This is a genomic window from Hydrogenophaga palleronii NBRC 102513 (assembly GCF_001571225.1).
Classification (GTDB): Bacteria; Pseudomonadota; Gammaproteobacteria; order Burkholderiales; family Burkholderiaceae_C; genus Hydrogenophaga; species Hydrogenophaga palleronii.
Genome location: NZ_BCTJ01000015.1, coordinates 1 through 54,528, shown reverse-complemented (window position 1 = coordinate 54,528; position 54,528 = coordinate 1). Strand labels below are relative to the sequence as shown.

General features: G+C 66.7%; 55 protein-coding genes and 1 pseudogene (1 of these 56 only partly in view). 16 read left to right on the top strand and 40 right to left on the bottom strand.

Features of this window, described 5'->3' with window-relative positions:
• The 4 genes from HPA01S_RS12325 to HPA01S_RS12310 form a co-directional block, all read left to right on the top strand.
• On the top strand, positions 1–744 hold the 3' portion of the coding sequence (locus HPA01S_RS12325) for a VOC family protein (RefSeq protein WP_066270347.1). 231 nt of this gene lie to the left of the window's left edge; only the last 744 of its 975 coding nucleotides appear in the window; its start codon lies off the left edge, out of view; it ends in the stop codon at positions 742–744.
• A gap of 17 nt (positions 745–761) precedes the next feature.
• Positions 762–986: a recombinase-like helix-turn-helix domain-containing protein gene (locus HPA01S_RS12320; protein ID WP_066270346.1), complete on the top strand. Its 225-nt coding sequence runs from the start codon at positions 762–764 to the stop codon at positions 984–986.
• A gap of 65 nt (positions 987–1,051) precedes the next feature.
• Positions 1,052–2,080, top strand: a complete 1,029-nt coding sequence (locus HPA01S_RS12315) for a Rieske 2Fe-2S domain-containing protein (protein ID WP_066270345.1) — start codon at positions 1,052–1,054, stop codon at positions 2,078–2,080.
• 10 nt (positions 2,081–2,090) lie between these two features.
• A complete protein-coding gene (locus HPA01S_RS12310; protein ID WP_066270343.1) occupies positions 2,091–3,059 on the top strand; it encodes a PDR/VanB family oxidoreductase in 969 nt (322 codons plus the stop codon).
• A 76-nt stretch (positions 3,060–3,135) separates the two neighbouring features.
• Here the strand turns inward: HPA01S_RS12310 and HPA01S_RS23725 are convergent, their stop codons facing one another.
• The 3 genes and pseudogenes from HPA01S_RS23725 to HPA01S_RS12305 all read right to left on the bottom strand — a co-directional run bounded on the left by HPA01S_RS23725 (position 3,136) and on the right by HPA01S_RS12305 (position 3,830).
• Entirely contained in the window at positions 3,136–3,267 is a 132-nt protein-coding gene (locus HPA01S_RS23725) for an amidohydrolase family protein (protein ID WP_218005346.1), read from the bottom strand.
• Positions 3,216–3,422 (bottom strand): annotated as a pseudogene (locus tag HPA01S_RS23830) (hypothetical protein); the annotation flags it as partial. The gene HPA01S_RS23725 and the pseudogene HPA01S_RS23830, both read right to left, overlap by 52 nt.
• An 18-nt stretch (positions 3,423–3,440) precedes the next feature.
• Positions 3,441–3,830, bottom strand: a complete 390-nt coding sequence (locus tag HPA01S_RS12305; protein WP_157084996.1) for an amidohydrolase family protein — start codon at positions 3,828–3,830, stop codon at positions 3,441–3,443.
• Between the two features lie 501 nt (positions 3,831–4,331).
• Between HPA01S_RS12305 and HPA01S_RS12300 the strand changes: the two genes are divergently transcribed.
• Positions 4,332–5,231 (top strand): LysR substrate-binding domain-containing protein, encoded by a 900-nt coding sequence (locus HPA01S_RS12300; RefSeq protein ID WP_066270338.1) that lies wholly within the window; start codon positions 4,332–4,334, stop codon positions 5,229–5,231.
• Between the two features lie 73 nt (positions 5,232–5,304).
• Here HPA01S_RS12300 and HPA01S_RS12295 read toward each other — a convergent pair whose 3' ends face one another.
• The 7 genes from HPA01S_RS12295 to HPA01S_RS12265 all read right to left on the bottom strand — a co-directional run bounded on the left by HPA01S_RS12295 (position 5,305) and on the right by HPA01S_RS12265 (position 13,379).
• Positions 5,305–6,270, bottom strand: a complete 966-nt coding sequence (locus tag HPA01S_RS12295; protein ID WP_066270337.1) for a Bug family tripartite tricarboxylate transporter substrate binding protein — start codon at positions 6,268–6,270, stop codon at positions 5,305–5,307.
• Positions 6,271–6,396: 126 nt separating this feature from the next.
• Entirely contained in the window at positions 6,397–7,203 is an 807-nt protein-coding gene (locus HPA01S_RS12290) for a citryl-CoA lyase (RefSeq protein WP_066270333.1), read from the bottom strand.
• Between the two features lie 12 nt (positions 7,204–7,215).
• Positions 7,216–8,121, bottom strand: a complete 906-nt coding sequence (locus HPA01S_RS12285) for a dioxygenase family protein (RefSeq protein WP_066270332.1) — start codon at positions 8,119–8,121, stop codon at positions 7,216–7,218.
• Positions 8,118–9,317, bottom strand: coding sequence for a CaiB/BaiF CoA transferase family protein (locus HPA01S_RS12280; protein WP_066270331.1), 1,200 nt, complete (start codon positions 9,315–9,317; stop codon positions 8,118–8,120). The genes HPA01S_RS12285 and HPA01S_RS12280 overlap by 4 nt, the downstream gene beginning before the upstream one ends.
• A gap of 144 nt (positions 9,318–9,461) precedes the next feature.
• Positions 9,462–11,045: a sulfatase family protein gene (locus HPA01S_RS12275; RefSeq protein ID WP_066270330.1), complete on the bottom strand. Its 1,584-nt coding sequence runs from the start codon at positions 11,043–11,045 to the stop codon at positions 9,462–9,464.
• Positions 11,046–11,221: 176 nt separating this feature from the next.
• Positions 11,222–12,205, bottom strand: coding sequence for a Bug family tripartite tricarboxylate transporter substrate binding protein (locus HPA01S_RS12270; RefSeq protein WP_066270328.1), 984 nt, complete (start codon positions 12,203–12,205; stop codon positions 11,222–11,224).
• Positions 12,206–12,236: 31 nt separating this feature from the next.
• Positions 12,237–13,379, bottom strand: coding sequence for an FAD-dependent monooxygenase (locus tag HPA01S_RS12265; RefSeq protein ID WP_066270327.1), 1,143 nt, complete (start codon positions 13,377–13,379; stop codon positions 12,237–12,239).
• 151 nt (positions 13,380–13,530) lie between these two features.
• Here HPA01S_RS12265 and HPA01S_RS12260 point away from each other — a divergent pair, with 151 nt between their 5' ends.
• Positions 13,531–14,529: an AraC family transcriptional regulator gene (locus tag HPA01S_RS12260; protein WP_066270326.1), complete on the top strand. Its 999-nt coding sequence runs from the start codon at positions 13,531–13,533 to the stop codon at positions 14,527–14,529.
• A gap of 202 nt (positions 14,530–14,731) precedes the next feature.
• Here HPA01S_RS12260 and HPA01S_RS12255 read toward each other — a convergent pair whose 3' ends face one another.
• The 19 genes from HPA01S_RS12255 to HPA01S_RS12165 all read right to left on the bottom strand — a co-directional run bounded on the left by HPA01S_RS12255 (position 14,732) and on the right by HPA01S_RS12165 (position 32,881).
• Complete coding sequence (locus HPA01S_RS12255; RefSeq protein ID WP_066270324.1) at positions 14,732–15,031, bottom strand: hypothetical protein; 300 nt, start codon at positions 15,029–15,031, stop codon at positions 14,732–14,734.
• Complete coding sequence (locus HPA01S_RS12250; RefSeq protein WP_066270323.1) at positions 15,009–17,036, bottom strand: PHP domain-containing protein; 2,028 nt, start codon at positions 17,034–17,036, stop codon at positions 15,009–15,011. The genes HPA01S_RS12255 and HPA01S_RS12250 overlap by 23 nt, the downstream gene beginning before the upstream one ends.
• A 425-nt stretch (positions 17,037–17,461) precedes the next feature.
• Complete coding sequence (locus HPA01S_RS12245) at positions 17,462–18,373, bottom strand: bifunctional GNAT family N-acetyltransferase/nucleoside diphosphate kinase regulator (RefSeq protein ID WP_066270449.1); 912 nt, start codon at positions 18,371–18,373, stop codon at positions 17,462–17,464.
• Positions 18,374–18,511: 138 nt separating this feature from the next.
• Positions 18,512–18,880, bottom strand: a complete 369-nt coding sequence (locus HPA01S_RS12240; protein WP_066270321.1) for a RidA family protein — start codon at positions 18,878–18,880, stop codon at positions 18,512–18,514.
• Between the two features lie 16 nt (positions 18,881–18,896).
• A complete protein-coding gene (locus tag HPA01S_RS12235; RefSeq protein WP_066270319.1) occupies positions 18,897–19,883 on the bottom strand; it encodes a Bug family tripartite tricarboxylate transporter substrate binding protein in 987 nt (328 codons plus the stop codon).
• 92 nt (positions 19,884–19,975) lie between these two features.
• Positions 19,976–20,755, bottom strand: coding sequence for an SDR family oxidoreductase (locus tag HPA01S_RS12230; RefSeq protein WP_066270317.1), 780 nt, complete (start codon positions 20,753–20,755; stop codon positions 19,976–19,978).
• 143 nt (positions 20,756–20,898) lie between these two features.
• The gene (locus HPA01S_RS12225) at positions 20,899–21,318 is read right to left on the bottom strand and encodes a RidA family protein (protein WP_066270315.1); all 420 of its coding nucleotides are present in this window, start codon (positions 21,316–21,318) and stop codon (positions 20,899–20,901) included.
• Entirely contained in the window at positions 21,318–21,638 is a 321-nt protein-coding gene (locus HPA01S_RS12220) for a hypothetical protein (RefSeq protein WP_066270305.1), read from the bottom strand. The genes HPA01S_RS12225 and HPA01S_RS12220 overlap by 1 nt, the downstream gene beginning before the upstream one ends.
• A gap of 7 nt (positions 21,639–21,645) precedes the next feature.
• Complete coding sequence (locus HPA01S_RS12215) at positions 21,646–22,632, bottom strand: Bug family tripartite tricarboxylate transporter substrate binding protein (RefSeq protein ID WP_066270303.1); 987 nt, start codon at positions 22,630–22,632, stop codon at positions 21,646–21,648.
• Positions 22,633–22,673: 41 nt separating this feature from the next.
• Positions 22,674–24,146, bottom strand: a complete 1,473-nt coding sequence (locus HPA01S_RS12210; protein WP_066270302.1) for an aldehyde dehydrogenase — start codon at positions 24,144–24,146, stop codon at positions 22,674–22,676.
• A 125-nt stretch (positions 24,147–24,271) separates the two neighbouring features.
• Positions 24,272–25,090, bottom strand: coding sequence for an aspartate dehydrogenase (locus HPA01S_RS12205; RefSeq protein WP_370670990.1), 819 nt, complete (start codon positions 25,088–25,090; stop codon positions 24,272–24,274).
• A complete protein-coding gene (locus tag HPA01S_RS12200) occupies positions 25,087–26,760 on the bottom strand; it encodes a thiamine pyrophosphate-binding protein (RefSeq protein WP_066270301.1) in 1,674 nt (557 codons plus the stop codon). The genes HPA01S_RS12205 and HPA01S_RS12200 overlap by 4 nt, the downstream gene beginning before the upstream one ends.
• The gene (locus tag HPA01S_RS12195) at positions 26,757–27,587 is read right to left on the bottom strand and encodes an IclR family transcriptional regulator (RefSeq protein WP_066270295.1); all 831 of its coding nucleotides are present in this window, start codon (positions 27,585–27,587) and stop codon (positions 26,757–26,759) included. The genes HPA01S_RS12200 and HPA01S_RS12195 overlap by 4 nt, the downstream gene beginning before the upstream one ends.
• A gap of 14 nt (positions 27,588–27,601) precedes the next feature.
• Positions 27,602–28,426: an alpha/beta fold hydrolase gene (locus HPA01S_RS12190; RefSeq protein WP_066270293.1), complete on the bottom strand. Its 825-nt coding sequence runs from the start codon at positions 28,424–28,426 to the stop codon at positions 27,602–27,604.
• Between the two features lie 246 nt (positions 28,427–28,672).
• Positions 28,673–29,212 carry a cupin domain-containing protein gene (locus tag HPA01S_RS12185; RefSeq protein ID WP_066270445.1) on the bottom strand — a complete coding sequence of 180 codons (540 nt, stop codon included), beginning with the start codon at positions 29,210–29,212 and terminating at the stop codon, positions 28,673–28,675.
• Positions 29,213–29,374: 162 nt separating this feature from the next.
• Positions 29,375–30,127 carry an SDR family oxidoreductase gene (locus HPA01S_RS12180; protein WP_066270443.1) on the bottom strand — a complete coding sequence of 251 codons (753 nt, stop codon included), beginning with the start codon at positions 30,125–30,127 and terminating at the stop codon, positions 29,375–29,377.
• Positions 30,128–30,141: 14 nt separating this feature from the next.
• Entirely contained in the window at positions 30,142–30,927 is a 786-nt protein-coding gene (locus tag HPA01S_RS12175; protein ID WP_066270291.1) for an ABC transporter permease, read from the bottom strand.
• A 49-nt stretch (positions 30,928–30,976) separates the two neighbouring features.
• A complete protein-coding gene (locus HPA01S_RS12170) occupies positions 30,977–31,972 on the bottom strand; it encodes an ABC transporter substrate-binding protein (RefSeq protein ID WP_066270441.1) in 996 nt (331 codons plus the stop codon).
• A 72-nt stretch (positions 31,973–32,044) separates the two neighbouring features.
• A complete protein-coding gene (locus HPA01S_RS12165) occupies positions 32,045–32,881 on the bottom strand; it encodes an ABC transporter ATP-binding protein (RefSeq protein ID WP_066270289.1) in 837 nt (278 codons plus the stop codon).
• A 222-nt stretch (positions 32,882–33,103) separates the two neighbouring features.
• On the opposite strand from HPA01S_RS12165, the gene HPA01S_RS23350 reads away from it, so the two are divergent.
• The 6 genes from HPA01S_RS23350 to HPA01S_RS12140 all read left to right on the top strand — a co-directional run bounded on the left by HPA01S_RS23350 (position 33,104) and on the right by HPA01S_RS12140 (position 39,046).
• Entirely contained in the window at positions 33,104–33,274 is a 171-nt protein-coding gene (locus HPA01S_RS23350) for a hypothetical protein (RefSeq protein ID WP_169801527.1), read from the top strand.
• A gap of 187 nt (positions 33,275–33,461) precedes the next feature.
• Positions 33,462–33,944 (top strand): MarR family winged helix-turn-helix transcriptional regulator, encoded by a 483-nt coding sequence (locus tag HPA01S_RS12160; RefSeq protein ID WP_066270288.1) that lies wholly within the window; start codon positions 33,462–33,464, stop codon positions 33,942–33,944.
• Positions 33,945–34,018: 74 nt separating this feature from the next.
• On the top strand, positions 34,019–35,485 hold the full coding sequence (locus HPA01S_RS12155; protein ID WP_066270437.1) for an efflux transporter outer membrane subunit: 1,467 nt from the start codon (positions 34,019–34,021) through the stop codon (positions 35,483–35,485).
• A 76-nt stretch (positions 35,486–35,561) separates the two neighbouring features.
• Positions 35,562–36,851 carry an HlyD family secretion protein gene (locus HPA01S_RS12150; protein ID WP_066270284.1) on the top strand — a complete coding sequence of 430 codons (1,290 nt, stop codon included), beginning with the start codon at positions 35,562–35,564 and terminating at the stop codon, positions 36,849–36,851.
• 25 nt (positions 36,852–36,876) lie between these two features.
• Positions 36,877–38,505 carry a DHA2 family efflux MFS transporter permease subunit gene (locus tag HPA01S_RS12145; protein WP_084360652.1) on the top strand — a complete coding sequence of 543 codons (1,629 nt, stop codon included), beginning with the start codon at positions 36,877–36,879 and terminating at the stop codon, positions 38,503–38,505.
• Between the two features lie 196 nt (positions 38,506–38,701).
• Complete coding sequence (locus HPA01S_RS12140; protein ID WP_066270282.1) at positions 38,702–39,046, top strand: heavy metal-binding domain-containing protein; 345 nt, start codon at positions 38,702–38,704, stop codon at positions 39,044–39,046.
• Positions 39,047–39,167: 121 nt separating this feature from the next.
• Here the strand turns inward: HPA01S_RS12140 and HPA01S_RS12135 are convergent, their stop codons facing one another.
• Entirely contained in the window at positions 39,168–39,773 is a 606-nt protein-coding gene (locus HPA01S_RS12135; protein ID WP_066270432.1) for a glutathione S-transferase family protein, read from the bottom strand.
• 114 nt (positions 39,774–39,887) lie between these two features.
• Between HPA01S_RS12135 and HPA01S_RS12130 the strand changes: the two genes are divergently transcribed.
• Complete coding sequence (locus HPA01S_RS12130) at positions 39,888–40,862, top strand: helix-turn-helix transcriptional regulator (RefSeq protein ID WP_066270280.1); 975 nt, start codon at positions 39,888–39,890, stop codon at positions 40,860–40,862.
• Between the two features lie 9 nt (positions 40,863–40,871).
• Here HPA01S_RS12130 and HPA01S_RS12125 read toward each other — a convergent pair whose 3' ends face one another.
• Positions 40,872–42,071 (bottom strand): lytic murein transglycosylase, encoded by a 1,200-nt coding sequence (locus tag HPA01S_RS12125; RefSeq protein ID WP_066270278.1) that lies wholly within the window; start codon positions 42,069–42,071, stop codon positions 40,872–40,874.
• A gap of 199 nt (positions 42,072–42,270) precedes the next feature.
• Here HPA01S_RS12125 and HPA01S_RS12120 point away from each other — a divergent pair, with 199 nt between their 5' ends.
• From HPA01S_RS12120 to HPA01S_RS12110, 3 genes are read left to right on the top strand one after another with little or no spacing between them, the layout of a single operon-like run.
• The gene (locus tag HPA01S_RS12120) at positions 42,271–42,819 is read left to right on the top strand and encodes a DUF4256 domain-containing protein (RefSeq protein WP_066270428.1); all 549 of its coding nucleotides are present in this window, start codon (positions 42,271–42,273) and stop codon (positions 42,817–42,819) included.
• 20 nt (positions 42,820–42,839) lie between these two features.
• Complete coding sequence (locus HPA01S_RS12115) at positions 42,840–43,109, top strand: hypothetical protein (RefSeq protein ID WP_066270273.1); 270 nt, start codon at positions 42,840–42,842, stop codon at positions 43,107–43,109.
• Positions 43,110–43,113: 4 nt separating this feature from the next.
• The gene (locus HPA01S_RS12110; RefSeq protein WP_066270271.1) at positions 43,114–43,644 is read left to right on the top strand and encodes a GNAT family N-acetyltransferase; all 531 of its coding nucleotides are present in this window, start codon (positions 43,114–43,116) and stop codon (positions 43,642–43,644) included.
• Positions 43,645–43,704: 60 nt separating this feature from the next.
• On the opposite strand, the gene dnaJ is transcribed toward HPA01S_RS12110, so the two are convergent.
• The 9 genes from dnaJ to HPA01S_RS12065 all read right to left on the bottom strand — a co-directional run bounded on the left by dnaJ (position 43,705) and on the right by HPA01S_RS12065 (position 54,428).
• On the bottom strand, positions 43,705–44,841 hold the full coding sequence (gene dnaJ / locus HPA01S_RS12105) for a molecular chaperone DnaJ (RefSeq protein ID WP_066270269.1): 1,137 nt from the start codon (positions 44,839–44,841) through the stop codon (positions 43,705–43,707).
• An 82-nt stretch (positions 44,842–44,923) separates the two neighbouring features.
• Complete coding sequence (dnaK, locus tag HPA01S_RS12100) at positions 44,924–46,864, bottom strand: molecular chaperone DnaK (protein WP_066270267.1); 1,941 nt, start codon at positions 46,862–46,864, stop codon at positions 44,924–44,926.
• A gap of 89 nt (positions 46,865–46,953) precedes the next feature.
• Positions 46,954–47,520: a nucleotide exchange factor GrpE gene (gene grpE / locus HPA01S_RS12095; RefSeq protein WP_066270265.1), complete on the bottom strand. Its 567-nt coding sequence runs from the start codon at positions 47,518–47,520 to the stop codon at positions 46,954–46,956.
• A 311-nt stretch (positions 47,521–47,831) separates the two neighbouring features.
• Positions 47,832–48,176: a winged helix-turn-helix transcriptional regulator gene (locus tag HPA01S_RS12090; RefSeq protein ID WP_066270263.1), complete on the bottom strand. Its 345-nt coding sequence runs from the start codon at positions 48,174–48,176 to the stop codon at positions 47,832–47,834.
• Between the two features lie 165 nt (positions 48,177–48,341).
• Positions 48,342–48,875 (bottom strand): MarR family winged helix-turn-helix transcriptional regulator, encoded by a 534-nt coding sequence (locus HPA01S_RS12085; protein WP_084360649.1) that lies wholly within the window; start codon positions 48,873–48,875, stop codon positions 48,342–48,344.
• Positions 48,876–48,899: 24 nt separating this feature from the next.
• The gene (locus tag HPA01S_RS12080; protein WP_066270262.1) at positions 48,900–50,597 is read right to left on the bottom strand and encodes an acyl-CoA dehydrogenase family protein; all 1,698 of its coding nucleotides are present in this window, start codon (positions 50,595–50,597) and stop codon (positions 48,900–48,902) included.
• Positions 50,594–51,334, bottom strand: a complete 741-nt coding sequence (locus HPA01S_RS12075; RefSeq protein WP_066270258.1) for an ABC transporter ATP-binding protein — start codon at positions 51,332–51,334, stop codon at positions 50,594–50,596. The genes HPA01S_RS12080 and HPA01S_RS12075 overlap by 4 nt, the downstream gene beginning before the upstream one ends.
• Positions 51,335–51,478: 144 nt before the next feature.
• Entirely contained in the window at positions 51,479–53,248 is a 1,770-nt protein-coding gene (locus tag HPA01S_RS12070) for a branched-chain amino acid ABC transporter ATP-binding protein/permease (protein ID WP_066270256.1), read from the bottom strand.
• Between the two features lie 139 nt (positions 53,249–53,387).
• Positions 53,388–54,428, bottom strand: coding sequence for a branched-chain amino acid ABC transporter permease (locus tag HPA01S_RS12065; RefSeq protein ID WP_066270254.1), 1,041 nt, complete (start codon positions 54,426–54,428; stop codon positions 53,388–53,390).
• Between the last annotated feature and the right edge of the window lie 100 nt (positions 54,429–54,528).

The following is a 54,528-nucleotide window of genomic DNA, read 5'->3' as shown; positions in this document are numbered from 1 at the left end:
CCCGAGAGCCTGGCGCTCTACCGCAGCCGCCTGCAGAACCAACCCGGCTTCGTCGACGCCGACGGCCGCATCGGCTGCACCGACCCCAATGGCCTGGCCGTGCGCCTGCAGCTCACGAAGAAGCGCGACGTGAAGATCGAGAGCGCGGTGGTCAACACCTGGAGCGAGCGCAAGCGCGTGAACCAGCGCAGCCCCGCCTACGACCGCGCCGCGCCGGTTGAAGTGGGCCATGTGGTCTTCTTCGTGACCGACATCAAGGCCACCGGCGCGTTCTATCTCGACAACCTCGACTTCACCGTCTCCGACAGCTACCCCGGCCGCGGCCTGTTCCTGCGCTGCGCGCCAGAAGGCGGCCACCACGACCTGTTCCTGCTGCAGCCACCCGAGCCGCGCAAGGGCCTGAACCACGTGGCCTTCGCCGTGCGCGATCTGCACGAGGTGGTGGGCGGCGGCATGCACATGTCGCGCAGCGGCTGGACCACCGAACTCGGCCCGGGCCGCCACCCCATTTCCTCGGCCATGTTCTGGTACTTCGAATGCCCCGCCGGCGCGCTGGTGGAGTACTACACCGACGAAGACGAACTCACCGCCGATTGGCAGCCGCGCGAATTCACGCCCGGCCCGACCGTTTTTGCTGAATGGGCCATCAAGGGCGGGATCGACGGCAACACCCGCCGCCAGATCAACGCCGCGGCGCCCAGCGGCAAATTCATGACCGACAAGGTCAAGCCCCCCACGGAATGAAGCAACGGAGACCACCCATGCGAACCCCCGATCTGTACAACGAAACCCACCAGTCGCGCACCGCACCGCCGACCTCGTACGAAGGCTTGCTGGGTGACTCGATCGAGCGCGCGTATGCGCAAGGCATCCACGACCTGGAAGGCGTGGTGAAGTACCTCAACGACGCCGGCCCTTCGGGCCCGAACGGCCAGCGCTGGAGCGAGCAGTCGTTCCAGCAGGAAATGGCGCGCCTCGGCGCCTGAGCGCGCCAAGCGCCCCACGCCACATACCAAAACGACCCCAGCCCCACCCGCCAGGAGACACGTCCATGGATACCTCTGTCATCAACGTCCAGCTCGACCCGGTCGATGCCGTCCTTGAAGTCGGCCTGAAAGACCTGTGGTTTCCGGTCTGCCCATCGAACTTCGTCAAGAACGACCCGGTCTCGCTGCGCCGCCTCGGCTACAAGATCGCGATCTGGCGTGACGCCACCGGCAAGGTGCACGCGCTGGAAGACCACTGCCCGCACCGTGGCGCGCCACTCTCGCTCGGCGTGAACCTGGGCGACCGCTTGGCCTGCCCGTACCACGGCGTTGAAGTGCGCTGCGACGGCACCGTGACCCGCGTGCCCGGCAGCCCCGGCTGCAAGCTCGAAGGCTCGCGCCCCGCGCGCATGTTCCATGCCGCCGAAGCGGCCGGCGCGATCTTTCTCTACAACGCCAGCAACCCCATCCTCGACGAGGCACCGCCGCTGCAGTTGCCGGAAGAGCTGACCTCGCCCGAGTGGTCGTCCTTCCTCTGCTACACCGAGTGGGGCGGCGATTACCGCTACGTGGTCGACAACGTGATGGACCCGATGCACGGCGTGTACCTGCACAAGCAGTCGCACACCATGAGTGAAGGCGACAACCAGGCCGAGTTCCAGATCCGCGACATTCCCAACGGCTTCTGCTTCGAGAAGAAGGGCCAGCGCGGCGTGAACTTCGACTGGACCGAGTGGATGGACCTCGGCATCCACGTGATGCGCCTGGAGATCCCGTATCCCAAGACCGGCGGCCCCGGCGGCAACTTCACCATCATCGGCAGCTACACGCCCATCAGCAGCCGCACCTCCGGCGTGTTCCACTGGCGCTGCCGCCGCGTGACCGGCTGGCAACGCGACACCTGGCGCTTCCTCTACAAGAACCGCCTGGAAGAGCGCCACTGGAACGTGCTCGAGCAGGACCGCGTGGCGGTGGAGAACATGGAGCCCGATGCCAACAAGCGCGAGCACCTGTACGCACACGACATGGGCATCGTGCGTCTGCGCCGTCACCTGAGGAACCTGGCCAAGGCCCAGCTCGACAAGACCGTGTGAGAATCGCGGGATGAGCAACAACGCCAACACATTGCAAGCCTGGGTGCACACGCTGCGCCACGAAGCCGACGACATCATCAGCGTGGACCTGCGCCCGGTTTCGGGCGTGGAATTCCCGCCCTTTGAAGCCGGTTCGCACATCGACCTGCACCTGCCCAACGGCATGGTGCGCAGCTACTCGCTGTCCAACAACTGCCAGGAACGTGGCCGCTACGTGGTCGGCGTGCTGAAAGACCGCGCCAGCCGCGGCGGCTCGCGCTGCGTGCACGAGCAGCTGCGCATCGGCATGCGCATCACCATCAGCGCGCCGCGCAACAACTTCCCGCTGCACGAGGGCGCCTCGCACTCGGTGCTGGTGGCCGGTGGCATTGGCGTCACGCCGATGATGTGCATGGCGCGCCGTTTGAAAGACGAAGGGCGCAGCTTCGAGTTCCTGTACTTCGCGCGCTCGCGCCAGAGCGCGGCCTTCGCGGCCGAAATCGAAGCGCTCGGCGTGCCGGTGGCCTGGCACTTCGACGACGAGAAGGGCGGCCCGCCCGACCTCACCGCCTTGCTCGGCCGCCGTGCCGTGGCCTCGGGCGAGCACTACTACGCGTGCGGCCCGGCCGTGATGCTGGACAACTTCGAGAAGACCTGCGCCGCGCTGGGCCACACCAACGCGCACATCGAACGCTTCACCGCGGTCGAGGTGGCGGCCGCGGCCGATGCGAAGACGACCTTCACCGTCGAGCTGCGCCGCAGCGGCCAGACGTTTGAAGTCACGCCAGACACCACGCTGCACAAGCGCCTGATCGAGATCAACGCCGACGTGCCCTTCAGTTGCGAAGAGGGCATCTGCGGTTCGTGCGAAACCAAGGTGCTCGAAGGCATTCCGGATCACCGCGACATGGTGCTCACCGATGCCGAGCGTGCGGCCAACACGGCCATGATGGTCTGCGTCTCCGGTTGCAAGAGCGACCGCCTGGTGCTCGACATCTGAGGCCGCTCTGGCCCCGGTGCGCCAGCCAGGGCGCACCGGGGCTGTCTATCGGCGTGGATGCGCCGGCGCCAGGGGCCTAGAGGGCGCCGGTGTCGTGCACCACATTGCCGGCAATGATGGTCAGGTCACAGGTGATCTTGTGCATGTCGGCGTCGCTCACCGTGAAGTAGTCGTGGTCCAGCACGACAAGGTCGGCCCACTTGCCCACTTGCCCAACTCGATCGACCCGAGCTCGTTTTCCCGGTTCAGGTACCAGGCCTTCTCACGCGTATAGGCTTTGAGCGCCTGTGTGCGCGTGATCTGCTGCCCTGGGTTGATCTGCTCGCCCGCCAGGTTGAGGCCGGTGGTGGCGTAGTGGAGCGCGAACCAAGGGTTGTGAGGTCAATGTGCACGCCGTCCTGGTGGATGCCGGCGTGGATGCCACTGGCTGTCGATCTCCTCCAGCGTCGGCAGGTGCGCTTCGCTGAAGATGCGTGGCGTGCCGGCCCCCATGGCCGTGATGAACTGTCCTTCCGGCACGCCGGCGTCGCGCCGCGCTTTCAATATCGCCAACAACTTCGCAATGTTGGAGGCGAGCTCCCATTGCGCGACGTGGTATTCCGGGCGATTCGCCAGGCTGATGAAGTGGGTGTGGCTTTCGATCAAACCAGGCGCGACCGTCTTGCCACGCAGATCGATGACGCGCGCGCGGTTGCGATCGATGTCGCTGTCCAGCACAAACACACCGTTGCGGATGCCGATCGACGTGATCACGCTGTCGCGATCGTCCATGGTGTGGATGCGCCCGTTGACGAGCAACAGATCGGTGGTCGCACTGTCGTCGACCCCGTTGTTGTCACCACCGCCACCACCACAGGGTGCAGGGTGCAGGGTGCAGGGTGCAGGGTGGAGATGGTCGCGGCGCCGGCGGCCGCGTTGCGCATGAAGTTACGTCGATCCATAGGGTTGGTCTCCTGGTATTGGAGGATTCGTTCTGAGGTCAGGGGTTTGCGTTGCTGTCCTCGCTGGCAGCTCTGTTGGGTCTGCCCGGCCTGGCCAGCGTCCGGACGTCGCGAACCAATCTAGCAGTGCAAGCGCCACAGGCGAAGGGCGAATTTCAATGGTAATGATTGACCGCGTCGATGAAGAAAAAACCGCCGGGGCTTGACGTTTGGCCTGTGTTGCAGGGTTTTATCAAATGCCGCAGCGGTTTTTATTGCCACGGCATGGCACTATCGATATAGTTTTTACGACCTCTGACCATCGATGCTGTGAATGCAATGAACGGACCCCATGGAACTACGACATCTCCGCTACTTCGCCGCGCTGGCCGCTTCTTTGAGCTTCACTCGTGCCGCTGAAAAAGTGCATGTCACGCAGTCCACGCTCTCGCACCAGATCCGCCAGCTTGAAGAGGAGCTAGGCACGGCGCTGTTCGATCGCGTCGGCAAGAAGGTGGTGCTGACGGATGCCGGCGAGACCTTTCTGGCCTACGCCACCCGCGCGCTCAAGGAGGTCGACCAAGGCGTGGGCGCGCTCAAGGCGGAGGAGGAGGCGTTACAGGGCCGTGTGCGTGTGGGCGCCACGCATTCGTCCAACCTCGGCTTCATTCCACAATGTGTGGCGCTCTTCATGCAGCAGCACCCGACGGTGCACATGGCGGTGCAGGAACTCAGCGCCGACAACATCGTCAGCCAGGTGCGCTCCGGCGATCTGGACCTCGGCATCGCCTATCGGCCGACCGCCTTGAGTGGACTGGTGTTTGAACCCTTGTTCAATGAAGAGATGGTGTTGGTGGTCGGTCCTGGCCACCCGCTGTTCAAGCGGCGGCGCGTGCGCATGGTGGAGTTGCACCGCCAGGCGCTGGTGCTGTTGTCGCCCGAGTTCGCCACGCGAACCTTGCTGGACGAGTGTTTTGTGGCCAGTGGCGCCGAGCCGCGTGTGCTGGCCGAAATGAACACCGTGGGTCCGATGTTGTCGCTGGTGGAGCGCATGCCCATCGCCACCATCGTCTCCGGCAGTGTGGTGCCGCAAGGCAGCGTGCTCAGGGCGATTCCGATCGAGAGCCCGACACCGATCCGCACTCCCGGCATCCTGCGCCGCAAGTCCGATCACCCCTCGCCCGAGGCGCGTTCGTTCTCCGCCATCGTTCGCAAGCTGGGCTTCAACGGCAGTCTCGCGAAGGAGGTTTGAGCGCACCACGAAGCGCTTGGCGCCGCCCATGGCGGCGCCAAGCGCTTCGTGGTGCCTTGCGGCGTGTTCTGCCTCAGTCGAGCGTGATGTTCTTGGCCTTGACGATGCGGCCGAAGACGTCCGCATCCTTCTTCACCATCGCCGCCATCTCGGCCCGGCTCAGGCCTAGCGGCTCGACGTTCAGATCGCGGATGCGTTTGGCCATGTCGGGATCCTTGCTGGCTTCCACCAGCACACTGTTGAGCCGGTTCAGCACGTTGACCGGCGTGGCCGCTGGCGCCCAGATACCGTGCCAGGAACTCACGCTCAGGCCCGGCACCACCTCGGCCAGGGTCGGCACTTCGGGCAACGAAGGGTGGCGCGCGGTCTCCGAGTACGCCAGGGCCTTGGCACGCCCGCTGCTGATCAGGGGCATGGCGGTGGCGATCGGCTCCATCAGCGTATCGACCTGTCCGCCCAACAGGTCGGGGATCGGGCTGGCACGGTAGGGCACATGGAGCATGTCGATCTTGCTCTCTTCCTTCAGCCATTCGACGATCAGGTGTGAGGGGCTGCCGGCACCGTACGAGGCGTGCGTGTAGACGCCGGGTTTGGCCTTGGCCGCGGCCACCAGGTCGCCGATGGTCTTGGCCTGGAAGTTCGGGTTCGTGATCAGCACCAGGCCTTGGCGCATGGTGGTGGCCACCGGCACAAAATCCTTGGCGGGATCAAACGGCAGTTTGGAATAGATGAAGGGGTTGATCGTGAAGCCGGTCGACAGGTTGTAGAGCAGCGTGTAGCCGTCGGCCGGCGCCTTGGCCACGATGTCCGAGGAGAGGTTGCCTGCCGCCCCCGGCTTGTTGTCCACCACAATCGACACGCCGAGCTTCTTCGAGGCGTATTCGCTGTACAAGCGGGCAAAGATGTCGGGCGGTGTGCCGGCCGCGAAGCCGACCACGACACGGATCGGTTTGTTCGGCCAGTCGGTGCTCTGCGCACCGGCGAGGCCGCACAACAGGCCTGCCAGCAGGCCCGTGATGAGTTGGAATTTCAAGCGCATGGGGTTTGTCTCCTATACCGGCAAATGCCGTTGTTGTGGTTCGAAATCAAAGGGAAACTGCAGATCGCTGCGGCGGCTCCTGGGGCTGCTTGGGGTGTGGCATGGCCGCATGGGCCAGGGCTGGTGTCATGCCTGTGCGCCGAAGCCGTCGGGCACGGCGCCGTCGTATTGGTAGTTCTGCATGGCCTGGTACGACAGCGCAAAGCCGCTGGGTTGCACTGCTTCTTCGGCCAGGTGTGCAATCAGTCCGGCGGTGCGCGCCAGGATCGGCACGCCGCGCAGCGACACCACCGGGAAGCCCACGCCCATCAGCACGGCCGGTATCGCGGCCGACACGTTCATGCGCAGTTCGCGGCCGACGATGCCCGGGATCGCCCGCTCCAGTGCCTGGGCGATGTGCACGTAGCGCAGGTCGGCACCGGCTTCGGTGGCCACCGCCAGCAGCCGGTCGACCCGGGGGTCGTTCGCCTTGTGCAGTGGATGGCCGTAGCCCGGAATGGGCGACTTCGTGGCCTTGAGCTGGGCGATCGCCTCGGTGGCGGCGGCATCCAGCGCCAGGCCGGCGTCCATGCGTGCGGCGACGCGGGCAAACAGTTGGCCGGCGGTTTCCGATGCGCCCAGGATGACCGAGCCACAACCCAGAATGCCCGCGGCAACGGCACCTTGCAGGGCATCGGGTGCGGCGGCGAAGGTCATGCGGCTGGCCTGCACGCTGGGCACAAAGCCGTGTTCGGCAATCGCCACCAGGGTGGCGTTCAACACCGTGCTGCAGGCTGCGTCGGGCGTGCGGCCGGTCAGCAGCAGGAAGAAGTAGTCGGCGAAGGACACATGGCCGATCAACTCCTCACACAGGTCCTTGCCGCGCACCACGATGGTGTGTTCGTCGGCCGTGCAGATGGCCGAGCGGGGAATGGTTTCTTTGCCGATTTTCATCAGATGTTGTCCTCAAGCGGCGCTCGGTTCGAGCACGAAGTCGTACTGCGCCGACCAGAACGGGGTGGCCACGGTGCTGCCGTCGGGGGCGCTGCCGGCGGGATGCGGCTGGAAGTCCACGATCAGGCTGGGGCGCACGCCAAACACGGCATCGGAGTCGAGGTAGGGGCTGCCGGCGACAAACAGGTGGGTGGTCAGGGGCACATGCCGCGCGGCCGACACCATCATGTGGATGTGGCCCGGGCGGTTGGGGTGGCGGCCCATGCCGTCGAGCATGCGGCCCACGGGGCCGTCGACCGGCACCGGGTAAAAGGTCGGTCGGATCGACCAGAAGCGGTAGCGGCCTTCGTGGTCGGTGCGGATGCGCCCGCGTGCGGCCATGCTGGCGCCGGCGATCTGCATGTCGTAAAAACCGTCGCCATCGCCCGACCAGATGTCGAGCAGGGCACCGGCAAGCGGCTGGCCTGCGGTGTTGGTGATGCGCCCGCTGTAGTAGGTCGGCTCACCCACCACGCCTTCGGCGATGTTGGCGCCCAGTGCATGCTCGGGCGCCCCTTCCCAGTAGAACGGCCCTTGCACCGTGGCCTGGGTGGCGAGCTCGTTGGATTCGGTGGCCGCGGCTTGCTCCCCCCCGCCCATGGCGGCGCGCGCCTGCTGCAGCATCACCACCATCATCGATACACCCAGGGTGTCGGACAGCAGAATGAATTCCTGGCGCTTGTCGTCGCAGGTCTGGCCGACGGCGGTGAGGAACTGGATGCTCTTCATCCATTCGTCCGGCGTCAGATCCACCTCGCGCACGAAGGCGTGCAGGTGCTGGATCAGTGAGCTCATGACCTGCACGAAACGTGGGTCGCTGGCCCCCGTCAGGCGGTCCAGCACGGCGTGGGTGAGTTCGTTTTCGTTCGAGGGGATCATGGTTGCTTCTGTGCGTTGCTGTGGGTGGGAACGGCGGCGGCGGCGGCCTGCGCGGCACGCAGGCGTTGTCGGATCGGTTCTACCAGCGCCGCGTTGTCGGCGCCCAGGGTGGGCGGTGCGGTGACGTCGAGCGGGCGTTGCCCGTCGAAGCTGACCGGCGAGCGGATGGTGTGCCAGTCGCCGCCCAACGGATGCGGCGCACCGACCTTCAACTGCAGGTGGATCGCCTGCGGGTCCTGCATCGCTTCGTGGGTGTCGTACATCGGTGCGTGCGGCACGTCTTCGGCCTCCAGTCGCCGGCACCAGTCGGATCGCTCACGCAGGCGAAACAGGTCGCCCAGCAGCACGATCAAGGCCTCCTGGTGGGCAATGCGGGCGCTGCGGGTGGAAAAGCGCGTGTCGTCGAACAGCCGGGGCCGCTCAATGGCCTTGGCCAGGCCCTGCCAGAACTTTTCCGGCGACGACATGTGCAAGGCGATCCAGCGACCGTCGGCGCACTCCAGCACATAGGACTGCGACACGCTCGGCCGGCTGAACGGCCCCATGATCTCGTTCTCGGAAAACAGGTGGGTGTAGGCGTCGAGGTTGAAGTGGCACATGGCCTCCAGCATCGACACCTCGACCTTGCGGCCAACCCCGGTGCGCCCACGTTCGACCAGCGCGCCGAGGATGCCGTAGGCGGCGTAAAAGCCGGTCAGTGCATCGGCCATGGCGGGCCCGACCACGCGCGGGTTGGCCGGGTTGACGATCAGCTTGAGGAAGCCGCTGGCGGCCTGCGCCACCGAATCGTAGGCCGGTCGCCCGGCCGCCGGGCCGGTCTGTCCAAAGCCGCTGATGGCGCAGTAGATCAGGCGGCTGTTGAGGCCGCGCAAGCGGGTCTCGCCCGCGCCCAGGCGTTCGGCCGCACCGGGGCGGAAGTTCTGGATGTAGACGTCCGCGTCCTTCACCAGTTCGTCGAACACGGCGGCGTCATCCGCCTGTTTGGGATTGAGCGTGATGCTGCGCTTGTTGCGGTTGTAGGTCTGGAAATGTGGGCTGTAGAGCCCACCATTAAAAGACCGGAAGGGGTCTCCCGTGTCGGGCTGCTCCAGCTTGATGACCTCCGCCCCCAGGTCTGCCAGATACATGCCCGCTGCCGGCCCAGTGATGAAGGTGCCTTGCTCCAGCACCTTGATACCGCTGAGGACTTTCTCCATTCGATCGCTCCTGTAGTTCTGCTGGCCCCGCGGGGCATGGGCGCGACTGTAGGGGTGGCGATCAATTCCTAAAAATGATTATTCTTCATGAATACGAGCGATGGCGTCGATGCATCAGCGCCACCAGGCCCGGTGGCGCCAGCCTCAGGCGGCCGCGCTCGGGTAGGGGCTCTGGTCCGCCGCCGCCAACATCGCGCGCGCCAGCTGTTCCATGCGTTCGCGCCGCAAGGGCAGCGAAGCCGCGTCATCCCAGAGGTTGTGCAACTCCAGCGGGTCTTCCTGCAGATCGTGCAGTTCGCCCCAGGCCTGGCCGTCGTAGACGGTGAGGCGGTAGCGGGCGTCGCGCAGCGTGCGCATGCGCACCCGCCGGTCCAGGCCGAAATCGCCGCGCTGGCTTTCCTCTTCGATCACCAGGTGCTCCCGCACCGCATCGGCTTCGCCCGCCACCACCGGCAGCAGGGATTGCCCGTGCATGCCGTTGGTGGGCGGCAGGCTGGCGCGTGCGAGCACGGTGGCTGCGATGTCGGTGGTCTGCGCCAGCGCCGCGCGGGCCGCGCCGGCCGGGGCCTGTGGTGCCGGGTCGCGCCAGATGAAGGGCACGCGCGTGAGCCCGGTGCAGTGCAGGCCGCCCTTGAACATCAGGCCGCGCTCGCCCAGCAGTTCACCGTGGTCGCTGGTGAACATCACCACCGTGTTGTCGTCCAGGCCCAGCTCGCGCAGCCGCGCCATGACGCGGCCCACCGCATCGTCGATGCAGGCCAGGCTGCCGTGGTTGAGCGCGATGGCTTCGCGCGCCTCCTGTTCGCTGCACGCGAAGGCGCCATAACCGGGGCGGAAGCCGGGCTGGCGCGCACGCTGTTCGCGCAACCATTGCACTGGCGGCGTGGGATCGATCGGCTCAGCGTTGAAGCTCGCGGGCAGCGACACGTCTTCGGGGCGGAACAGGTCCCAGTAGCGCCCGGGCGGGGTGAAGGGGTGGTGCGGGTCCGGGAACGAGCACTGCACGAAGAAGGGTGCATCGTCCTGCGCCAACCGCGTGAGCGTGTCGCAGGCCTGCCCGGCGATGTAGGCCGTGGGGTAGAGCGCTTCGGGCACCCGCGTGCGCCAGGCCTGGCGCAGTGCGCCGAGCTGCAGGCCGGGGGTGGGTATGGCGTTGTCGGGGCCGATGAGGCGGTCGGCATCGGGCGTCTGCTCGCGCAGCCAGCGCCGCCAGTGGCCGTGCTGCTCGTCGGCATGGCCGATGGTCAGGCGCACCTGCTCGAAGCCGTAATAGGGCAGCGCGAGTTCGTAGGCGGGATCGTCTTCCCAGCGCTTCCAGATCTCCTGCCCATACGGCCCGGGAAAGGGCCGGCGCGCGTCGTGCGGCAGGCGCTGGCCGGCGGCCGGCCAGAGCGCGGGCACGGCCGTGATGTTCTGAAGGTGCGACTTGCCCATCAGCGCCGTGCGGTAACCGGCCTCGCGCAAGGTCTCGACAAAGGTGCGCTCGCCATGCGAGAGCTCGCGCCCGTTCATCTGCAGGCCGTGCGCGCTGGGCAGGCGCCCGGTCATGAGCGAGGCGCGGTTGGGCTGGCAGATCGGGGTGGCGACGTGGAAGTCGTCGAAGCGGCAGCCCTGCGCGGCCAGCGCGTCGATGTGCGGTGTGCGCACCTCGGTGTTGCCGTAGCAGCCGAGGTGGTCGGCACGGTGCTGGTCGGTGATGAACAGCAGGAAGTTGGGGCGTCGCGTCATCTCATGCCTGGCTCATGTCTGGCTCAGTGGGGCGCGGGCCGCAGCAGCGCCCGCGACGAAAGAGGCATCGCAGAGCAGAGGCATCCAGGGTCCGGCTGCGCCGCCCCGAGATGCCGCTTCCCCTCGAAGCCCCGAAGGCGCGCCACAGCGGCACAGCGGCGCAGCGGGATGCCAACTCAGTCTGCCTTGATGTTGAGTTCCTTGGCCAGCTTGCCGTAGCGCTCGTTGTCGGCCTTCATGAAATCGGCCAGCACCTGCGGCGTGCCGCCCAACACGTCCAGGCCGGCGCCGCCGAGCCGCTCGCGCACGTCGGGCAACTGCAGTGCTTCGTTGAATGCCTGGTTGAGGCGGGCGATCACCGGTGCGGGCGTGCCGGTTGGGGCGAACACGCCGTACCAGGCGTTGACCTCGACCCCGCTCACACCTTGTTCGGTGGCGGTGGGCACATCGGGCAGCAGCGGCGAGCGTTGCTTCTCGGTCAGCGCCAGCGGCACCAGCTTGCCGCCCCGAATGTGCGGCACGGCGCCCCCCAGGCCGGTGAACAGCAGCTTGACCTCACCGCTGAGCGAGGCGGTGAGCGAAGGGCCCACGCCGCGGTAGGGCACGTGCAGCAGATCCACCTGCGCCGAGCGCTTGAGCATTTCGCCCGCGAAGTGCATGGGCGAGCCGTTGCCGGGGCTGCCGTAGGGCAGGCCGGGCGACTTGCGCGCCGCTTCCAGCGCGGCCTTGAGGTTGGTCACACCCAACGACGGGTTGGCCACCAGCACCATGGGCGTGGTGACGGGCGAGATCACCGGCACCAGGTCTTTGTGCACGTCCACGCCACCGCCCGCGCCGCTCGGGAGCACGTGGGGCGAGATCACCATGGTGTTGGGCGTGAGCAGCAGCGTGTGGCCGTCGGGGGTGGAGCGTGCCACCGCACTGGCACCCAGCAGCGCGCCCGCGCCAGGGCGGTTGTCCACCACGATGGGCTGGCCGAGCTTCGGCGCCATCTTCTCGGCCAGCACGCGCGCGGCCAGGTCGGGCCCACCGCCGGGCGGGAAGGGCACGATCAGCGTGATGGGCTTGCTCGGAAACGTCTGCGCCGTTGCGAAGGGCAGGGCAGCGGCGAGGGCGAGGCCGATGAGGCCCAGGGTGAAGTGGCGTTTCTGGTTTTGCATGGCGTTGTCTCCTTCGGGTGGGTGGGGGAACTCAGGCCTGGGCCAGCGGCACGTGCCAGGCGTCGTAGCCGTAGACCCAGTCGGCGTTGCCCTGGCCCTTCATCCACTGGTTGCCGCGCGAACCGATCTGGATCTTGGCCGTGCGCTCCATGCGCGTCTTCTCGTAGCGGCGCAGCGCCTCGGTGGCCTGCGCGCGGTTGCCCGCACCGGCCAGCGCACGGCCCAGCACCACCGCGTCTTCAATCGCCATGCCCGCGCCCTGCGCCATGAAGGGCAGCATCGGGTGGCAGGCATCACCCAGCAGCGTGACCGTGCCGCTGGACCATTGCGGCAGCGGCTCGCGTTCGTACAGCGCGCTCTTGAGCGTGGTGTCGCAAGCCTCCAGCAGCGCGCGTGCATCGGCGTGGAAGTCTTTGTAGAAACCACGCAGCTCGTTCACGTCGCCCGGGCTCGTCCACGACTCTTCGGTCCAGCTGTCCTGGCCGGTGGTGGCGAACACAAAGGTTTCCTTGCCCTGGTTGAGCGGGAAGGTGACGATCTGGCTCTGCGGGTTCGGGCCCCACCACTTGGTGAAGGCTTCGATCTCGGGCACATGCTTCACGCGCTCGGTGGGCACCACCGAACGGAACGACACCACGCCGGTGAAGCGTGGGCTTTCTTCACCAAACAGCGCGGTGCGCACGCGCGAGTGAATGCCGTCGGCGCCCACCACCACGTCAAAGCTGGCCTCGCTGCCGTCGTCGAACTGCAGCGTCACGCCGGCGTCGTTCTGCGTGAGCGTCTGCAGGCGCTTGTCGAACTGGATGTTCTCGATGGGGAACTGCTCGGCCAGCGCGGCCAGGATGTCGGCTCGGTGGATGGTGACCTGCGGCGCGCCGTACTGTTCCTCGGCGATGTTGCTCATGCCCAGGCGCGAGGTTTCGTGGCCCGTGTCCCAGTCGCGGCTGATGCGGAAAGTGGGTTGTGCGCCGGTGCGGCGGATGGACGCGCCCGCGCCCAGGCCGTCGATGGCGCGCACCACGTTGGGCGTGAGGTTGATGTCTGCCCCCACGCGCGAGAAGCCCCTGGCCTGCTCGAACACGGTGACATCGTGGCCCTGCTGGCGCAGCGCGATGGCGGCGGCCAGGCCACCCACACCACCGCCGGCGATACCGATTTTCAGACTGCTGCTCATGGGGCTTCTCTCCTGCATTGACGAAAGCTGCATTGTTCTGTGCAGGCTTCTCGCACTCAACCGCATGGACGCCCGAAATGGGTACGATTCGTCCAGACCGCCCCCACGTTTTCCCCTACGTCTTTCCCCCGTCACAACCCCCACGCACCCCATGGACGTACTGAGCGAAGTTCTCGCCATCTGCCGCGCCGAGCGCGCGGTCACGGCGCGCTTCCACCTCTCCGCACCCTGGGGCTTGCACTCCAACGGCGTGTCTGGGGCCGCCATGATCCGCATGGCGCGCGGCGCGCCCTGGTGGGTGGAAGCGGCCGGTGGAAATGGCCCGCTGCGTGTGGAGCCCGGTGACCTGGTGATGATGCCGCTCGGTGCCGCGCACCGCATGGGCTCCGCGCCCGACGCACCCACCGTGCCCTTCGCCCAACTGCTCACGCAGCGCACACCCGGCGCACGCGACGAAGCGCCGCTGGACCTGCAGCACGGAGGCGGTGGTGAAGGCTGCGAAATGTTCAGCGCGCTGCTCTGGTTCTCTGCCTACTGCCGGCACTCGGTGCTGAGCGTGTTGCCGCCGTTGATCCACGTGCGCGCCAGCGAACTGCCCACCGCCGTCATCCTCGCGGCATCGATGGAAACGCTGGTGACCGAAACGCTGGACCAACGCCCCGGCTGGCGCCTCTCGGCCAGCCGCATGGGCGAGCTGCTGCTCATCAACATCCTGCGCGGCCACCTGCTGCGCCACGGCACCGGCAGCGGCACAGAAGAGGCCAACTGGTGGCGCGGCTTGTCAGACCCCGCCATCGCCCGTGCCATCGCCGCGATGCACCGCGACCCCGCACGCAGCTGGACGGTGGAGACCCTGGCACGCGAAGCCGCCATGTCGCGCTCGCGTTTCAGCGACCGCTTCAAGACCCTGGTGGGCGATACCCCCATGGGCTACCTCGGCGGCCACCGCATGGCACTCGCCGCCGAACAACTGGAAGCCGGACACCTGCCACTGGCCCAGGTGGCACAGGATGCGGGCTATGAGTCCGACAAGGTGTTCGCACGCGCGTTCCGGCGCTGGTCGGGCTTGTCGCCCACGGCGTATGCGAGGCAGGAGGCGGCGCGGAGGGCGGCGATGACAGAGCCGCACATTGCTTCGGGTGGTGACTGATTCGGGGGGCTGCGGGGGCGCTCAGGCGCAGGGCGCAGGGCGCTGGGCGCTGGGTCAGCTTGTATTGACGCGATGCGTACTGTCAAACACGCGGCATCAAAAACCGAGGGTGCCGCGATTAACTTATGCCGCATCTCGTCGGAGGTTGACCAGGGCGGAGGCGAGATGAGATCGAGCTTGCCTGCGCACACGATCCGCGCACTCAGGCCTTTTCGCGGTACCTCTCGTACTCGTCAAGAAAGAGTCTGGCGGATTCGTCGATGAACTCTTGGCGGCGCCTCCGCAGGTCTGTGAGCTTCTGGGAGATGCTCTTGTAGATCACTTGGTGAGCTTGGTTCTTGATTGCTTGATCATCGTATTCGTCGATCTCGAACTCTTCGTCTTCCAAGGTGTGATCCACCAAGCGCAACAGCTGCTCCTTGTCGATCTTGTCGATGACCTCGTAGTTGCCATCCGCCTGCAGGAATTGCCCGGCGTACTCATTGATCCTTAACAGCTTCATAGCCTTGTCTCCTTTTCTCGTACGTATCGGCCCCAGCCTCGAGGGAATTCATGAGCGTCGCGTGGCTTTCGATGGAAGTGCCGTCCACGCAAGTTAAGGACTTGTCAGTCGGGTAGCCCGAGAAGATGCGGTACACCGGCTTCCCGCTGCTCACATCTTTGGTCGTATGGAGGAGGTAGTCCGCGTCGATGGATGCACCGACCGTATTGTTGTGGGTCACGACAACAACAGGCATGGTCTCAGACAGGCTTTTGAGGATTTGATTGACTTCGGACTTGAGGAACAAATTGTCGAACGACGACTCAGGCTCGTCGATCAAAAGGAGATCGTGATTTTGTGCGTCGGCAATCTCTTGAAGCAGCCTGAATTCCGAGCGTTCACCGCCTGACACCTCATGGCCATCCCGGTTGAGGATGCGATAGCTGATCTTGGCGAAGAGTTTGTAATAGTCTCCCGAAGGTAGGCCCTCAAGTCGCGCAAGTTCGCGCAAGTAGTTGTACGGGTTCTCGTACTTTCGGAACACATCTGTAAAGCCGATTTTTGCGCCGCTCGCCGCCCTGACTTCACCCGCTCCTGCAAAGGCCTGCTTCGTTGCCTCAATGCGGAACCCTTGGAGCGAGTCCTGGAGAATGACCGCATCCTTCTTGAGGCACTCGACTATCTCGGTAAACCGCATGACGCGGCGCTTGTCCATAGCGACTGCGTAGAGGTCGACATCTTGTACTTGAACGGCTGCGGTTCGGAACTTCAGGCCTTGCTTGATTTCCTTCACGAGAGCGTTGACGACTCGCCGTTTCTCGGTGTCGAGCATTTTTCCGCGCAACAGTTCGATGAGCTCCACTGCGAGCCTTTTCAAGGTCGCGAGGTCAACGTGTTTTTCAATGATCTCGCGATATTCGAGATTCTCGATGACCTGTCGTACGGACTCGATGAGTGACTGGAGCGTCGTCGCATTTCCGACAGGAAATTCGACCTCATCGAACAAAGCCGCTTTTGAAAACGCGTCACGGCGATCAGCCTCTGCGGCCGACTTCAGCAGTGAATCAAGATATGCGCCTACTTCGCGATCGTCAGCATCGAGGTCCACCTTTACAACATCGTCAATCACTCGTTTGAGCCCGGCGAGATATTGATCGACAAGTGCACTTCGTCGTCGTTCGATGCCGTGCTTAAACTCTCGTTCGTAAACGGCCTCGTCTTGTTGGACGAGGGAAAACTGCTTGATGTATTTGCACCCGCTGATTGCATTGCTGATTTGGTCGAGCGTGTGCGTCTTACCTGTCGAACGGGCTCCGATCAGGACGTTGAGCCCGGTAGATAGCATCTGTCCGCTATCGAGCACCTGCCACAGCTTGTTTCCGTCTCGCTCCGACAGCGCCACCTTCGCCTTGTCCAGCAAACAGCTCTTGAGTGCTTCAAGCGTCAGAACACCGCAGTCGACGAACGTCTGCCGTGTTGGCAGGCTTGCTAACCCCTCCATCATTCGAGAGTCGCTGAAGAGAACGGGCGTCAACTTTGTGGGGTCCTTGATTGCGCGCACAAACTTCTTCGCACTGTCCACCTCTCCGGCACTGACGAAGGGCTTGAGCTGTTCTAGTGCCTCTCCTGTGATGGGTGGCCCCTTGTCATAGTGGGGAATAACAAGATAGCTTTTGAGGTCGCCGAAGATCTTCGTCAACTCCTCTACGGAGATGCAGTCGCCGATTTTCGTGATTCGCTGCGATATGACATCAGCCTTGGCGGCGAAGTCGTCGATCTCTGAGGGCCTCGCTATGACCAAGACGTGCCCCTTTGCGACATTGATCTCGATGCCCGGAAATACAACTACTTCGAGTGCCTGTTGAATAGCTCGGAATTGCTCGGCGTCGAAGACGTCGTGATTGGTAACTGCAACTGCGTCGAGCTTGGCCTCAGAGACGTATCTCCGAAAAGAGTCGAGGCTAAATTTGAAAGCTCTGTCGCTGATCGTTGAGATAGTGTGTATGTGCAGGTCGATCTTTTTCATTACCCCTCCAGTTCGACTCGTACCGCTTCACCGTCGGATGCGAGTTCGTCCCCTCTCCAAGGCGTTTTTAGCCAACCTGTTACGAATTGTCAATGAAGAGGGTTTTTTGGTTAGGGCGCTTCAGGGAACCCGGCATCGGTGTTCTCCGCGCGAATGGCCGCAGTGCCCCTGCTGTGCGAAACGCGATCAGCCATTCAATGATCGTGAAGCGGCGAATCACCTTTGAGCCGAGCGTGCGTTCTAGGCGGCCCGAAATGCGGACATCAACGCAAGAAGCGTGCACCCTCAAAACACGAAAGCCACAACCTCGATGTTTATTCCCCGTACCACCAGCGCCTTACCGCACGCGACCGGTTCGGCCGGGTGGTGACGCGCAGGCGCGCGCCGCGCGACGCAAACCTCAAGCCGCGCCGCAGCGCACGAACCTACAAGTGGAAATCGCCCGCAGCTTCCGGCTGGTACAGCACTTTTTCAATGCGGATGCGGCAGGTGCGGTCTGGAATCCGCCAATCGAAGGCGTCGCCTTCCTTGTAGCCCAGTATGGCGGTGCCGACGTCGGAGCAGATCGACAGCTTTCCGTCGCTGCCGTCTGCGTCTTCCGGGTAGACCAGGGCCACTTCCATCTCTTCGTTGTCCAGCTGCAGCAAGGCTCTGGAGTTCATGGTGACCACGTCGCGCCGAACCTGCCTCGGATCGACGACGATGGCGCGTTCGATCTCGTGCTCCAGCTCAAAAATCGCCGGGGGAAGTTCGCCATCGACCAGGCTCTTCAGGCGCGCCCTGTCGATCTCGGTGATGTAGATGTCGGCGCGGTGGCCTGCGGGGCTTTCGCGCAAGCGCCGGAGGTAGCTCTCTGCCGTCATCGAAAAGGACTTCATGGACAGCGTCTGGCTTTCGAGCAGGAAGCCGCAGTTCTGGAAGGCCTTCAACGAACGGTCGTTCTCCGCGCGAATCTTTGCGATGAGTTTGTCGGCGCGTATCTCGAAGAAGGCGAGCTTCATGGCTTCGCGGATGGCGCTGGCGCCGAGCTTGCGGCCCCAGTTGTCGCGGTTGCCGATGACCAGGACCATCTCGCAGTCACGCCCCGACATGACAAGGCGGACGAAGCCGACTGGAATGTCATCGCGGTCGTAGGCCATGAAGAACCTGCCGCCCTGGTTGAACAGATGGGTCAGGATCGGCAGCTGGACCCGATTGATGACCTGTTCGATGAACCGGGAGACGTGGCGTGAGTCGCTCAGGTGCTCGGTGACGCATTCGTCTTCGAGCCAGTCCATGAGAGTCAGCGCGTTGGCCCGAGTGATCTCAGGGCACAGAGAAATGAAAGGCTTGTTCATCTTCACCACATGTGGTTGCAAGGATGAAAGCCCTTCATGGCCTCAGCCATGACGGTTCTTTCAAGGGAGCGGCAATTGTAGGACTGCGTGCGCCCGGGGGGCGCTGTGCACCGCAGTACCTGTGGGCCGCGGCCTCTCTCAAGCCACGTAAGCCACCACCTCGATCTTCATGCCCGGCACCACCAGCGCCACGCCCGCGCTCGACCGGTTGGGCCATGGCGCGCGGAAGAACTCGCGGTACACCGCGTCGATGGCGGGCATGTCGGCCACGTCGGTCATGTAGATCAGCACCTGGGCCACGTCGTCCATGGTCTTGCCGGCGCGTTCCACCGCGCGTTGCAGGTTGCTGAAGGTCAGGCGGGCCTGTTGTTCGATGCTGCCGGTGGTGTCGACGCTGCCGTCTTCGCGCACCGGGCCGTGGGCGGTGTAGAGCACGCCGCCGGCGCGCACCATCCACGAGAACGGTTGCTTGAATTCGGGCAGGCCGACGTCGATGACTTCTCTCATGTCGTCGGCCCGGGCTTCAGTCGGCCATGATGCCGGTCTCCTGGATCACCTTGCCGTAGCGCTCGTTGTGGTACTGGTTGATCTTCCCGAGCGCAGCGGGCTCACCGCCGGCGGGGATCAGCGCCATGAGCTGCATGCGGGCCTGCACGTCGGGCATCTTCAGGATTTCGTTCAGGTGGCCGTTGAGCGTGCGCACCACGTCGGCGGGCATGCCCTTGGGGCCCATGAAGCCTTGCCAGGCGCCGACTTCGACGTCGGCCAGGCCGGCCTCGGCCAGGGTGGGCACGTTGGGGGCCAGCGGCGAGCGCTGCGGGTCGGCCACGGCCACGTTCACCAGCTTGCCCTGGCTGATGTACTGCGCCACCGGGCCGAGCGTGGTGTACAGCATGGGGATGTGGCCGGCCACGAGGTCAACGATGGCGGGCGCCACGCCGCGGTAGGGCACCTGGGTCAGCTTGGTGCCGGCCGAGCGGTTGAACATCTCGCCCAGGATGTGCATGGGCGAGCCGCTGCCGGGGCTGGCGTAGTTGCTCAGCTTGCCGCTCTTGGCGGCGGCCACCACGTCTTTCACGGTGTTCAGGCCCGAGCCGGCGTGGGTGATGAGGAAGAGCGATTGCGTGCCGGCCAGAAAGATGGGCGTGAAGTCTTTGAGCGGGTCGTACACGGCGCCGGTGCCGGGCTTGAGCACCAGCGGTGCGGTGGCGATGGTGTTGGGCGTGAACAGCAGGGTGTGGCCATCGGGCGCGGCCTTGGCCACGAAGGCGTTGCCGATGGTGCCGCTGGCGCCGGTCTTGTTCTCCACCACCACTGTCTGGCCGAGGCGCGCCTGCAGCTTCTCGGCGAAGGTGCGCGCCAGCGCGTCGGTGTCACCGCCGGCCGGGAAGGACACCACAACGGTGATCATCTTGCTGGGGTAGGTTTGCGCCATGGCCTTGCCCATGGGCAGGGCCAGCGCGGCGGCAGCAGCGAGTGCGGTGAGCAGCAGGGGGCGGCGGGCGGTCATGTTCGATGTCTCCTAGGTTGTTGCACTGACGGGGAAAACCCAAAAACCGAAAAACCAAAAACCAATCGGGGGGGGCGGCGCGGCCTGGCTGCTCAGAACACGCCGCTGAACGATCCGCCGTCGAGCAGGATGTTCTGGCCGTTGATGTAGCCCGCGTGCACGCTGCACAGGTAGGCGCAGGTGTGGCCGAGTTCGCTGGGCTGGCCGACGCGGTGGGCCGGGTGTTTGGCCAGGCGCGCGCTGCGCACCTCGTCCACGGTTTTGCCTTCGCGCTTGGCCTGGGCGGCAAAGTTGCTGGCCAGGCGCGCGGTGTCGAAGGTGCCGGGCAGCAGGTTGTTGATGGTCACGCCGTGCGCCACGGTGCTGCGCGCCAGGCCCGACACGAAGCCGGTGAGGCCGCTGCGCGCGCCGGTGGACAGGCCCAGGCCGTCCACGGGCGACTTCACCGCGCTGGAGGTGAGGTTGATGATGCGGCCGAAGCCGCGCGCCATCATGCCGTCCACCGTGGCCTTGATGAGTTCGATGGGCGCGAGCATGTTGGCGTCCACCGCGCGGTGCCAGGTCTCGCGGTCCCAGGTGCGGAAGTCGCCCGGCGGCGGGCCGCCCGCGTTGGTGACGACGATGTCGAAATCGGGGTGCGCGGCAAAGATGCGCGCGCGGCCTTCGTCGGTGGTCACGTCGGCCGCCACCCAGTTCACCGTGCCCGCGCCGTGCGCGGCCAGGCGTTCGGCGGCCTCGCGCAGCGGGCCTTCGGTGCGCGCGACGATCACCACGTGCACGCCGTCTTTCACCAGTGCCTCGGCGCAGGCGTAGCCCAGCCCCGAACTCGCGCCACACACGAGCGCCTTCTTGCCGGCAATGCCCAGGTCCATATCAGTTGTTCTCCATTGCGAGTGAAAAGCGCGCCATGCCAGGCGCGGCACGGCACCGGCTTGGCCGGGCCGTGGGTTCGGTTTGCCTGCCGCCGCTGGCGAAAGAAGGGGCGGGCACGAAGCGGCGCAGGGGGTGCTTCATGTCAAGCCTCGCGCAGGTCCACGTCGAGCCGCGCCCACGCGTCGATCTCCACGCGCAGCTCGGGGAACACAAGGGCCTGCACGGCCACGAGGGTGGAGCAGGGCGTGTGCGCGCCAAAGAAATCGCGCCGCGCGCGGCCCACGTCGTCCTTGTCGGCGATGTCGGTCAGGTAGACCACGGTCTTGATGAGGTTGTGCCGATGGCCGCCCGCGGCCACCACCAGCGCTTCGAGTTTCTGCAGCACCACCAGCGTCTGCTCGTAGGCGCCGAGCGCTTCGCCGCGCGCGGCGGCCTCGCGCGTGGCGGGGTGGCCGGTCATGCCCGACATCACCACCTCATGCCCGATGCGGTAGCCGTTGGTCCAGCTTGCGGTGGGCAGGTCGGGCACCTGGGGTGCGTGGATTTTTTCGGCGGCTGTCATCACTGGCCGCCTTGCCGCACACGTTCCTGGATGCGCTCACGCACCGGCACGAAATCGTAGGTGGGGTAACACTCGGTGCTGAACACGCCCCAGGCCGAGCGCTCCAGCTCCAGGTTGACGCGGCCGAGCAGGTGCGGCGGCACTTCCAGCGTGACGATCTGGCCCAGGCCCATGGCCACGGTCCACGACACCACGCGCGTGCCCTCTACCGGAAAACGCTCCCACCAGCCGCTGGCCTTGAGCTTCGCCTGCACGTCGTCCAGCGTGAGGCCGGCGTGGTGCTTGAGCACGATGGTGATCAGCACGTTGGCGTCGCTCATGCTTGCCTCACTCCACCGTGATGTTACGGTCTTTGATGACCTTGGCCCAGCGCGCGGTTTCGTCGCGGATGTGCTTGTCGAAAGCCGAGGTGCGGATGTCCCAGGCGCTCAGGCCCAGGCCCTTGAGCTGTTCAGTCACGGCCGGCTGGGCCAGGACCTCGGCCACGTCCTTGGCCAGTTGTTCGGCCACGTCGGCCGGCGTGCCGGCGGGTGCGAGCAGGCCGTACCACGACGGCACCACCACGCCCGGAACACCGGCTTCGGCCAGCGTCGGGATCTCGGGGGCGGTGGGCGTGCGCTTGCTGTCGGTGAGGGCCAGGGCCACCAGCTTGCCGCTGCGGATGTGCGGCAGCACCGTGGGCAGGTTGCTGAAGGTCAGCGGCACGATGCCGCCGAGCACGTCGTTGATGGCCGGCGGCGTGCCTTTGTAGGCGATGTGCAGGATGTCCACGTCGGCTTGCGACTTGAACAGCTCACCCGCAAGGTGCAGGCCGCTGCCCACGCCGGGCGAGGCGTACGACAAGGTGTTCGGCTTGGCCTTGGCTTGCGCCACGAGTTCGGCCACGGTCTTGATGCCGGTTTTCGCGCTGGTCACGATCACGTTGGGCGTGGTGGCCAGCATGGCCACGGGCACGAAGTCCTTCTGGATGTCGAAGGGGAACTTCGGCATCAGCGTGGGGTTGATGGTGAGGTTGCCGGCCGGAATTACCAGCAGCGTGTGGCCGTCGCCCTTGGCCCGCTTGACGCGGTCCATGCCGATGTTGCCGGCCGCGCCCGGGGCGTTGTCGACCACGGCAATCTGGTTGTAGCGCTTGCCCAGGCCGTCGGCCAGCACGCGCGCCAGGATGTCGATGGGGCCACCGGCGGGGAAGGGCGCGACCAGCGTGAACTTGTCGGAAGCCAGTTGCTTCTCGGCGGCGCTCTGGGCGTGGGCGGTGGTGCCCACGAAGGCGAGCAGGGAGGCAAGGGCGATGAGGGTGCGACGGGAAGTCATGTCGAGCGGAGGTTGCAGGTTGGGGAAACGGAAATCGGAAATCAGCTGGCAGCCCAGGGCATGGGCGACTCGTTCAAGCCCCAATAGAAACTCTTCTGGCTGGTGTATTCAAGAATGCCGAGGCGGCCCTTCTCCTGGCCGTAGCCGCTCATCTTCACGCCGGTGAACGGTGTGCTGATGGAGAAAACCTTGTAGGTGTTGATCCACACCGTGCCGGTCTGCAGCGCGCGGCCGATGCGCCAGGCGCTCTTGAAGTCGCGCGTCCAGATGCCCGAGGCCAGGCCGAACATGTTGTCGTTGCACTGCGCGATCAGGTCGTCTTCGTCCTTCCAGGGCAGCAGCGCCAGCACCGGGCCGAAGATCTCCTCCTGGCACATGCGTGCGCTGTTGGGCAGGCCTTCGAAGATGGTCGGCAGGTAGTAGCTGCCACCATCAAAGAAGCTGCCGGTGGGACGCTCGCCGCCGCACAGCACCGTGCCGCCTTCGTCGCGGCCCATCTGCACGTACTTCTCCACCGAGGCGCGGTGGCCCAGGTTCACCAGCGGGCCCATCTGCGTCTCTTCCTTCGACGGGTCGCCCACGCGCAGCTTCTTCACACCTTCGAGCAGGCGGGCCTTGAATTCGTCGTACACGCTCTCGTGCACGAAGGCGCGCGAGCCGGCAATGCACGACTCACCCGACGAACTGAAGATGCCGTAGAGCACACCGGCCACGGCGTGGTCCAGGTCGGCATCGGGCATGACGATGGTGGGCGACTTGCCACCCAGCTCCAGCGAGGTCGGCATCAGCTTCTCGGCCGCCAGGCGCTGGATGCCCATGCCCACGGTGGTGCCGCCGGTGAAGGCGATGCGTTTGATCAGCGGGTGCTTCACCAGCGCGTCACCGACGATGCTGCCCTTGCCCGGCAACACGCTGATGATGCCGTCGGGCACACCGGCCTGCTGCGCGATCTTCGCCAGTTCGAGCGCCATGCGCGGCGTGATTTCGGCCGGTTTGAACACCATGGCGCAACCGGCGGCCAGGGCCGGCGCGAGCTTCTGGGCTTCGCTGGCAATGGGCGAGTTCCAGGGCGTGATGGCGCCGACGACGCCAAGCGGCTCGTGCACGCTCATCGAGAGGAAGTCGCCGCGCGAGGGGGTGATGGTGTCTTCCCAGGTTTCGGCGGCGGCGCCAAAGAACTGGAAGGTGCCGGCGGCGCTGGCCACCAGGGCGCGGCATTCCTTGATGGGTTTGCCGTTGTCCAGGCGTTGCAGCTGGGCGAGTTCTTCGCTGCGTTCGCGGATGCCGTTGGCGATGCGGTAGAGGATGCCGGCGCGCTCGTGGTGCTTGAGTTTGGCCCACGAAGGCTGCATGCGCGCGCGCTCGGCTGCTTGCACGGCCTCGTCCACATCGGCGGCGGTGGCCGCGTGCAGGCGCGCGACGGTGCTGCCGTCGTGCGGGTATTCGGTGGTGTATTCGGGGCCGGAGGCATCGCGCCATTGGCCTGCGATGAAGCTTTTGAGTTGTTCTGTCATGTGGAGTCTCCGTGGTCGGCGCGAAGGGTTGCAGGTCCAGGGGCGTCGAGGGTCCGGCTACGCCGGCCCGGGACGCCGCGCCCTTGAGGGGCTGACGCGCTGCAGGCGCGGCGCGGGGGTGGGCGTCATATCGTCACCGGGGCGGTGCGGTTGTGCAGGAAACGCAGCGCGGACAACACGGTCAAGGCCGAGGTCTTGGGGTTGTCGGGCAAGGGTTTGCCGCGCATGGTGATGTGCATCTCGCCAAAGGCGCCGCGCACCTCGATCTCGTGGATGTTCTCGGTCACGGTCGGGTCGGCGATCAGGCGCACGCGCGTGGCGTCCAGGCCGAGGCCCGCGAGCGACACGGTGGCCGCCACGTTGGCGTTCTTCGGGTACAGGTTCGCTGCTTCGCGCGCCGTGGCTTCGAGGATCACGGTGGGCTCGGTGATCGCGTCCAGGTTGGTCACCTGTTCGGCCGGGCTGCCGCGCCAGCCTTCGGGCGGCTTGCGGCCGGTGTAGGTCACGCTGTCCAGGCCGGCCAGGCGGGCGGACGCGATGGCGTCGATGCCACCGATGGCGCCGGCGAGCAGGTGCACGCGCGTGCCGCCGCGCTGGGCTGCGTCGGCCAGTTGCTCGGGCAGGCCGTTTTCCGACAGCGCGCCGATGGACAGCACCGCGCATTCGACGCCACGCGCCAGTGCGGGCAACACGTGGTCGGTGATCGCGCCGTGGCCGGCGGCCTCCACCAGCAGGGTGGTCTCGGGCGGCACCTCGGTGCAGACGGTCACGCCACTGCCAATGGCGGCCTGGCATTCGGCGGTGTGGCCGCTGGACACCACCACGTGCGTGATGCGCACCGTGGGATGGTCGGCCATGCGGGCGATCAGGGTGCGGCCGATGGCGCCGCAGCCAATGAGCGTGACCTGCTGGATGCTCATGCTCATGCTCATGCTCATGCTCATGCCTCTTCCTTCTTCTTCGGCGGGCCGGCGAACTTGACGGCGAACGCGCCCCAGGCCTCCATGTCCACCTCCACCACCACCGGGCCGTTGGCCGGTGCGAGGGCCTTCTCGAGCGTCTCGCGCGTGGCGGCCGGGGTGCCCAGCTTGAAGTGCGGCACCTGCAGGCTGGCGCAGAGCTGCGCGAAGTCGGGGGTGTGCAGTTCCACGTAGGCGTGGCGGCTGCCGTAGATGTCGTCCTGGATGTTCTTGATCACGCCATAACGCTGGTCGTTCATGACGATGAACACCACGTTGGCTTTCTCTTGCGCTGCGCAGGCGAGTTCACCCACGTTGAGCATGAAGCCACCGTCGCCGCAGAGCGAGATGGTGCGGCGGCCCAGCGCGTGCTCGGTATCGGCCACGGCCGCGCCCACGCCCATGGCCAGGCCCTGGCCGATGCCGCCGCCCAGGGCGTGCACGCCGGCGCGCGGGTGGTCCAGCACCGGGGCACGGTTGCCCCACATGCTGTTGGAGAGCGTGATGTCACGCACCCACCAGAGGTCTTTGCCGACCACTTCGCCCAGCGCGTTCTTGAGCTTGGCGTACTGGCCCAGCGTGCCATCCACCAGCGCTGCGGCTTCGGCGCGCGTGCGCTTCACGTCGGCAGCCAGTTGCGGGTCGATCTGCAGGCGGCCTTCGAGGCGGTCGGCCAGCGCGTTGAGTGTGGCCTCGGCATCGCCGTGCACGAACAGCTCGCTGGTGTAGCCGCGGTTCTCGGCCAGCGGGTTGGCGTCGATGCGGTAGCGCGTGGCCGGCAGCCGCAGTTTGTAGTTCAGCGTTTCGTTGCTGCGCAGGCGCGTGCCCACGGCGAGGAAAGCGTCCACGGTTTCGTAGAACTCTTCGGCCGGTTTCTGCAGGTTGTACGAGCCCAGGGTGGCGGGGTGGTCTTCGGGCACGATGCCGCGGCCTTGCACCGACGACACCACGGCCCAGCCCATCTTCACGAAGCGCTGCGCCGCGGCGCTGGCGCCGCGTGCGCCGCCACCGAGCCACAGCAGCGGGCGCTTGGCGCTCAGCAGGCGCTCGGCCAGCTGGTCCACGGTGGCCAGGTTCGGCAACACAGCCGGCACGGCCAGCGGCGACAGATCGGCCGGCAGGTCCAGCGTCATCTTCTGCACGTCGATGGGGATCTCGATGCTCACCGGGCCGCAGGGCGGCGTCTGCGCCAGGCGCACGGCCTCGCGCAGCGTGGCCAGGGCGGTCTCGGGGTTGCGGATGCGGAAGGCATCCTTGCCGACTGCCTTGAGCATGGCCAGTTGCGCCGGGTGCTCGTGGATGTAGCCCAGGTCGCGGTCGAGGAAGGGGGATTCGATCTGCCCGGTGAGGTGCAGCAGTGGTGTGCCGGCGGTGATGGCTTCGACCATCGCGCCCGCCGCGTTGCCGCAGCCCGTGCCGGTGCTGGTGACACAAACGCCCAGGGTGCCGCTGACCCGCGCATACGCGTCGGCCATGTTGCAGGCACCTGCCTCACCGCGCGCCGAGACGAAGCGGATTTTCTGGCGCGTGTGGAACGCGTCCAGGATCGGCATGTTGTGGATGGAGATGACGCCAAAGGCGGCGCGCACGCCGCACTGCTCCAGGAAGCGGGCGGCGAGTTCACCCACGGTGATGCGTTTGTGTGTCGAGGTCATGCGGTGTTTTTCTCGGTTGGTTTGGTTTGCCAGCCGCCGCGTTCGGGCGTGTGGCGGATGCGGGCCGTGAGCCGGTCGGCCGCCTCACGGACGTGTTGGACCAGGGTTTCGAGTTCGTCCGGCTGCACTTGCTGCGCCGGCACGGTGATGCTCACCGCCGCCGCCACCTCGCCCTGGTCGTTGAAGACGGGCGCGGCGATGGTGGAGATGCCGGTTTCGAAGCCACCCTGGCTCACGGCGTAGCCGCGGGCGCGGTCTTCGTCGATCAGCAGCTTGAGCTGTTCGACGGTGGCCGGCGTGCGCGGCGTGTAGCTGGGCAGCGTGGCTTCGGGGTAGAGCTTGCGCAGGGCGGCGAGGTCGAGGTCAGACAGCAGCAGGCGGCCGAGCACGGTGGCGTGGGCCGGCAGGCGCGCGCCGACCTGGATGGAATGGAAGAGGGCGCTGCGGCCGGCCACCTTGGCGATGAACACCGCTTCGCGGCCGTCGCGCACCACCACGTGGGCCGAGTAGCCGCACGCGTCGCGCAGCGCTTCGATGACCGGGCGGCCGTGTTCGGTGAGCTCCATGGACGCCAGGAACTCGAAGCCCAGGCGCAACACCGCCAGGCCGAGCTTGTAGCTGGCGCCGTCGCCCACGCGTTCGACGAAGCCCCCTTGCTCCAGGGTCTGCAGCATGCGGAACACCGAGGCGCGTGGCAGCTCGAGCCGGCGCGAAATTTCCGCGCCGGTGAGTTCACGCTCGTCGCGCTTGAAGAGCATCAACAGCTGCAGGCCGCGCATGAGCGCGGGAACGGTGTAGCGGTCGTCGGTGGTTTTCTCGGTGGCCATGGTCGGTTCCTTGATCAGTGGAGCCCGAGCAGGGTGTTGACCTGGCCGGGTGCTTCGAGCGGGCACGCATGGCCCGCCGAACCGAGATCATTCCATGACACGCCGGCCGCCTGCGCCACCTTTTGGCAGGCCGCCGGGGTGGTGATGCCGTCGGCACTGCCGCTGGCCACCGCGATGGGGCAGCCCAGGGCCGCCACGTCGTCGACCAGCGTGCCGTGGGCCAGCAGGCGCGCGGCCTGCGTGTAGCCGGCGGGAATCACCTGCGACATGCTCTGGCGCACGGCCTCCACCAGCTCGTCCGGCGCGCCGGGCGAGAGCATGGCTGCGCCGCGCGCCTGCGCCATGCCCTGCGGGCCCAGGCGGGCGAGCGAGGCGAGGCGGTCGTTCAGTTTCTGTTCGCGCACGGCGGCTTCGGCATGGCCATAACCGCCGGCGGGTGAGATCAGCACCAGGCGCTGCACACGCGAAGGGGCAAGCCGCGCCGCACGGCCGGCCATCAGCGCGCCGAGCGAATGGCCGACCAGCGTGACCGGTGCGTGCACGTTCAGCGCGTCGAGCCAGGCCCAGAGACGCGCGGCGTAGTCGTCGGCCGAGGGCCATTCCGCGGCCACCGGCGTGGAGTCGCCGTAACCCGGCGCATCCCATGCCAGCACGCGCAAGGCCTTGCCCTGCGCGGCCTCCAGCTGCCGCACCCAGCTGCCCGACGCCGAGCCGATGCCGTGCAGCAGCACATGCGTCACCTCGGTGGCCGAACCCGCTTCGCGGTACGACACACACGCACCGTCCGCCAGCGCAGCAGGGCGCAGGGGAAAGGCGGCGAGGGCTTGAAGAGGTGTCATGAGGGCAGAAGAAGAGATGCGACGAGAGAAGTGGCTTGATCCAGAAACACCGCGGAGCCGGCTTTGCCGGGCCGCTGGTGTTGCCCCCTGGGGGGTGACGCGAAGCGGCGCAGGGGGCTTGTTGCTCCGGGCCGCTGGTGTTGTCCCCCGGGGGATGACGCGAAGCGGCGCAGGGGGAGGCTTGTTGCTCCGGGCCGCTGGTGTTGCCCCCTGGGGGGTGACGCGAAGCGGCGCGGGGGGAGCCTCTTACCGCTTGATCTTTGCCAGCGGCGAATCGGGCGGGTAGGTCGGGGTGATGGGCTTGGGCGAACCCAGCATCACGCACATCAGCGCGTCTTCGTCGCCGATGTTGTGCTCTTCGCGGTACACGCCGGGCGGCACCGAGATCAGGTCGCGTTCGCCGACAACCGTTTCCCAACGCTCGCCGTCCTTCTCGCAGACCACCTTCATGGCGCCGCGCATGACGAAGAAGATTTCTTCCACGTCATAGTGGATGTGCGACGGGCCGATGTTGCCGGCCGGGATCACCATGGTGGAGAACGTGAAGTGCGCGGACGGCACGGTGTTGGTGTCCTTGTTCACGCCGGTGCCACCGGTGCCCACGTAACGCATCTGCGCGCGGCGGTACTTGGGGTCGAAGTCGGCCTGGAACTTGAGGGCGTCCCAGTCGTAGCTGCGGGTGGACTTGCGCGCCACGCGCGTTTCCATCCACTGGGCGAAGGACTGGCCTTCGGCGCGCATCATGCCGCGCTGGATGTCGGCCTCGGCCGGGATGTTGGCGTCCATCAGGCCGCGTTCGTTGAACACGGGCGCGTTGGCTGCTGCGGTGGGTTTGTTGATGGTGGCGGTACTCATGGTCTTCCTTTCAGAGTGAGAGGGCGCTTGAAACGGTGGGGCCGGATGTGCCATGAAACCGGCGGTGCCGGCCCGCTGGCACGGGGTTGTTTTTCATTGCATGGCGAAGCCGCCGTTGACCGGCAGCAACTGGCCCGTGATGAAGCCGCTGGCCTGGGTCAGCAGGAACAGCGCAGCGGCGTTCACGTCTTCGGGCACCTGGGGCCGCTGGATCGCGCGGCCCTTGAGGTAGTGCTCGTGCCGCTCCTGCGGCACGTAGGCGGTAGCTTCCACCAGCGTCAGGCCGGGGGCGATGGCGTTGACGGTGGTGCCGTCTTCGCCCATCTCGCGCGCCAGCGATTTCGTCATGGCGATCACCGCGCCCTTGCTCGCCACGTAGGCCAGCAGGTTGGGTGCGCCCCACAGCGCGGTGTCCGACGCCAGGTTGACCACGCGGCCGCTGCCGCTGGCGGCCAGGTGCGCTCGCGCGGCGGCGGTCACGAGCCAGGTGCCGCGCACGTTCACGTCCATCACCAGGTCCCAGGTCTCGGCGCTGAGCTGGTTCATGCCCTTGCCGCCCGAGTTGGTGATGGCGGCGTTGTTGATCAGGCCGTCGAGGCCACCGAGCCATTGCGCGGCGGCATCGACGCCGCTGCGCACGCTGTCCGCGTCGAGCAGGTCGAGCGGCACGTAGTGGGCGTTGGGGCCGAGGTCTTGGGCCAGTTGCTGGCCGGCTTCGTGCAGCACGTCGCTGATGACCACGCGCGCGCCGGCTTGCACCAGCGACTGCGCGAAGCTCGCGCCCAGACCGCGCGCGGCGCCGGTGACCAGCACGCGGCGGCCGCTGAGAACAATTTCCTGGGCCATGCTGTGGTGCTCCATCAGGCCACGCGCCGCTCGGCGCTGGGCAGGTAATGCAGGACGCGTTTCTCGGCGATCACCACCGCGTAGTACGCCACGATGCCGATCACCGTGAGCGCGCCGATGACCACGAACACACCGGCGGTGTTGCCCTGGCCTTCGAAGAACACCAGCAGGTAACCCAGGCCCATGTTGCCGCCCACGAGTTCACCGACGACCACACCGATCACCGCCAGCGTGCTGGCGATGCGCAGGCCCGAGAACAGCGGCGGCAAGGTGGTGGGGAACTCGACCATGCGGAACACCTGCAGCCGGGTGGCCGAGAACGAACGCGCGAGGTTGATCAGGTCGTGGTCCATGGTGCGCATGGCCGAGAGCACGTTGATGAGCACCGGGAAGAACACGATCAGCACGGCCACCAGGATCTTGGGGTACATGGTGTAGCCCAGCCACATCACGAACAGCGGTGCGAACGCCACCTTGGGCGCGATCTGCAGCGCCAGCAGGTAGGGCGAGAGCACGGCCTCGACCTTCGGCGAGAGGCCCAGAGCGTAGCCGATCAGCGCGCCCAGCAGCGAGCCCAGGATGAAGCCCACCACCACTTCCGCCGCGGTGATGCCCGAATGCCAGAGCAGGCGCTCGGTGCCCCAGATGCGCACGGCCTCTTCCCACACGCGCGAGAAGGGCGGCAGCACGAACTCGGGCACGCCCAGCAGGCCGGGAACGTATTCCCAGACCGCCATGAACACCACCAGCACCAGCAGGCTCCAGAGCACCGTGGAGTAGCGTTGCAATACGTCTTTCATCTCGCGACTCTCAAAAGCAGGTAGAAGCAGGAAGGGAAGAGGGCGCGGCTTACTTGGCCGTCACGAACTGGTTCGTGTAGAGCTCCTTGAGCGGCGTTTCCTTCGGCACCACGCCGTTGGTGACGTAGAACTTCTGCAGTTCGCTCAGGCGCGTTTCGTCCATCGTGCCGGGCACCTTCTGCGCCGCGTACACGTATTTGTTGAACAGCTCGAAGGCCGTCTGGATGCTGGCTTCCTTGCCCTTGTGCATCGGCACATGCGCCACGTAGGTCGCCGTGGCGGCCTTGGGGTCGGCCATGATGTCCTTCATGCCCTTGAGCGTGGCGCGCACCAGCTTCTGGATCAGCTGCGGGTTCTTGGCAATGGTGTCGTCGGACGCGAGGATGGCCTGGGCCATGCTCTTGAAGTAGAGGTCGGCGGGCATGATGTCGACCTGCGCGCCGGCGTCCATGGCGCTCACCGTCCAGTCGGGCACACCGGCCATCGCGCTGGCCTTCTTGGCGGTGAACTGCTGCCACACACCTGCCGGGCCGGCGGCCTGGATGTTCACGTCGTTCTTGGTCAGGCCGACCTTGCTGAGCATGCCCAGCAGGGCGTAGTAGGTGGTGTCGGTGTAGGCCAGCACGGTCACCGTCTTGCCCTTGAGCTCGCGCGGGCTTTCGATCTTCTCGTCCTTGTGGCTCACGAGCTGGGTGAGCGAGCCGGCGCCGAGCACCGCCACAGCCTTCACCGGAATGCCCTGCGCGCGCGCGATGATGGGCGTGTCGCCGATGGCGCCGCCGATGACGGCATTGCCCGCGCCGATCTGCTTGGCCACGTCCACGCCACCGCGTGCGGTGACGAAGTTGACCTTGAGGCCTTCCTGTTCGTAGTAGCCCTTGGCCTGCGCCACCATCCACGGGCCAAAGGCCGGCAGCGTGGCGGGCGCGGGCAGCAGGTAGGTGATCTCCTGCACCTGTGCGTGGGCGGCCAGCGGCGAGACCAGCGCCGCGGTGGCGAGCAGGCTCAGGCAGGCACGGCGGGTTCCGTTGAAAGTGCGGGTCATCTTCATGGCAGCTCCAGTGGGTCGGCTAAATGAAAGGGAAGAAAGAGAGGGAGGGAGGGAGGGAGGGGGGGATCAGTGCACGTCGGTCTGCGCGTCGAGCTTGAGCAGGTCCATCAGGCGGCTCACGTAGTCGCCCACGTCGGGGTGCTTGCGGCGCGCCATCGGGTTGGCGCGGTCGGGAATGTCGACCACGATTTCTTCCACGATGGTGCCCGGGCGCTCGCTCATCACCAGGATGCGGTCGGACAGCGCGACGGCCTCGGCCAGGTCGTGGGTGATGAAGAGCACGGTCTTTTTGTGTTCGGCCACGGTGCGCGCCAGGTCCTGCTGCAGGATCATCTTGGTCTGCGCATCGAGCGCGGAGAAGGGCTCGTCCATCAGCAGCACGATCGGGTCGACCGCGAGCGTGCGCGCCATCGCCGCGCGCTGGCGCATGCCGCCGGAGAGCTGGTGCGGGTAGCTGTTGCCAAAGCCCTTGAGGTGGCATTGCGCCAGCAGCCTGGTGGAAATGGCGGCGCGGTCGGCGGCCTTCACGCCGCGCAACTCCAGGCCGAACTCCACGTTCTGGGCAATCGTGCGCCAGGGCATGAGCAGGTCTTTCTGCAGCATGAAGGCGACGTGCTTGTTCGGGCCGGTGACCACTTCGCCGTTGACCTTCACCGTGCCGGCCGAGGCCTTGGCCAGGCCCGAGCCCATGTTGAGCAAGGTGCTCTTGCCGCAACCCGAGGGGCCGATCAGCGAGACCACCTCGCCGGGCTGGATCGACAAGGTCACGTTGCGCGCGGCGATCACCTCGGGGTTCTTGCCTCGGGCGGGAAAGCGCTTGTCCACGCCGATGAATTCGATCGCGGGATGCAGACCGCCGGGGGCCGTGGCGGTTGCGCGGGAGCCGTGAAGTGCGTCGTTCATGGGGAGCCTGCGGTGGGTTTTATGTTTTGTATATGAAACGTTGATTCATTACGGAATCAATGCTAGGGCTGTCGCCGTGCTTTGTCTGGAAAAACCTACTACCGCAGCGGGGTATTGGCACGGGCCTGCGCTGCCCGGGAGCGCCCCTCGTGATGGCCTTGGCGGAAGGTCTCGCGGTCTATGGCCTAATAACGCCTTTGCAATTTCTCTCAGGAACCTGACATGGGCAACAAAATCGTCACTGAAGCCGACCGCAAAGCCACCCCCCGTCCGACGCCCGTCGCCGGCGTGAGCCTGACCACCCCGGGTCGTGGCCAGCGCGTGAGCCTGGAGCGCGGCGTCGCCACGCGCAGCAAGAAAAACCCGGGCAAGCGCTCGAAGAAGGGCGGCTGATCGCCCACTGGCCCATCCGGCCAGGCCCATGAAAAAAGCCCGCATCGCGGGCTTTTTTCATGCGCGTTGCGTTGTGCGGTCGAGGGCATCCGGCCGGCGCATATTTCATTTGTCACATTACTTGTCATATCAGTAGTTGCCTAGGCATGTACATTGGAGGCCTTCGCCATCCAACTGTTGCCCCTGCATGCCAGACCCCAACGCTCCCGCACGCTTTTACGAAGGCGGCCACTACACCCCCGAAGAAAGCGTGGGCTTCCTGCTCAAGCGCGTGCTGATGTCCTTCGTCTGCCAGGCCGACAAACGCCTGTGCGACCACGACCTGACCTCGGCGCAGTGGAACCCGATGATGAACCTGCGCATGCGCGGCACCGCCACCGTGGCCGAGCTGGCGCGCTGGTCGATGATCGACGCCGGTGCCATGACGCGCCTGCTCGACCGGCTGGAGAAAAAAGGCCTGTGCAAACGGATGCGCTCCACCGAAGACCGCCGCGTGGTGATGGTGGAACTCACCACCGAAGGCCGCGCCACCATGGAACATGTGCCCGAGGTGCTGGCCGATGTGATGAATCGGCACCTGGCGGGTTTCTCTGAGGCCGAGTGGCAGCAGTTGCTCGCGCTGCTGACCCGCATGGTCGCCAATGGCGACGCCCAGCGCGAGGCGGGTTGAGGCGAACACAGCCGCTCCGTCCGCTTCCTTTTCTGAACCTGTTTTCCCCTCCCAGTGAACCAATGGTCCCCACCATGAAGCACCATCTTTGCCCTTCTTTGCCCGCCACCAGTGCCCGTCGGCTCGGTGCCGCCGTCTCGCTTGCCGTTGTGGTGTTGCTGGCCGGTTGCGCCAGCAGCGCCGGCATTGGCTCCCAGGCCAGCGTTCTCGATCCCCAGGCCATCGGCCTGGCCCAGCCCACGGGCAATAGGCCGGCCGAGCCGCTGGTGGCCAGCGACTGGTGGCGCAGCTGGGGTGATGCCCAACTGAGCGCCGTGATCGAACAGGCTCTGCAATCGCAGCCCTCGCTCAAGGTGGCGCAGGCCCGGCTGCGGCGCGCCGAGGCCGCCACTTCGGGCGAAGAAGCGGCCGACGGCCTGAAGATCAACGGCAGCGCCGACGTGACGCGCCAGCGCTTCAGCGCCACCAACATCTACCCGCCACCGCTCGGTGGCTCGACCCGCACGCTGGCCAACGCGCAACTCGCCGGCAGCTGGGAGTTCGACTTCTTCGGCCTGCACCGCTCGGCCATCGAAGCCGCGGTGGGCAGCGAACGAGCTGCCGCCGCCGACCTGCAGGCCGCGCGCAACGTGCTCGCCAGCAACGTGGCACAGACCTATGTGCAGCTCGGCCGCCTGCTGGCGCAGCGCGAGGTGGCGCAACTGGCGCTGACGCAGCGCGAGCAGATGCTCGGCCTGATCCGCCAGCGCGTTGATGCCGGCCTGGACACGCGCGTGGAACTCAAGCAGGGAGAGGGCGCCTTGCCCGATGCGCGGGTGCAGATCGAACAGCTGGACGAACAGATCGTGGCCGCCCGCCACGCACTGGCCGCGCTGGCCGCCCAGCCTCCCAAGCACTACGCGCAGTTGCGGCCAGACCTGCAAAGCCTGAAGCCCCTGGCCCTCCCCGAGATGCTGCCGGCCGACCTGCTGGGCCGCCGTGCCGACATCACTGCCGCACGCTGGCGCATCGAGGCGGCCACCCAGGGCGTGAGCGTGGCCAAGGCGCAGTTCTATCCCAACGTGAGTCTGACGGCCTTCATCGGTCTGTCCAGCATCGGTCTGGACCGACTGATCAACTCCGGCAGCCAGCAGTACGGCATCGGCCCTGCGATCCACCTGCCGATCTTCGACGCCGGCCGCCTGCGCGCACAACTGCGCACCCGCAACGCCGACCTCGACGCCGCGGTGGAGAGCTACAACGGCGCCGTGCTCGAGGCCGTGCGCGACACCGCCGACCAGCTCAACGCGCGCCAGTCGCTGGAACGCCAGCGCGAGCAGCAGGCGCAGTCGCGCAGCGCCGCCGAAGCGGCCTACGACATCGCCACCCAGCGCTACCGCGCCGGCCTGAGCAACTACCTCACGGTGCTCAGCGCCGAGACCACGCTGATCAACCAGCGGCGCCAGACGGTGGACCTGCAGGCGCGCGCACTGTCGACCCAGGTGGCGCTGGTGCGTGCCCTGGGTGGCGGCTACACGGCCGACGAACCGCTCGCGCGCTGACCACACGCCGACACCTGCCCCATCTTTCCTTTCCCATTTTTCTTTCCTGCCTCGCGCACCGATACCGGAGCCCCTCATGAACGCCACCACCGACAACGCCGCCCAACCCCAAGGCAACCCCGCCCGCAAGAAGGCCCTTACCACCGTCGCGGCGGTGGTGGTCGCCGCCGGCCTGGCCTACAGCGCCTACTGGGCCCTGGTGCTGAACCACTTTGAAACCACCGACAACGCCTACGTGGCTGGCAACGTGGTGCAGATCACGCCGCAAGTGGCGGGCACCGTGGTCGCCATCAACGCCAACGACAACGACCACGTGAAGGCCGGCCAGTGGCTGGTGCGCCTGGACCCGACCGACGCGAAGATCGCACTTGAACAGGCCGAAGCCCAGCTCGCACAGACCGTGCGCGAAGTGCGCACCCTGTACGCCAACAACCGCACGCAGGGCGCACAGATCGCATTGCGCGAAGCCGACCTGGCGCGCGCGCAGAGCGAGCTGCAACGCCTGCAGGCCGACGTGGACCGCCGCCAGCCGCTGGTGGCCTCGGGTGCGGTTGGCCAGGAAGAGTTCAACCACGCGTCGTCGCAACTCGCCGCCGCGCGCAGCAGCGCCGAAGCCGCCCGCGCCGGTGTGCTGGCCGCGCGCGAGCAACTGGCCTCCAGCCAGACCTTGACCGAAGGCACGGCGGTGGACCAGCACCCGAACGTGCTGCGCGCTTCGGCGCGTGTGCGTGAGGCCTATGTGGCGCTCCAGCGCATGGAACTGCAGGCCCCGGTGGCCGGTTATGTGGCGCGCCGCAACGTGCAGCTCGGCCAGCGCCTGCAGGCCGGAGCACCGCTGCTGTCGGTGATCGCGCTGGACCAGGTCTGGGTCGAGGCCAACTTCAAGGAAAGCCAGTTGAAGAACCTGCGCATCGGCCAGCCGGTGGAGCTGACCGCCGACGTCTACGGCAAGAACGTGGTCTACCACGGCAGTGTGGAAGGGCTGGGCGCCGGCACCGGTGCGGCCTTTGCGTTGCTGCCGGCGCAGAACGCCACCGGCAACTGGATCAAGGTGGTGCAGCGCGTGCCGGTGCGCGTGCGCCTGGACCCCAAGGACCTGGTGGACCACCCGCTGCGCCTGGGCCTGTCGATGGAAGCGCGCACCGACGTGAGCAAGACCGACGGCCGCATGCTGGCCGAGGCCGGTGCCGCGTCGCAGGAACAGCAGACCGAGGTGTTCACGCAGGACAACCAGGAAGCCAACCAGCGCGTGCAGCAGATCATTGCGCAGAACAGTGGCACCACCACCGCCGCACAACGCAGCAGCAGTGGTGCCGGCGCTCGCGGCACGGCCAGCCTGAACGGCGCCGTGGCGCTGGCCCGCTGAACCCCCACCGGTACTGAAGCACACCATGGCCGACAGCCACGCACTTCCGGCATCCGGGGCTTTGCCCGGCGCGCCGACACCACCACCACCGCCGCCCGCACCCGCGGCGCCCGCCGGCCCGCCAGTGTTCGCACCGCTAAAGGGCGCCCAGCTGGTGATGGGCACGGTCGCCCTGTCGCTGGCGACCTTCATGAACGTGCTCGACACCTCGATCGCGAACGTGTCGATTCCCGCCATTGCCGGCGACATGGGCGTGAGCCCGGCGCAGGGCACCTGGGTCATCACCTCGTTCGCGGTCGCCAACGCGATCTCGGTGCCGCTCACCGGCTGGCTCACGCAGCGCTTCGGGCAGGTGCGCCTGTTCACCGCCAGCGTGCTGCTGTTCGTGCTGGCCTCGTGGCTGTGCGGCCTGGCGCCCAACATCGCCACGTTGATCGCTTTCCGCGTGCTGCAGGGCCTGGTGGCCGGGCCGATGATTCCGCTGTCGCAGACCCTGCTGCTGGCCAGTTACCCGCGCGCCAAGGCGGGCACCGCGATGGCCATGTGGGCCATGACGGTGCTGGTGGCGCCGGTGGCCGGGCCGCTGCTGGGCGGCTGGATCACCGACAACATTTCCTGGCCCTGGATCTTCTACATCAACATCCCGGTCGGCCTGCTGGCGGCGGCGCTCACCTGGTCGATCTACCGCAGCCGCGACCCCGGCCCGCGCCGCGTGCCGCTGGACGTCATCGGCCTGGTGCTGCTGGTGCTGTTCGTGGGTGCCATGCAGATCATGATCGACATGGGCAAGGAGCTGGACTGGTTCGAGTCGGGCGAGATCATCCTGCTGGCCGTGGTGGCGGTGGTGAGCTTCATGTTCTTCGTCGCCTGGGAGCTGACCGACAAACACCCGATCGTCGAGATCCGCCTGTTCGCGCGCCGCAACTTCGTCGCCGGCACCATGGCGCTGTCCATTGCCTACGGCCTGTTCTTCGGCAACGTGGTGCTGCTGCCGCTCTGGCTGCAGCAGTACATGGGCTACACGGCGACCTGGGCCGGGCTGGCGACCGCGCCGGTGGGCATACTGGCCATCGTGCTCTCGCCCTGGGTGGGCAAGAACGTGAGCCGCATCGACCCCCGCAAGCTCGCCACCGTGGCCTTCGTCGGGTTTGCTGCGGTGCTGTGGATGCGCTCGCACTTCAACACCCAGGCCGACTTCATGACCATCCTGATCCCGACGCTGTTGCAGGGTGCGGCCATGGCGTTCTTCTTCATCCCGCTGCAGGCCATCGTGTTCTCGGGCCTGTCACCGCAGCAGACGCCGTCGGCCGCCGGCCTCTCGAACTTCGTGCGCATCACGGCCGGCGCAATCGGCACCTCTCTGTTCACCACCGTGTGGGAGAGCCGTGCCGCCTTGCACCACGCGCAGCTGACCGAAGTCATCAACACCGGCAACGACACCGCGATGGCCACGCTGCAGCAGTTCATGGCCAGCGGCATGAGCCGCGAGCAGGCGTTGGCCAGCATCGACCGCCTGATCAACCAGCAGGCCTACACCCTGGCGGTGACCGATCTGTTCTACCTCTCGGCCGCGTTGTTCTTCGTGCTGGTGGGCGTGATCTGGCTGACCCGGCCGACGCTGGGTGCGGCGGTGGATGCTGGCGGGGCGCATTGAAAGGGGTCATCCCTTGCGCGGCTGCGCCGCTTCCCCTCTCTCGCCTTCGGCGGGTGGGGGACGACACCTTGGGCCGGCTTGGCCGGACCCTCGGTGTCCCTGGACGGTGAGTACTTCGCTCGGGCGGCTCGATGCGCATGGCCTGCGCTACCATGACCTGGCACCCGCCGTGCGGTGCGACAGCGGGAGCATTCACATGGGCTGGTTCTCCAAAAGCAAGGACGGTTTTTTCCTCAGCACGACCCTGCCCGAGGGCGTGCAGCGCAGCCAGTACCTGGGTATCGTGCACGGTGAGGCCATCATCGGCGCCAACATCTTCCGTGACCTGTTCTCGTCGGTGCGCGACGTGGTCGGTGGCCGCGCCGGCGGCTACGAGCGCGCCCTTTCGGGTGCGCGTGATGCCGCCATGGAAGACCTGATCGAGTCGGCGCGCGAGATGGGCGCCAACGGCGTGATCGGCATCGACTTTGACTACGAGGTGCTGGGCGAGACCAACGGGATGATGATGGTCGCCGTCAGCGGCACCGCGGTGAAGCTGTAAAACACCCCCGCCGCGCTTCCGCGCGTCCCCCTCAAGAGGGGGCGCACCCTTGGACCGGCGGAGCCAGATCCTTGGGTGCTCTGGATGAAGTCCTTCGCGCCGGAGACGTCGAGCCTGGCTGTCAGGCGTCGATCTGCATCGCCGGTCGCGCCTGCACTTTCCCCAGCCAGTTGAGCACGCTCGTGTGCTGCTGCACCGGCGCACCGATGTAGGCGCTGTAGCCGATCACCGAGCCCACGATCAGGTCCACCAGCGAGTACGTGTCGCCCAACAGCCAGGGCTGCTGCGCCAGGCGCGCGTCGAGCAGGGCCAGCAGTTCGTTCAGTGCTTTGTGGGCGGCGGTGCCATGTGCATCGTCTGGTGTGCCCATGTCGCGCGCGGTCTGCAGGCGCACCAGCTGGGCGCCATAGGTCACGTAAGACCAGGCGCTCCACGACATCGCCTGCAGGCGCTCGGGCGTGCCGGCGGCGGGCCACAGGCCTTTCTCCACACCGTACTGCTCACCCAGCCAGACCTCGATGGCCAGGGCCTCGAACATCGGCGCACCGTCCACCGTCAGCGTGGGCACCTTGCCGTTGGGGTTGAGGGCGAGAAAAGCCGGGCGGCGCTGTTCGCCGGTGGTGATGTCGACCTTCACACGGTCGTGCGGCACGTCGAGTTCGGCGAGGGCGCAGGCGACCGGCGTGGCGCTGGACATGGGGTGCCAGTAGAAAACGATTTGGGGCATGGTGAGCTCCTGGATGGGGTTGAAGAACCGGCCCGACACCGTGCCGAGCGCGTGCCCGCACTGTCGCCCCCATTGCGGACAGTTTTGGCCCTCGATAAGCGCTAGAGTGGCGCCATGTTGTCTTCGTCCTCGCGCCTGCTGCGCGTGTTGTCCCTGCTGCAGACGCGCCGCCACTGGGCTGGCGCCGAGCTGGCCGAGCGGCTGGCGGTGCACCCGCGCACGCTGCGGCGCGACATCGACCGACTGCGCCAGCTGGGGTATCCCATCCACGCCAGCAGCGGCGTGGCGGGCGGTTATGCCTTTCGCGCCGGCACCGCGCTGCCGCCGTTGCTGCTGGACGATGAAGAAGCACTGGCCGTGGCCATCGCGCTGCAGGTGGCTGCCGCCGGCACCGTCAGCGGGGTGGAAGAGAGCTCCCTGCGCGCCCTGGTGAAGCTGGAGCAGGTGATGCCCTCGCGCCTGCGCCGCCGCAGCGACGCGCTGCGCTCGGCCATCCTGCCCATGCAGCGCATCGGCCCGACGGTGGATGCGGGTGTGCTGGCCGTGCTGTCGGCGGCCTGCCGCGACCAGTTGCAGGCCGGCTTTGCCTACCGCGACATGCGCGGCAACAGCACACAACGCCTGGTGGAGCCGCAGGGCCTGGTGCACACCGGCAGCCGCTGGTACCTGGTGGCCTGGGACCCGGCGCGTGATGCCTGGCGCACCTTCCGCATCGACCGGGTGGAGGGCATGCCGGCCACCGGGGCGCACTTTGCGCCGCGTGCCGCGCCGGACGGTGACCTGCGTGCCTATGTGTCGGGCACGCTGGCGGGCGTGCACCAGGGTGACGAGGCGCGCGTGGTGCTGCACCGCTCGCGGGCGGTGATGGCGCGCATCATTCCGCCCTCGGCCGCCACGCTAGAGGCCATTGACGACAACCGCTGCCTCATGCGTTGCGGCGTGGGGCAGGGTGACTCGATGGACTCCCTGGTCTATTGGCTGATGGCCATGGACGTGGACTTTGACGTGCTGCAGCCAGCCGTGCTGAAAGAGCGCATGCGCGAGGCCGGCAAGCGCCTGGCGCGCAACCTGGAACGCAACGGCGGCTGAGGCCGCGCTTCAGCTGCCGCGCAGGGTCTTCAGCAGCTTCTGGCCGGCGCGCCCATTCACTTCCTGGCCCAGGCGTTCCTGCTCGGCGCGGATCGCCACGCGGCTCTTGTCGCCCAGCATGCCGTCCACCTCGCCGATGTCGTGGCCGCGCGCGATCAGCAGGGTCTGCACCTCGCGGCGTTCGGCGCGCGACAAGCCGGGGTCGTCGGTGGGCCAGGGGGTGACGAAGCGGCCACCACCACGCAGGCGGTCGGCCAGGTGCGCGATGGCCAGGCCGTAGCTCTCGGCCGCGTTGTAGCTGTAGATGGCGTCGAAGTTGCGCAGCACCAGGAAGGCCGGGCCTTGTGGGCCGGCGGGGGTGAGCAGGCCGGCGCTGCCGTTGCCGCTGCCGGGCAGGGGTGAGCTGTCAACCAGGCGCAGGCCGCGCTCAGCCCAGTCGGCCATGGTGCGTTTGGTGCGGCGGCCTTCGCCGCTGGTGTTGAAGCCCGATGGCAGCTTCACCTCAAAGCCCCACGGCTGGCCGTTCTGCCAACCGGCCTTGGCGAGAAAGTTGGCGGTGGAGGCCAGCGCGTCGGGTGTGCTGTCCATCAGGTCGGCCCGGCCATCGCCGTCGAAGTCCACCGCCAGCCGCTCGAAGGTGCTGGGCATGAACTGCGTGTGGCCGAAGGCGCCGGCCCAGGAGCCCACCAGCCGGTCGGCCGTGATGTGGCCGGCCTGCAGGATGCGCAGCGTGGCGTAGAACTCGGTGCGGAAATACGCCTGCCGGCGCCCGAAGCAGGACAGCGTGCCGAGCGACTGCACCAGCGGCGACTTGCCGAAGGTCTGGCCGAAGTTGCTCTCCACGCCCCACACCGCGACCACCGTGGCGGGGTCGACGCCGTAGCGTTCGTTGACGCGCGCGAGCACGTCCGCGTGCAAGGCCAGCATGGCCTTGCCTTCGGCGACGCGCTGGTCGTCCACCAGGCCGGCGAGGTAGTCCCAGATCGCGGTGCGGAACTCGGGCTGGTAGTTGAGCTTGTCGATCACGCTCATGTCGGGCACCAGGCCCTGGGTGTATTGCGTGAAGCTGGCGTCGCTCACCCCCACGGCGCGCGCCGGGGCACGCAAGGTGTTGAGGCAGGTGGCGAATTCGTCGGCGGGGGCTTGGGCCCAGGCCGGTGCGGCGAGCAGCGCGGCGGACAGGAGCAGGGCAGGGTGGCGTGCGGTCATGCGGTGCATCTTAGCGAGGGTCGCGCGCGGCGGTCGCGCCGGGGCGCAGCATCGGGTAACAGCATGCACACCGGCGCGGCGGCAAACGAAAACAGGTGTGAGTTCTGCAAGAACCCGCGTACAAACTCAACACACGGTGACGGGTGGAGGGATAGTGCAGAACCCACCGATCCCGCACCGCACCACCACGGTACCCAGCATGAAAACAAGCGATCGTGAAGACCTGCAGAACAAGCTGCAGAAGCGTTTCGACAAACACCCGCGCCGCCACGAAGGCCTGGCCTGGGCCGATGTGCTGGAGCGGCTCGAAGGCGCCGGCCCGGCGGTGTGGACATCCCTGCTTGCGATGGAAGCCAGCGGTGGTGAACCCGACGTGATCGGCCGGGACCCGCAGACCCGGCAGATCCTGTTCTGCGACTGTTCGGCGGAAAGCCCGAGCGGGCGCCGCAGCACCTGCTACGACGCCGAGGCCCTGGCCTCGCGCAAGGCGCACAGGCCGGCCGACAGCGCGGGCGCCATGGCCGCCGAGATGGGCATCGAGATGCTCGACGAAGCGCAGTACCGGGCCCTGCAGCGGCTCGGCAGCTTCGACACCAAAACGTCTAGCTGGATCGCCACACCGCCCGAGCTGCGCTCCCTGGGCGGCGCCTTGTTCGGCGACCGGCGCTACGACCGCGTGTTCATCTATCACAACGGTGCGCAGTCCTACTACGCGGCGCGCGGTTTTCGCGGCCTGCTGCGCGTCTGAGCACATCCAAAGGGCACGCCATGGACGACGAACTGGAAGGCCTTTCGCGCGAGCAGCTCGTTGCCGAGGTGCGCCGGCTGCGCGACGCGATTCGCACCCACCGCGATGCCAGCGGCCATGCGCTGTGCTGGCACCACCCGGACCTGTGGGCCCTGCTGCCCGAACGCACGGCGGCCGTGCTGGAGGTGCCGGCCTGGCCGCAGTTCATGCTCGGCTGCATCCGCTACCGGCAGTCGCTGGACGAACAGCTGCCGGCGGCGAAGCGGGTGGATGTGGAGTTCAAGGGCTGAAGCGTTGGCCGACGATGCCGTGATCCAGATCCGCGAACACAAGGCCGGTGATGCCGCGCCGCGCTGGAGCGCTGCCGACCGGCGTTTGCGGGTCGAGAGCGAGCTGGAGCTGGCGCTTGTGAACGGGGGCATCACGCACCGGCCCAGGGCCGTGCGGCCCTACGAAAAGACCTACGCCATGGATGACCGGCACGCGCCCGGCAGCCAGGTTTTTGTGGCCCATGTGCACGAACGTCCGGCGGGTGAAATCCGGCTCTCGCACGCCTGGAACGGTTATGCCTGCATCAACGAACTGCTCGTGGCCCACGACCACCGGCGCCAGGGCGTGGGAAGCGCGCTGGTGCAGCACGCCATCGCCTGGTCACAAGCCCGGCGGCGCCCCGGCGTGATGCTGGAAACTCAGCACAACAACGTGGCCGCCTGCCGCCTCTACGAAGCCTGCGGCTTCCAGCTGTGCGGCTTTGACGCCGCGCTGTACCAGGGCCTGAACCCACCGGTGCACGAGGTGGCCTTGTTCTGGTACTGGCGCCCATGAAAAAAGCGACGCCGCAGCGTCGCTTTTTTTGTGCGCCATGCCTGGCGTGTTCAACCGGCTTCAGCTGAAGAAAGACTTGGCCTTCTCGAACCAGCCCTTGTCGTTCGGGCTGTGCTTGTGACCACCCTTGCGGAACGACTCGTCCAGCTCCTTGAGCAGCTTGCGCTGGTGCTCGGTGAGCTTGATCGGCGTTTCCACCGCCACGTGGCAGTACAGGTCGCCGGGGTAGCTGCTGCGCACGCCCTTGACGCCCTTGCCGCGCAGGCGGAAGGTCTTGCCGCTCTGTGTGCCTTCGGGCAGGTCGATGGTGGCCTTGCCGGCCAGCGTGGGCACGTCGATCTCGCCACCCAGGGAGGCCACCGTCATGCTCACCGGCACCTGGCAGTGCAGGTCGTCGCCCTCGCGCTCGAAGATGTCGTGCTTGCGCAGCCGCACCTCGATGTACAGGTCGCCCGACGGGCCGCCGTTCTGCCCGGGTTCGCCGTTGCCGGTGCTGCGGATGCGCTGGCCGTCGTCGATGCCGGCCGGGATCTTGATCTCCAGCGTCTTCTGCTTCTTGATCTTGCCCTGGCCATGGCACACGGTGCAGGGCTCGGGAATGATCTTGCCCTGGCCGTGGCAGGTCGGGCAGGTCTGCTGCACGCTGAAGAAGCCCTGGCGCATCTGCACCGAACCCTGGCCGTGGCAGGTGCTGCAGGTCTTCACGCTGGTGCCGGGTTTGGCGCCCGTGCCCTTGCAGGTCTCGCAGTCGTCCCAGGACGGGATGCGGATCTGCGTTTCCTTGCCGGCAGCGGCTTCTTCGAGCGTGATCTCCATCGCATAGGAGAGGTCGGCGCCGCGGTAGACCTGGCGGCCGCCGCGCTGGCCACCGCGCGCGCCACCGAAGATGTCGCCAAAGATGTCGCCGAACGATTCGGAGAAACCACCAAAGCCTTCGGCACCGCCGGGGCCGCCACGCATGTTCGGATCGACGCCGGCGTGGCCGTACTGGTCGTAGGCCGCTTTCTTCTGCGGGTCCGACAGCATTTCGTAGGCCTCTTTGGCCTCCTTGAACTTCTCTTCGGCCGCCTTGGCCGCATCACCCTGGTTGCGGTCGGGGTGGTGCTTCATCGCCAGCTTGCGGTACGCCTTCTTGATCTCGTCGTCTCCGGCGTTCTTGGGCACGCCCAGCACTTCGTAAAAATCGCGTTTAGCCATGGTCTTCTGCGTTTTGTTTCAAGCACAAACGCCGCGTCTGGTTGCCCGGACGCGGCGAATGAGGGTGGGACGCGGGCCCCGATCAGTCCTTCTTGACTTCCTTGACTTCGGCATCGACCACGTCGTCGTCGTTCGCCTTGCTGTTGCCGGCCTGCGCGTCGGCGCCTTCGGCAGCACCGCCGGCGGCAGCGGCTTCGGCCTGCGACGCGGCGTAGACCTTCTCGCCCAGCTTCTGGCTGGCGGCCATCAGGGCTTCGGTCTTGGCTTCGATCGCTTCCTTGTCTTCACCCAGGGCGGCTTCTTCCACGTCCTTCAAGGCGGTCTCGATGGCTTCCTTCTCGGCCGCGTCGAGCTTGTCGCCGTGTTCGCCCAGCGACTTCTTCACGCTGTGCACCATGGCTTCGGCCTGGTTGCGGGCCTGCACCAGCTCGACCTTCTTCTTGTCGTCGGCGGCGTTGAGCTCGGCGTCCTTCACCATTTGCTGGATCTCGTCTTCCGACAGACCCGAGTTGGCCTTGATGGTGATCTTGTTTTCCTTGCCGGTGCCCTTGTCCTTGGCGCCCACGTGCAGGATGCCGTTGGCGTCGATGTCGAACGACACCTCGATCTGCGGCATGCCGCGCGGCGAAGCGGGGATGCCTTCGAGGTTGAACTCACCCAGCAGCTTGTTGCCCGAGGCGATCTCGCGTTCGCCCTGGAACACTTTGATGGTCACGGCCGGCTGGTTGTCTTCTGCGGTCGAGAAGGTCTGTGCGAACTTGGTCGGGATCGTGGTGTTCTTCTGGATCATCTTGGTCATGACTCCGCCCATGGTCTCGATGCCCAGGCTCAGCGGGGTCACGTCCAGCAGCAGCACGTCCTTGCGGTCACCCGAGAGCACCTGGCCCTGGATGGCGGCGCCCACGGCCACGGCTTCGTCGGGGTTCACGTCCTTGCGTGGTTCCTTGCCGAAGAATTCCTTCACCTTTTCCTGCACCTTGGGCATGCGCGTCATGCCGCCGACCAGGATCACGTCGTGGATGTCCGACGCGCTCAGGCCGGCGTCCTTCAGGGCGGTGCGGCAGGGCGCAATGGTGCGCTCGACCAGCTCTTCCACCAGGGCTTCGAGCTTGGCGCGCGTGAGCTTGATGTTCAGGTGCTTCGGGCCCGACGCATCGGCGGTGATGTAGGGCAGGTTGAGGTCGGTCGCGGCCGAGCTGGAGAGCTCGATCTTGGCCTTCTCGGCGGCTTCCTTCAGGCGTTGCAGTGCGAGCACGTCCTTCGACAGGTCAACGCCTTGTTCCTTTTTGAACTCGCCAATGATGTAGTCGATGATGCGCTGGTCGAAGTCTTCACCACCCAGGAAGGTGTCGCCGTTGGTGGACAGCACTTCAAACTGCTTCTCGCCATCGACGTCGGCGATTTCGATGATGGACACGTCGAACGTGCCGCCACCCAGGTCGTACACGGCGATCTTGCGGTCGCCCTTTTCCTGCTTGTCCAGGCCGAAGGCCAGGGCGGCGGCGGTGGGCTCGTTGATGATGCGCTTGACATCCAGGCCGGCGATGCGGCCGGCGTCCTTGGTGGCCTGGCGCTGGGCGTCGTTGAAGTACGCGGGCACGGTGATCACGGCTTCGGTGACCGGCTCACCCAGGTAGTCCTCGGCGGTCTTCTTCATCTTGCGCAGGATGTCGGCGCTGACCTGCTGGGCCGAGATCTGCTTGCCGCGCACTTCCACCCAGGCGTCGCCGTTGTCGGCGGCCACGATGGAGTAGGGCATCAGGTTGATGTCCTTCTGCACTTCCTTCTCGGCGAACTTGCGGCCGATCAGGCGCTTGATCGCGTAGAGGGTGTTACGCGGGTTGGTCACGGCCTGGCGCTTGGCGGACGCGCCGACCAGCACCTCGCCGTCTTCCTGGTAGGCGACGATCGACGGGGTGGTGCGTGCACCCTCGGCGTTCTCGATCACCTTGGTGTTGTTGCCTTCCATGATGGACACGCACGAGTTGGTGGTGCCCAGGTCAATGCCGATGATTCGTCCCATGTTGTTGCTCCGATGCGAAAAATGAAATTGTGAAAAACGATGTGGGGAAGGTGTGGATAAGCGGTGGGTATTTCAAGACCGCAGGGTGCTCATTTGGGTGCAGCCACCGTCACCAGGGCCGGGCGCAGGATGCGGTCGGCGATGAGGTAACCCTTCTGCAGCACCGTCACCACGGTGTTGGCTTCCTGGTCGGCCGGCACCATGCTGATCGCCTGGTGCTGGTGGGGGTCGAACTTTGCGGCACCGATGGGGTTGATCTCCAGCACCTTGTGGCGCTCCAGCGCGCTCTTGAGCTGCTTGAGCGTGGCCTCCGAGCCTTCGCGCAATTGGGCGCTCGTGGCTTCCTGGACGGCCAGGCCGGCCTCCAGGCTGTCGGCCACGGCCAGCAGGCTTTCGGCAAAACTCTCCACCGCGAACTTGCGGGCCTTGCTCACTTCTTCCTCGGCGCGGCGGCGGGCGTTTTCGGCTTCGGCCTTGGCGCGCAGGAACTGATCGGCGAGGTCAACGTTCTGGGCCTTGAGCGTGGCCAGCTCCTGGGTGAGGGCGGACAGGGCATCGGCCTCGTTGGCGGCTTCGGCAGCAAGCGCCTCTTCGGGGCTCACGGGAACATCCTGTTGGGGCTGGGCGGCGGGGGCGTTGTGTGGTGTCTGGCTCATGTGTAAATAGTCAAAGACGTGAATTCAATGGCCCGGCAGGCCGTGCGCGTGAGTTGAGGCCAGTCCGGCCGGATTCAAGGGGTGTGGCGGCCTTTTCGCCAGCCGAAGGGGCAAATAGGCCCCTTTTTGCAGGCAGCGCCGGGGAAATGCTTGGCGCCATGGTCCCGCGGGTGCCCGGTCCGGTCGGCGCAGACGTCGTGCTGCGCGGCCTCTCGGTGTGCCTGGGGCAGGATTCTAAGTCGCGGCGTGCGGGCGGCCGTTGACGGGCCGCCGAGGGGCCGCAGTCCGATGGAGCGGGATGGCGCCAGCCGTTACGGTGCGCCGTTGCCGGACGGTGGCGTGGCGGCCGCGGCCAGGCGGGCCTGCTGCTGCGACCACTTGCCGGCGAAGGCCTGCACCTCGGTCAGCCGGCGCGCCAGCTCGCTGCCCTGGGTGGTGAGGCGGTAGCCGTGACCGGCATGGTCCACCAGGTGGGCCGCGCGCAATTGCTTGATGCGGGTGTTCAGGGTGTTGGGCGTGACGCCACCCACGCTGTCCTGCAGCAGGCGGAAGGTTTGTGGGTGTCCATCGCTCAAGGCCCAGATGATGCGCATGGCATAACGCGATTCGAGCAGATCGAACAGCTTCATCACGGCAATTTTGTCCTTGGCACTCATAGCGCAATCTCCTTGTGCGACCCGTTCGTGGCGGGTGGCTCCACTATAGGCAGGAAATGGCCGGAAAGACGACGCTAGCGCTTTAGTAGCTGTGAACGACACCACACTGTGGCGTAAAGACAATGCCTAGGATTTACCCGGATTGTCCGCAGAGGTCGCCAGGTACTACCTGGCGTATACCTTTCGCAGCAATTCGTTCAGCGTCTGCAGTTCGGCGGGCGTGATGCGGTCGGTCACGGCTTGCTCCAGTCCGGTCGCGGTGGCCTGGGCCTCGGTGTAGAGCTGCAGGCCGGGCTCGGTGAGGTGCAGGCCCTGGGCGCGCCGGTCGGTGGGGTGCGGCAGGCGCGCGATCAGGCCGCGCTTCTGCAGACTCTTGATCATGCCCACCAGGTTGGGCGGCAGGATGTCGAGCGTGTTGCAGATCTGGCGCGAGGTCACGCCTGGGTTGTGTGCCACCACCGACAGCACCGAGAAGTCGACCGGGCGCAGGTCGTAGGGCTCCATGCGGCGCAGGAAGACCGAGATCACCGTCAGCGCAGCGCGGCGCGCGTTGTAGCCCAGCAGGGTTTGCAGGTAGGCGGTGTCGATCGTACCCACCGTACCCGCCGTATCGGCGCTGGCCGCCGCCCGCGATGCGCTGATGGTCTTGCGCGGCGGCCCGGTGCGGCGCAGGGTGTTGGCGGTGGAGTTGTCGGCCATGGTCGTGTGGGGTAGACGGGCTGTTCAGGCCTCAGCCAGTGTGTTGTCCATGAGTGTCATGCGCATCTCGAATTCCGGCCAGACCCAGCGCCAGAAGGCGGCCCCGGCCGACGGCTTGCCACCGCTCTCTGCGGCCGCGATGCGCGACCACGCCCAGGCCATGAGCAGCAGCGCCAGCGCGCGCAGGAAATCGTCGGCGAGCCAGTATGGGCGATCAACCGATGCAGTGCCCTGGGGGGTAGTCGCGGCCACCACGGCGTGCCGCACGAAGTGCTCGAAGCGCTCCAGGGCCGCGCGGGCGCGTGGGTCGGCGCTGTCCTCGGCCAGCTCGGCCAGCAGCGCGCGCAGGGAGGCTGCGCCGTCGGGCAGGGTCTTGCGCACCAGCAGGTCGATGGCCTGGATTTCGTTCGTGCCCTCGTAGATCATCGACACGCGCGCGTCGCGCACGTGTTGCTCGATGCCCCATTCGCGCACATAACCGTGGCCGCCGAACACCTGCAGGCAGGCGCTGGCGCCGCTGAAGGCCTGTTCGGTCCAGGCCGACTTGAGCACCGGCGTGACCAGGCTGCACCAGCGCGCCGCGGCGTCGCGCCGTGCCGCATCGGGGTGGTGTTTCTGGATGTCGAGTTCGAGCGCGGTGCGGTAGGCGATCACGCGCCCGGCGTCGATCCAGGCGCGCTGGGTGCCGAGGATGCGCTGCATCGCCGGGTGCAGGGCGATCAGGTCCGCCTCGCCCACCTTGCTGCTGGTGCCGGGGGCGCGCATCTGGCGGCGCTCCTGCGCGTAGGCGCTGGCCTTCTGCCAGGCGGCGTCGAGCAGGCCCACGCCCTGCAGGCCCACCAGCAGGCGTGCCGAGTTCATCATCACGAACATGGCGTTGAGGCCCTTGCCGGGCTCGCCGATGATCGCGGCGCGGGCTGCGTCGAAGCGCATCACGCAGGTCGGGCTGCCGTGCAGGCCCATCTTTTCTTCGATGCGTTCGCAGTGCACCGCGCTGCGGCTGCCATCGGCTTCGAACTTGGGCACGACGAACAGCGACAGGCCCTTGGGGCCGGGCGGTGCGTCGGGCAGGCGCGCCAGCACCAGGTGCACGATGTTGTCGCTGAGGTCGTGGTCACCGCCCGAGATGAAGATCTTGGTGCCGCTGAGTGCGTAGTGCCCGTCGGGCAGGGGCAGGGCGCGGGTGCTCGCCAGGCCCAGGTCGCTGCCGGCGTGCGGTTCGGTCAGGCACATGGTGGCCAGCCATTCGCCGCTGGCGAGCTTGTCGAGGTAACGCGCCTTGAGTGCGTCCGAACCGTGGTGGCGAATGCATTCGTAGGCACCGTGCAGCAGGCCCGGTGCCATGGTCCAGCCGTGGTTGGCGGCGTTGAGCATCTCGTGCAGCACCGCTTCCAGCACGCAGGGCAGGCCCTGGCCGCCGTCTTCGGTGGCACTGGCCAGCGAGGGCCAGCCGGCTTGCCAGAAGGCCTGGTAGGCATCGCGGAAACCCGGCGGCATGGTGACGGCCCCGTTGCGCCATTGCGCACCGACTTCGTCGCCCTCGCGGTTCAGCGGTGCGACCACCTCGCCGACGAACTTGCCGGCTTCTTCGATCACTTGCGTGAGCAGGGCGGTGTCCGCGTGTTCGGCCATCGCCGGCAGTTCGGCCAGTTGTTCGTGCGCGCGCAGGACATCGAACAGCACGAAGGTATGTTCGGCCGCATGGGGTTGGTACGCGTTCATGCGGTGCTGGTTTTGCGGGCGGTGCCCAGGTAGGTCTCGATCACGCGTGGATCGCTGGCGAGTTCGCTGGCCGGGCCCTGGGCGCTGAGCTCGCCCATTTCCAGCACGTAGCCATGGTCGGCCACCTGCAACGCGGCGCGCGCGTTCTGCTCCACCAGCACGATGGTCACGCCGGTCTGGCGCAGGCGTTCGATGATGGAGAAGATCTCCTTCACGATCAGCGGTGCCAGGCCCAGGCTGGGTTCGTCGAGCATGAGCAGGTCGGGGGCCGACATGAGCGCGCGGCCCACGGCCAGCATCTGGCGCTCGCCGCCCGAGAGCGTGCCCGCGAGCTGTTCGCGGCGTTCCTGCAGGCGCGGGAAGATGCTGTAGACGTCGTCGATGCGGCTGCGCCATTTGGCGTTGCCCAGCCGCATCTGGCGGAAACCGCCGAGCAGCAGGTTGTCTTCCACCGCCATGGTGCCGAACAGCTCGCGCTTTTCGGGCACCAGGGCCATGCCGTTCATCACGCGTTCTTCCAGCGTGAGGGTGGAGATGTCCTGGCCACGGAACTCGATCGTGCCCTGGCCGGGCAGGATGCCCATGAGGGTGTTGAGCAGGGTGGACTTGCCGGCGCCGTTGGGGCCGATGACGGTGATCACGCCGCCGGGCTGGGCCTGGAGGTCGATGCCGTGCAGCACCTCGGCGCGGCCGTAACCGGCGCGCAGGCCTTTGACCTGAAGAATGGGGTTGCTCATATCGAAGTTCCGACGGTCATCGCGAGATGCGACGAGTGAAAAGATCTGTTCCAGAAGTGCCGCGGAACCGGCTTGGCCGGGCCGCAGGCGCTGTCCCCCGCTAGGGAGAAGGCGCCGAAGGCGACGCAGGGGGTGTGCATGGCCTCAGTGTTCCGTTCCGAGGTAGGCAGCGCGCACCTTCGGGTCTTGCTGCACCTGTTCCGGCGGGCCTTGCGTGAGCAGGGTGCCGAATTCCATCACCACCAGGTGGTCGCAGATCTGCATCACCAGATCCATGTCGTGCTCCACCAGCAGGATGCTCATGCCTTCGGCCTTGAGCTGGCGCAGCACGCCGGCCAGGGCCTGCTTTTCCTTGTGGCGCAGGCCGGCGGCGGGCTCGTCGAGCAGCAGCAGCGTCGGGTCGGCGCAAAGGGCGCGCGCGATCTCCATCAGGCGCTGCGGGCCCATGGCCAGGTTGCCTGCCTGTTCGTGCAGGTACTCGCCCATGCCGATGCGCTCCAGCTGGCGCTGCGCTTCACGGAACAGCTGGCGTTCTTCGGCGCGGTTGGTGCGCAGCATGGCGGGCAACACGCCCTTGCTGCCACGCGTGTGCGCGCCCAGCGCCACGTTCTCCAGCACCGTCATGTCGGGGATCATCTTCACGTGCTGGAAGGTGCGGGCCATGCCCAGCTGTGCGATGGCACGCGAAGGCTTGCCGATGACGTTGCCGCCCTGGAACTGCACTTCGCCGGCGGTGGCCGGCAGCACGCCGGTGATCAGGTTGAAGGTGGTGGACTTGCCGGCGCCGTTGGGGCCGATCAGGCCGACGATCTGGCCGGCGTGGATCTGGAAGCTGATGTCGTTCACCGCCACCAGGCCACCGAACTGCATGCGCGCCTTCCTCACGTCGAGCACCAGCTCGCCGGTGGCGGGCTTGGCGCGCTCGGGCAGGGCGGCGGCGTTCTGCCAGTCCATCGTGCGCGGCGTGGGTGCCTTGCGTTTGCCAACCACGGACCAAAGGCCATCGGGCAGGTACTTGAGCACCACCACCAGCGCAATGCCGAAGACGATCACCTCGTAGCTGCCGCTGGTGCCGATCAGCTTGGGCAGCAGCACTTGCAGCTGGTCTTCCAGCACGCGGATCAGGCCGGCGCCGACAATGGCGCCCCAGACGTGGCCGACGCCACCGATCACCGCCATGAACAGGTACTCGATGCCCATCTTCAGGCCGAAGGCCGAGGGGTTCACCGTGCGCTGGAAGTGCGCCAGCAGCCAGCCTGCGACGGAGGCGAACAGCGCCGCCAGCACGAACATGGTGACCTTGTAGCGGAAGGTGTTGATGCCCATCGCCTCGGCCATCTGCGAACCGTTCTTGAGCGAGCGCATGGCACGGCCGGCGCGCGAGTCGAGCAGGTGCAGCAGCGCGGCAACGAAGGCCAGCAGGATGAACCAGGTGAGCACGAAGAACGAGCGGCCCTGGCCGATGTCGAAGTCACCGATGGACAGGCTCTTGATGCCGAGCAGGCCGTCGTACTTGCCCAGGCCTTCGAGGTTGCCCATGGTGTAGTAGAGCGACAGGCCCCAGGCGATGGTGGCCAGCGGCAGGTAGTGGCCCGACATGCGCAGCGTGATCAGGCCGATGATGAGCGCGCTGCCGGCGGTCAGCGCCATGCCGATGAACAGCGTGATCCAGGGCGACATGCCGGTGTTGAGCGTGAGCCAGGCGGTGGTGTAGGCGCCGATGCCGACGAAGGCCGCCTGGCCGAAGGAGGTGAGGCCCCCCACGCCGGTGAGCAGCACCAGGCCGAGCACCGTCATGCTGTAGATGCCGATGTAGTTGAGCTGGGTGATCCAGAAGTCGGGCAGCGGCGCCGCCGCGAGCAAGGGGATCGCAAGGGCCAGGATCAGCAGGCCGAGGTTTTGTTTTTTAAGCATGGGATGTATCTGTCTGGCTGAGCACCGAATGCAGCGTGTGAGACAACGCCATTCCGGAACACCGCGGCACTGGCTGGGCCAGGCCGCCGGTGTGGCCTCGCGTGGAGAATTGCCGAAGGCGCTTCGGGACGGGCTTCATTCAGTGGTCCTCGTCGGAGTGTTTGCTGCGCAGCGAGCGGAACAGCAGGACGGGGAGGACCAGGGTGAAGACGATCACTTCCTTGAAGGAGCTGGCCCAGAACGAGCCGAAGGCTTCGATCACGCCGACGCCGAGGGCGGCCGCCAGCGCACCGGGGTAACTGGCGAGACCGGCGGCCACGGCGGCCACGAAGCCCTTGAGGCCGATCAGGAAACCCGAGTCGTAGAACACCGTGGTGGTCGGGCCGATCAGCAGGCCCGAGAGCGCGCCGATGAAGGCGGCCATGGTCATGGTCAGCTGGCCCGAGGCCTGCGAGGAGATGCCCATCAGACGCGCGCCGGTGCGGTTGACCGCGATGGCGCGCAGCGCCTTGCCACGCAGCGAGCGCTCGAAGTAGAGCCAGAGCATGACGATGAGCGCCACCGTGGCGGCGAAGGTGATGATCGCCTGGCCCGACAGCATGACCGGGCCGATGTTGAAGCGCGTGTCCCAGAACGCCGGGTTGCGGAAACCCTCGGCGCCGAAGAACAGCAGGCCCAGGCCGGTCATGGCGAAGTGCACACCGACCGAGACGATCAACAGCACCAGCGGCGTGGAGCTTTCCAGCGACTGGTAGGCCACGCGGTACACCAGCGGGCCGTACACCGTGACCACGGCGACGCTGAGCACGGCCTGCACCCACAGCGGGAACTGCTGCGGCGCGGCCCAGATGGCGACGACCGAGATGGCCACCGGCAGGATCAGCGTGCGGCCCGCCGCCTTGATGGCGATCAGCGCATTGCGGTGGTGCTGCCAGCGCTCGAACAGATCCATGAGCGCGGCCACGCCGGCGAGCAGCAACAGCAGCCACACGGTGCCGGGCACCTTGCCGGTCTGGAAGATGGCCAGGGTGAGCGCGCCATACGCGACGAATTCACCCTGGGGAATGAAGATGATCCGGGTGACGGTGAACACCAGGACGATGGCCAGACCCAGGAGCGCGTACACCGCGCCGTTGGTCAAGCCGTCCAGCGCAAGAATGCTGGCAATAGAAAAGTCCATAAAACCTCAACGAGAGAAAAAGACACCCTGCGAACACAGACACGCCCAATCCAGGGACACCGAGGGTCCGGCTCCGCCGGCCCCAGGTGTCGTTCCCCCT

Excerpts from the sequence above, each read along its gene's own strand:
- HPA01S_RS12320 (WP_066270346.1), top strand. The coding sequence starts at position 762 with ATGCGAACCCCCGATCTGTACAACGAAACCCACCAGTCGCGCACCGCA.
- HPA01S_RS12315 (WP_066270345.1), top strand. The coding sequence starts at position 1,052 with ATGGATACCTCTGTCATCAACGTCCAGCTCGACCCGGTCGATGCCGTC.
- HPA01S_RS12310 (WP_066270343.1), top strand. The coding sequence starts at position 2,091 with ATGAGCAACAACGCCAACACATTGCAAGCCTGGGTGCACACGCTGCGC.
- HPA01S_RS12305 (WP_157084996.1), bottom strand. The coding sequence starts at position 3,830 with ATGGACGATCGCGACAGCGTGATCACGTCGATCGGCATCCGCAACGGT.
- HPA01S_RS12300 (WP_066270338.1), top strand. The coding sequence starts at position 4,332 with ATGGAACTACGACATCTCCGCTACTTCGCCGCGCTGGCCGCTTCTTTG.
- HPA01S_RS12295 (WP_066270337.1), bottom strand. The coding sequence starts at position 6,270 with ATGCGCTTGAAATTCCAACTCATCACGGGCCTGCTGGCAGGCCTGTTG.
- HPA01S_RS12290 (WP_066270333.1), bottom strand. The coding sequence starts at position 7,203 with ATGAAAATCGGCAAAGAAACCATTCCCCGCTCGGCCATCTGCACGGCC.
- HPA01S_RS12285 (WP_066270332.1), bottom strand. The coding sequence starts at position 8,121 with ATGATCCCCTCGAACGAAAACGAACTCACCCACGCCGTGCTGGACCGC.
- HPA01S_RS12280 (WP_066270331.1), bottom strand. The coding sequence starts at position 9,317 with ATGGAGAAAGTCCTCAGCGGTATCAAGGTGCTGGAGCAAGGCACCTTC.
- HPA01S_RS12275 (WP_066270330.1), bottom strand. The coding sequence starts at position 11,045 with ATGACGCGACGCCCCAACTTCCTGCTGTTCATCACCGACCAGCACCGT.
- HPA01S_RS12270 (WP_066270328.1), bottom strand. The coding sequence starts at position 12,205 with ATGCAAAACCAGAAACGCCACTTCACCCTGGGCCTCATCGGCCTCGCC.
- HPA01S_RS12265 (WP_066270327.1), bottom strand. The coding sequence starts at position 13,379 with ATGAGCAGCAGTCTGAAAATCGGTATCGCCGGCGGTGGTGTGGGTGGC.
- HPA01S_RS12260 (WP_066270326.1), top strand. The coding sequence starts at position 13,531 with ATGGACGTACTGAGCGAAGTTCTCGCCATCTGCCGCGCCGAGCGCGCG.
- HPA01S_RS12255 (WP_066270324.1), bottom strand. The coding sequence starts at position 15,031 with ATGAAGCTGTTAAGGATCAATGAGTACGCCGGGCAATTCCTGCAGGCG.
- HPA01S_RS12250 (WP_066270323.1), bottom strand. The coding sequence starts at position 17,036 with ATGAAAAAGATCGACCTGCACATACACACTATCTCAACGATCAGCGAC.
- HPA01S_RS12245 (WP_066270449.1), bottom strand. The coding sequence starts at position 18,373 with ATGAACAAGCCTTTCATTTCTCTGTGCCCTGAGATCACTCGGGCCAAC.
- HPA01S_RS12240 (WP_066270321.1), bottom strand. The coding sequence starts at position 18,880 with ATGAGAGAAGTCATCGACGTCGGCCTGCCCGAATTCAAGCAACCGTTC.
- HPA01S_RS12235 (WP_066270319.1), bottom strand. The coding sequence starts at position 19,883 with ATGACCGCCCGCCGCCCCCTGCTGCTCACCGCACTCGCTGCTGCCGCC.
- HPA01S_RS12230 (WP_066270317.1), bottom strand. The coding sequence starts at position 20,755 with ATGGACCTGGGCATTGCCGGCAAGAAGGCGCTCGTGTGTGGCGCGAGT.
- HPA01S_RS12225 (WP_066270315.1), bottom strand. The coding sequence starts at position 21,318 with ATGACAGCCGCCGAAAAAATCCACGCACCCCAGGTGCCCGACCTGCCC.
- HPA01S_RS12220 (WP_066270305.1), bottom strand. The coding sequence starts at position 21,638 with ATGAGCGACGCCAACGTGCTGATCACCATCGTGCTCAAGCACCACGCC.
- HPA01S_RS12215 (WP_066270303.1), bottom strand. The coding sequence starts at position 22,632 with ATGACTTCCCGTCGCACCCTCATCGCCCTTGCCTCCCTGCTCGCCTTC.
- HPA01S_RS12210 (WP_066270302.1), bottom strand. The coding sequence starts at position 24,146 with ATGACAGAACAACTCAAAAGCTTCATCGCAGGCCAATGGCGCGATGCC.
- HPA01S_RS12205 (WP_370670990.1), bottom strand. The coding sequence starts at position 25,090 with ATGAGCATGAGCATGAGCATGAGCATGAGCATCCAGCAGGTCACGCTC.
- HPA01S_RS12200 (WP_066270301.1), bottom strand. The coding sequence starts at position 26,760 with ATGACCTCGACACACAAACGCATCACCGTGGGTGAACTCGCCGCCCGC.
- HPA01S_RS12195 (WP_066270295.1), bottom strand. The coding sequence starts at position 27,587 with ATGGCCACCGAGAAAACCACCGACGACCGCTACACCGTTCCCGCGCTC.
- HPA01S_RS12190 (WP_066270293.1), bottom strand. The coding sequence starts at position 28,426 with ATGACACCTCTTCAAGCCCTCGCCGCCTTTCCCCTGCGCCCTGCTGCG.
- HPA01S_RS12185 (WP_066270445.1), bottom strand. The coding sequence starts at position 29,212 with ATGGACGCCAACATCCCGGCCGAGGCCGACATCCAGCGCGGCATGATG.
- HPA01S_RS12180 (WP_066270443.1), bottom strand. The coding sequence starts at position 30,127 with ATGGCCCAGGAAATTGTTCTCAGCGGCCGCCGCGTGCTGGTCACCGGC.
- HPA01S_RS12175 (WP_066270291.1), bottom strand. The coding sequence starts at position 30,927 with ATGAAAGACGTATTGCAACGCTACTCCACGGTGCTCTGGAGCCTGCTG.
- HPA01S_RS12170 (WP_066270441.1), bottom strand. The coding sequence starts at position 31,972 with ATGACCCGCACTTTCAACGGAACCCGCCGTGCCTGCCTGAGCCTGCTC.
- HPA01S_RS12165 (WP_066270289.1), bottom strand. The coding sequence starts at position 32,881 with ATGAACGACGCACTTCACGGCTCCCGCGCAACCGCCACGGCCCCCGGC.
- HPA01S_RS23350 (WP_169801527.1), top strand. The coding sequence starts at position 33,104 with ATGGGCAACAAAATCGTCACTGAAGCCGACCGCAAAGCCACCCCCCGT.
- HPA01S_RS12160 (WP_066270288.1), top strand. The coding sequence starts at position 33,462 with ATGCCAGACCCCAACGCTCCCGCACGCTTTTACGAAGGCGGCCACTAC.
- HPA01S_RS12155 (WP_066270437.1), top strand. The coding sequence starts at position 34,019 with ATGAAGCACCATCTTTGCCCTTCTTTGCCCGCCACCAGTGCCCGTCGG.
- HPA01S_RS12150 (WP_066270284.1), top strand. The coding sequence starts at position 35,562 with ATGAACGCCACCACCGACAACGCCGCCCAACCCCAAGGCAACCCCGCC.
- HPA01S_RS12145 (WP_084360652.1), top strand. The coding sequence starts at position 36,877 with ATGGCCGACAGCCACGCACTTCCGGCATCCGGGGCTTTGCCCGGCGCG.
- HPA01S_RS12140 (WP_066270282.1), top strand. The coding sequence starts at position 38,702 with ATGGGCTGGTTCTCCAAAAGCAAGGACGGTTTTTTCCTCAGCACGACC.
- HPA01S_RS12135 (WP_066270432.1), bottom strand. The coding sequence starts at position 39,773 with ATGCCCCAAATCGTTTTCTACTGGCACCCCATGTCCAGCGCCACGCCG.
- HPA01S_RS12130 (WP_066270280.1), top strand. The coding sequence starts at position 39,888 with ATGTTGTCTTCGTCCTCGCGCCTGCTGCGCGTGTTGTCCCTGCTGCAG.
- HPA01S_RS12125 (WP_066270278.1), bottom strand. The coding sequence starts at position 42,071 with ATGACCGCACGCCACCCTGCCCTGCTCCTGTCCGCCGCGCTGCTCGCC.
- HPA01S_RS12120 (WP_066270428.1), top strand. The coding sequence starts at position 42,271 with ATGAAAACAAGCGATCGTGAAGACCTGCAGAACAAGCTGCAGAAGCGT.
- HPA01S_RS12115 (WP_066270273.1), top strand. The coding sequence starts at position 42,840 with ATGGACGACGAACTGGAAGGCCTTTCGCGCGAGCAGCTCGTTGCCGAG.
- dnaJ (WP_066270269.1), bottom strand. The coding sequence starts at position 44,841 with ATGGCTAAACGCGATTTTTACGAAGTGCTGGGCGTGCCCAAGAACGCC.
- dnaK (WP_066270267.1), bottom strand. The coding sequence starts at position 46,864 with ATGGGACGAATCATCGGCATTGACCTGGGCACCACCAACTCGTGCGTG.
- grpE (WP_066270265.1), bottom strand. The coding sequence starts at position 47,520 with ATGAGCCAGACACCACACAACGCCCCCGCCGCCCAGCCCCAACAGGAT.
- HPA01S_RS12090 (WP_066270263.1), bottom strand. The coding sequence starts at position 48,176 with ATGAGTGCCAAGGACAAAATTGCCGTGATGAAGCTGTTCGATCTGCTC.
- HPA01S_RS12085 (WP_084360649.1), bottom strand. The coding sequence starts at position 48,875 with ATGGCCGACAACTCCACCGCCAACACCCTGCGCCGCACCGGGCCGCCG.
- HPA01S_RS12080 (WP_066270262.1), bottom strand. The coding sequence starts at position 50,597 with ATGAACGCGTACCAACCCCATGCGGCCGAACATACCTTCGTGCTGTTC.
- HPA01S_RS12075 (WP_066270258.1), bottom strand. The coding sequence starts at position 51,334 with ATGAGCAACCCCATTCTTCAGGTCAAAGGCCTGCGCGCCGGTTACGGC.
- HPA01S_RS12070 (WP_066270256.1), bottom strand. The coding sequence starts at position 53,248 with ATGCTTAAAAAACAAAACCTCGGCCTGCTGATCCTGGCCCTTGCGATC.
- HPA01S_RS12065 (WP_066270254.1), bottom strand. The coding sequence starts at position 54,428 with ATGGACTTTTCTATTGCCAGCATTCTTGCGCTGGACGGCTTGACCAAC.